Source organism: uncultured Streptococcus sp., assembly GCF_963456385.1.
In the GTDB taxonomy this organism is placed as follows: domain Bacteria; phylum Bacillota; class Bacilli; order Lactobacillales; family Streptococcaceae; genus Streptococcus.
Window position 1 is genome coordinate 57,672 of record NZ_CAUOLF010000005.1, and the last position, 44,064, is coordinate 101,735.

Annotated in this window: 36 protein-coding genes and 1 pseudogene (1 of these 37 cut by a window edge); 6 read left to right on the forward strand and 31 right to left on the reverse strand. The window is 45.0% G+C overall.

The window, feature by feature from the left end; genetic code table 11:
- Both RP262_RS03170 and RP262_RS03175 read left to right on the forward strand, forming a co-directional pair.
- A protein-coding gene (locus tag RP262_RS03170; RefSeq protein ID WP_311154287.1) for an aminoacyltransferase crosses the window boundary here: on the forward strand, positions 1 to 129 show its 3' end. Its footprint begins 1,086 nt before the window's first position; only the last 129 of its 1,215 coding nucleotides appear in the window; its start codon lies off the left edge, out of view; its stop codon occupies positions 127 to 129.
- Positions 130 to 143: 14 nt separating this feature from the next.
- Complete coding sequence (locus tag RP262_RS03175; protein ID WP_311154288.1) at positions 144 to 1,379, forward strand: aminoacyltransferase; 1,236 nt, start codon at positions 144 to 146, stop codon at positions 1,377 to 1,379.
- Between the two features lie 33 nt (positions 1,380 to 1,412).
- Here RP262_RS03175 and RP262_RS03180 read toward each other — a convergent pair whose 3' ends face one another.
- The 8 genes from RP262_RS03180 to pcrA form a co-directional block, all read right to left on the reverse strand.
- Positions 1,413 to 5,291 carry a GBS Bsp-like repeat-containing protein gene (locus tag RP262_RS03180; RefSeq protein WP_311154289.1) on the reverse strand — a complete coding sequence of 1,293 codons (3,879 nt, stop codon included), beginning with the start codon at positions 5,289 to 5,291 and terminating at the stop codon, positions 1,413 to 1,415.
- Positions 5,292 to 5,355: 64 nt separating this feature from the next.
- Positions 5,356 to 6,114 (reverse strand): triose-phosphate isomerase, encoded by a 759-nt coding sequence (tpiA, locus tag RP262_RS03185; protein ID WP_002900651.1) that lies wholly within the window; start codon positions 6,112 to 6,114, stop codon positions 5,356 to 5,358.
- 280 nt (positions 6,115 to 6,394) lie between these two features.
- Positions 6,395 to 7,249: a dTDP-4-dehydrorhamnose reductase gene (rfbD, locus tag RP262_RS03190; RefSeq protein WP_009660566.1), complete on the reverse strand. Its 855-nt coding sequence runs from the start codon at positions 7,247 to 7,249 to the stop codon at positions 6,395 to 6,397.
- A 109-nt stretch (positions 7,250 to 7,358) separates the two neighbouring features.
- Positions 7,359 to 8,582: a beta-carotene 15,15'-monooxygenase gene (locus RP262_RS03195; protein ID WP_311154290.1), complete on the reverse strand. Its 1,224-nt coding sequence runs from the start codon at positions 8,580 to 8,582 to the stop codon at positions 7,359 to 7,361.
- Positions 8,583 to 8,636: 54 nt separating this feature from the next.
- Positions 8,637 to 9,563 carry a glycosyltransferase family 2 protein gene (locus RP262_RS03200; protein ID WP_311154291.1) on the reverse strand — a complete coding sequence of 309 codons (927 nt, stop codon included), beginning with the start codon at positions 9,561 to 9,563 and terminating at the stop codon, positions 8,637 to 8,639.
- A gap of 98 nt (positions 9,564 to 9,661) precedes the next feature.
- The gene (locus RP262_RS03205; protein WP_311154292.1) at positions 9,662 to 10,942 is read right to left on the reverse strand and encodes an O-acetylhomoserine aminocarboxypropyltransferase/cysteine synthase family protein; all 1,281 of its coding nucleotides are present in this window, start codon (positions 10,940 to 10,942) and stop codon (positions 9,662 to 9,664) included.
- 98 nt (positions 10,943 to 11,040) lie between these two features.
- Complete coding sequence (locus RP262_RS03210) at positions 11,041 to 11,439, reverse strand: NUDIX domain-containing protein (protein WP_311154293.1); 399 nt, start codon at positions 11,437 to 11,439, stop codon at positions 11,041 to 11,043.
- Positions 11,436 to 13,724 carry a DNA helicase PcrA gene (gene pcrA, locus RP262_RS03215; RefSeq protein ID WP_311154294.1) on the reverse strand — a complete coding sequence of 763 codons (2,289 nt, stop codon included), beginning with the start codon at positions 13,722 to 13,724 and terminating at the stop codon, positions 11,436 to 11,438. The genes RP262_RS03210 and pcrA overlap by 4 nt, the downstream gene beginning before the upstream one ends.
- A 260-nt stretch (positions 13,725 to 13,984) precedes the next feature.
- On the opposite strand from pcrA, the gene RP262_RS03220 reads away from it, so the two are divergent.
- Positions 13,985 to 15,172: a cation diffusion facilitator family transporter gene (locus RP262_RS03220; RefSeq protein WP_311154295.1), complete on the forward strand. Its 1,188-nt coding sequence runs from the start codon at positions 13,985 to 13,987 to the stop codon at positions 15,170 to 15,172.
- Between the two features lie 26 nt (positions 15,173 to 15,198).
- Here RP262_RS03220 and RP262_RS03225 read toward each other — a convergent pair whose 3' ends face one another.
- From RP262_RS03225 to RP262_RS03245, 5 genes are read right to left on the reverse strand one after another with little or no spacing between them, the layout of a single operon-like run.
- Complete coding sequence (locus tag RP262_RS03225; RefSeq protein WP_311154296.1) at positions 15,199 to 15,513, reverse strand: hypothetical protein; 315 nt, start codon at positions 15,511 to 15,513, stop codon at positions 15,199 to 15,201.
- Between the two features lie 17 nt (positions 15,514 to 15,530).
- Positions 15,531 to 15,944 (reverse strand): hypothetical protein, encoded by a 414-nt coding sequence (locus RP262_RS03230; RefSeq protein WP_268701351.1) that lies wholly within the window; start codon positions 15,942 to 15,944, stop codon positions 15,531 to 15,533.
- Positions 15,926 to 17,026, reverse strand: a complete 1,101-nt coding sequence (locus tag RP262_RS03235; RefSeq protein WP_311154297.1) for a lipase — start codon at positions 17,024 to 17,026, stop codon at positions 15,926 to 15,928. Before RP262_RS03235 ends, RP262_RS03230 begins: the two co-directional genes overlap by 19 nt.
- Before the next feature lie 20 nt (positions 17,027 to 17,046).
- Entirely contained in the window at positions 17,047 to 17,331 is a 285-nt protein-coding gene (locus RP262_RS03240) for a hypothetical protein (protein WP_311154298.1), read from the reverse strand.
- A complete protein-coding gene (locus tag RP262_RS03245; RefSeq protein ID WP_311154299.1) occupies positions 17,332 to 17,748 on the reverse strand; it encodes a ubiquitin carboxyl-hydrolase in 417 nt (138 codons plus the stop codon). It lies immediately after the preceding gene.
- A 144-nt stretch (positions 17,749 to 17,892) separates the two neighbouring features.
- Between RP262_RS03245 and RP262_RS03250 the strand changes: the two are divergent.
- Positions 17,893 to 18,033, forward strand: a pseudogene (locus tag RP262_RS03250) (cation-efflux pump); the annotation flags it as partial.
- 77 nt (positions 18,034 to 18,110) lie between these two features.
- Here the strand turns inward: RP262_RS03250 and lepB are convergent.
- The 4 genes from lepB to RP262_RS03270 form a co-directional block, all read right to left on the reverse strand.
- On the reverse strand, positions 18,111 to 18,668 hold the full coding sequence (gene lepB, locus RP262_RS03255) for a signal peptidase I (protein ID WP_311154300.1): 558 nt from the start codon (positions 18,666 to 18,668) through the stop codon (positions 18,111 to 18,113).
- Positions 18,669 to 18,851: 183 nt separating this feature from the next.
- Positions 18,852 to 20,357: a pyruvate kinase gene (pyk, locus tag RP262_RS03260; protein WP_002919310.1), complete on the reverse strand. Its 1,506-nt coding sequence runs from the start codon at positions 20,355 to 20,357 to the stop codon at positions 18,852 to 18,854.
- 56 nt (positions 20,358 to 20,413) lie between these two features.
- A complete protein-coding gene (gene pfkA / locus RP262_RS03265; protein ID WP_002906871.1) occupies positions 20,414 to 21,424 on the reverse strand; it encodes a 6-phosphofructokinase in 1,011 nt (336 codons plus the stop codon).
- Between the two features lie 84 nt (positions 21,425 to 21,508).
- Positions 21,509 to 24,619 carry a DNA polymerase III subunit alpha gene (locus RP262_RS03270; protein WP_311154301.1) on the reverse strand — a complete coding sequence of 1,037 codons (3,111 nt, stop codon included), beginning with the start codon at positions 24,617 to 24,619 and terminating at the stop codon, positions 21,509 to 21,511.
- 180 nt (positions 24,620 to 24,799) lie between these two features.
- Here RP262_RS03270 and RP262_RS03275 point away from each other — a divergent pair, with 180 nt between their 5' ends.
- Together RP262_RS03275 and RP262_RS03280 are read left to right on the forward strand one after the other, a co-directional pair.
- Positions 24,800 to 25,507: an ABC transporter ATP-binding protein gene (locus tag RP262_RS03275; RefSeq protein WP_311154302.1), complete on the forward strand. Its 708-nt coding sequence runs from the start codon at positions 24,800 to 24,802 to the stop codon at positions 25,505 to 25,507.
- A gap of 14 nt (positions 25,508 to 25,521) precedes the next feature.
- Positions 25,522 to 26,355, forward strand: coding sequence for a lantibiotic ABC transporter permease (locus tag RP262_RS03280; RefSeq protein WP_311154303.1), 834 nt, complete (start codon positions 25,522 to 25,524; stop codon positions 26,353 to 26,355).
- Positions 26,356 to 26,397: 42 nt separating this feature from the next.
- Here RP262_RS03280 and RP262_RS03285 read toward each other — a convergent pair whose 3' ends face one another.
- From RP262_RS03285 to RP262_RS03350, 14 genes are all read right to left on the reverse strand, one after another.
- Complete coding sequence (locus RP262_RS03285; protein ID WP_002919316.1) at positions 26,398 to 27,093, reverse strand: LrgB family protein; 696 nt, start codon at positions 27,091 to 27,093, stop codon at positions 26,398 to 26,400.
- Positions 27,086 to 27,466: a CidA/LrgA family protein gene (locus RP262_RS03290; RefSeq protein WP_311154304.1), complete on the reverse strand. Its 381-nt coding sequence runs from the start codon at positions 27,464 to 27,466 to the stop codon at positions 27,086 to 27,088. Before RP262_RS03290 ends, RP262_RS03285 begins: the two co-directional genes overlap by 8 nt.
- A gap of 178 nt (positions 27,467 to 27,644) precedes the next feature.
- Positions 27,645 to 27,866, reverse strand: coding sequence for an accessory secretory protein Asp5 (locus RP262_RS03295; protein ID WP_311154305.1), 222 nt, complete (start codon positions 27,864 to 27,866; stop codon positions 27,645 to 27,647).
- A 1-nt stretch (position 27,867) separates the two neighbouring features.
- Entirely contained in the window at positions 27,868 to 28,050 is a 183-nt protein-coding gene (gene asp4, locus RP262_RS03300; RefSeq protein ID WP_002897858.1) for an accessory secretory system protein Asp4, read from the reverse strand.
- Complete coding sequence (gene gtfB, locus RP262_RS03305; RefSeq protein WP_311154306.1) at positions 28,043 to 29,395, reverse strand: accessory Sec system glycosylation chaperone GtfB; 1,353 nt, start codon at positions 29,393 to 29,395, stop codon at positions 28,043 to 28,045. The genes asp4 and gtfB overlap by 8 nt, the downstream gene beginning before the upstream one ends.
- Positions 29,379 to 30,899: an accessory Sec system glycosyltransferase GtfA gene (gene gtfA / locus RP262_RS03310; RefSeq protein WP_311154307.1), complete on the reverse strand. Its 1,521-nt coding sequence runs from the start codon at positions 30,897 to 30,899 to the stop codon at positions 29,379 to 29,381. Before gtfA ends, gtfB begins: the two co-directional genes overlap by 17 nt.
- Positions 30,900 to 30,911: 12 nt before the next feature.
- Positions 30,912 to 33,293, reverse strand: a complete 2,382-nt coding sequence (gene secA2 / locus RP262_RS03315) for an accessory Sec system translocase SecA2 (protein ID WP_311154308.1) — start codon at positions 33,291 to 33,293, stop codon at positions 30,912 to 30,914.
- Positions 33,286 to 33,765 (reverse strand): accessory Sec system protein Asp3, encoded by a 480-nt coding sequence (asp3, locus tag RP262_RS03320; RefSeq protein WP_311154309.1) that lies wholly within the window; start codon positions 33,763 to 33,765, stop codon positions 33,286 to 33,288. Before asp3 ends, secA2 begins: the two co-directional genes overlap by 8 nt.
- Positions 33,762 to 35,291 (reverse strand): accessory Sec system protein Asp2, encoded by a 1,530-nt coding sequence (asp2, locus tag RP262_RS03325; RefSeq protein ID WP_311154310.1) that lies wholly within the window; start codon positions 35,289 to 35,291, stop codon positions 33,762 to 33,764. Before asp2 ends, asp3 begins: the two co-directional genes overlap by 4 nt.
- On the reverse strand, positions 35,281 to 36,861 hold the full coding sequence (gene asp1, locus RP262_RS03330; protein ID WP_311154311.1) for an accessory Sec system protein Asp1: 1,581 nt from the start codon (positions 36,859 to 36,861) through the stop codon (positions 35,281 to 35,283). Before asp1 ends, asp2 begins: the two co-directional genes overlap by 11 nt.
- Positions 36,862 to 36,869: 8 nt before the next feature.
- Entirely contained in the window at positions 36,870 to 38,093 is a 1,224-nt protein-coding gene (secY2, locus tag RP262_RS03335) for an accessory Sec system protein translocase subunit SecY2 (RefSeq protein ID WP_311154312.1), read from the reverse strand.
- 32 nt (positions 38,094 to 38,125) lie between these two features.
- A complete protein-coding gene (locus RP262_RS03340) occupies positions 38,126 to 39,130 on the reverse strand; it encodes a sugar transferase (protein ID WP_101771199.1) in 1,005 nt (334 codons plus the stop codon).
- A gap of 16 nt (positions 39,131 to 39,146) precedes the next feature.
- Complete coding sequence (locus RP262_RS03345) at positions 39,147 to 42,371, reverse strand: SP_1767 family glycosyltransferase (RefSeq protein WP_311154313.1); 3,225 nt, start codon at positions 42,369 to 42,371, stop codon at positions 39,147 to 39,149.
- Positions 42,372 to 42,714: 343 nt separating this feature from the next.
- Positions 42,715 to 44,064, reverse strand: a 1,350-nt coding sequence (locus tag RP262_RS03350) for an LPXTG cell wall anchor domain-containing protein (protein ID WP_311154314.1), incomplete at its 5' end; no start/stop codon positions are given.

Consider the following 44,064-nt stretch of genomic DNA (forward strand, 5'->3'; position numbering starts at 1 on the left):
AGCTTTAAATCCAAGTTCAATCCGACCATTGAGGAATTTGCTGGTGAGTTCAACCTGCCAACTAATCCTCTCTATCACCTCTCCAATCTTGCCTACACTATCAGAAAGAAACTCCGCAGCAAGCATTAACAGAAAGGAAGCCTATGACCTTTAAACTTCTCAGCCAAGAAGAATTCATCCAGCATACCTCAGCTAGCTCCCAACGCTCTTTTATGCAGACCGTAGAAATGGCAGAGCTGCTGAGCAAGCGGGGCTTCAGTACCCAGTATGTCGGCTACACCGACCCGCAGGGACAGGTAGTGGTGTCTGCTGTCCTCTACAGTATGCCGATGACTGGCGGCCTTCATATGGAAATTAACTGCGGTCCTGTCTCTACCGATGCTCAATACCTGACTCCCTTCTATCAAGCCTTGCAGGCCTATGCTAAAAAAGAAGGCGCCTTAGAGCTCATCATCAAGCCCTACGAGACGTATCAGACCTTTGACAGCAATGGCCAGCCCACATCTGATGAAAAAGGCCAGCTTATCCAGCAGCTGACTGACTTAGGCTTTGACTTTGACGGCCTACAGACAGGCTATCCAGGTGGGGAGCCTGATTGGCATTATGTCAAAGACTTAGCTGATCTGACGGAGAAAGACTTGCTCAAATCCTTCAGTAAAAATGGTAAGGCGACTGTCAAAAAGGCTAATACCTTTGGTATCAAGCTAAAAAGGCTAGAACGTGACCAACTCAGCGTTTTCAAAGATATCACAGCTGCCACTTCTGACCGGCGAGAGTACGATGACAAGCCACTAGACTACTATCTAGATTTTTATGATAGCTTTGGTCAGCAGGCGGACTTTATGACAGCCAGTCTCAACTTCAAGGACTATCTTCAGAACTTACAAAAGGATCAAGAGAAACTGGGCCAGAAAATCCAGAAACTGAAGGCGGACTTGGAAAAAAATCCTCAGTCTGAAAAGAAGCAAAATCAGCTTCGAGAGCTTTCCAGCCAGTTTGACAGCTTTGAAATCCGCAAAGCAGAGGCCCAAGAGCTGATTGACAAGTACGGCGACCAAGACCAGATTCTGGCTGCCAGCCTCTTTATCTACACCCCTCAGGAAGCAACCTATCTCTTCAGCGGCTCCTATCCTGAGTTTAATAAATTCTACGCTCCAGCCCTGCTGCAGGAATACGTTATGACCGAAAGTATCAAGAGAGGCATTCCATTTTACAATTTCCTCGGTATTATGGGAATTTTCGATGGTTCTGACGGCGTTCTGCGCTTCAAACAAAACTTCAACGGCTTCATCATCCGAAAAATGGGAACTTTCCGTTATTATCCTAACCCTCTCAAATTTAAGCTGCTTCAGCTCATAAAGAAAATTCTAAGACGTTAAAAGAACCAAGGTCTCCCTTGGTTTTTTGTTTGTTTATCTATAACGAGGTGTCGCAAAACCACGGATATTTCCATGACCGATGCGGTAAGTATTGCGTTTAACTACGTTATTGCTGTTGCCTTCAATCGTGTGAATGATGCCATTTTCTACTTTTTCGACAATACCGATATGATCAGCCCAGCCATCATTTTGCTGGGTATCTTTATCCCAGTTAAAAGTGATGATATCGCCTGCGCTAGGTGTCGAATTGCCATCTTCATTCCAGATACCTAGTCTTTGGAAAATATGAATATGGCGCTCTACACCGCACTCACGGCCGATAAGATCACTCAAGCCCTCTCTTTGGAAAATAACTGTAGTAAAAATGTCGCACCAGTCATCTGTGTTTTTCACAGCATAACCAACTGGCAGCGGTCTGACACTGTTATAATCGTTGACCAAGCGCTGATGCTCAGCACTGCCTCCCCTGACACCTACCATAGCAGCTGCCGCCGCAAGAACACGGTCGCGCTGATTAGTTGCCTGAGGACGGTTCACAGAGATAGAGGTCTTTTCTCCACCAGCTCCTTGCAGCTGATTTTGATTATTTAAGTAATACAAGTGAACATTGTACTCGCCTGCATTATTCTTATGATCACGCGCATATACATGCTTACGATAAGTGCCATCAGCCTGACGATCCGCTGTATACCACTGGACATCATCTTGACCATTCGCTTCTGACCAAGTCGGCAGGTAAACTGTCTTGAGACCTTCTGGTGCCACAATTCCTGATACTACAATGTCAAACTCTCCAGTATCATTATTCTTATTTTGAATACTGATTTTACCCTGCGGCTTACTGATAGAAACATTGGTCTTGATGCCACCTGCTCCTACTAGCTTGCCATCATTTTGCAAATAGTAGAGATGCACATTATACTCGCCCTGAACGTTGTTATGGTCACGCGCATATACATGCTTACGATAAGTACCATCAGCCTGACGATCAGCTGTGTACCATTGGACGTCATCTTGGCCATTGGCCTCTGACCAAGTTGGAAGATAAACTGTCTTAAGACCACCTGGTGATACGATATCTGAAACTACAATATCAAAATCGCCGGTTTCGCTATTGCGATTCTGAATGCTGATTTTACCTTGCGCTTTTGGTTTCTCAATGGAAATAGTCGTTTTAGTGCCGCTCACACCAACCAAGCTGCCATCATTCTGCACATAGTAAAGGTGAACATTATATTCGCCCTCAACATTATTGTGATCACTCAGACGGACACGCTTACGATAGGTGCCATCCGCTTGACGCTCAGCATCGTACCACTTGATGTCATCTTGGCCGTTGGCTGTAGACCAGGTTGGAAGAGAAACATTCTTCACCCCCCCTGGGGATGAGATTCCCGAAACCACAATATCAAAATCACCGGTTTCATTGTTGCGATTCTGGATGCTGATTTTACCCTGCGGCTTGCTGATAGAAACGTTGGTCTTGATGCCGCCTGCTCCTACTAGTTTGCCATCATTTTGCACATAGTAGAGATGTACATTATATTCGCCTTGGACATTGTTATGGTCGCTCAGACGAACTCGTTTACGATAAGTGCCATCAGCCTGACGTTCTGCGTCATACCATTTGATGTCATCCTGGCCATTGGTCTCTGACCAAGTCGGCAATGATACGCTCTTCAGACCGCCCGGAGAGACAATTCCTGAAACGACAATATCAAAATCACCCGTTTCACTGTTGCGATTCTGGATGCTGATTTTGCCTTGTGGTTTTGGCTTATCTAGGGAAATGGTCGTCTTAGTTCCTGTGACACCAACCAGTTGCCCATCATTCTGAACATAGTAGAGATGGATATTATACTCACCCTCAACCATCTTGTGATCGCTCAGGCGGACTCGCTTACGATAAGTGCCATCAGCCTGACGCTCTGCGTCATACCACTTGATGTCATCTTGGCCATTGGCCTCTGACCAAGTTGGCAGAGAAACGCTCTTCAGACCGCCCGGAGATGAAATACCTGAAACCACGATATCAAAATCGCCAGTTTCTTTGTTTCGATTTTGAATACTGATGGTGCCCTTAGGTTTCCCAAGAGAAACGGTCGTTTTAGTACCGCTTACACCAACCAAGCGGCCGTCATTTTGAACATAGTAGAGATGGACATTGTACTCGCCCTGCACATTATTGTGGTCGCTTATGCGGACTCGCTTACGATAGGTGCCGTCAGCCTGACGTTCAGCAGTATACCACTTGATATCATCTTGGCCGTTGGCCTCTGACCAAGTTGGCAGAGAGACAGTCTTAAGACCACCAGGGGATGAGATACCTGAAACCACAATATCGAAATCACCAGTTTCGCTGTTGCGATTCTGAATGCTGATTTTGCCCTGTGGCTTGATGACAGACACATTGGTTGTAGTACCACCAACACCGACTAATTGACCATCGTTGCGGACATAGTAGAGATGGACATTGTACTTGCCAACTGAATCCTTATGTCTGCTAGAATCAACAGAAACTTTATAAGTACCATTAGCCTGCTGAGTGGCTGTGTACCAGATAATATCGTCTTGACCATTAGCTTCAGACCACACTGGAACACTAACAACAGACACTCCATAAGGAGCAGAAACGTTTGAAATCACAACATCAAAGCTGCCGTTGACATTATTCTTATTCTGAATACTAATGTTACCCTTCAAAGGCTGCTTAGCAAGAGCAGACTGCTGGGTAAATCTTCCGGAATAGTCAACGCTATGGTCAAATACATGCTTACCAGCTAACAGCTGAGCCTGAGCTGTAAACTGCCATGCTCCAGCGCCACTGTTGTATTTGAGAGATTTAGCTCCATCAAGATTTAAATTAGAAGACGGATACTGAGCCACCCAGAAATTGCTATAGCCAAATTGCGATGTATTGACAGGTCCCTTGCTGCGAAGATTATTTTGATCCAGCCAGCTGGCACTGGTATAATACATCAGGTTAGAATAACCCAGTCTGCGCATCTCATCCGCCCAAGCCTGGGTATGCTGGTTAATCCCATTTTGCATTTTGGGATCTTCCATGTCATTGACCATAACTGTATTTTTAGGAAGACCTAGTCTATTAGCAAAGGCAGCGTAATAGCGCGCTTCTGCTCTCGCTTCTTCATCACTGGTATAGTGCGAGAAGGCATAGGTCGATACTTGTAAACCAGCTCCCTGTGCATTTCTCACTTGAGACTCGGCAAATGGATTGGTGTAATGGGTTCCTTCTGTCAGTTTGACAACGACACCGCCAACCCCTTGCTGGGCTAATTTACGATAGTCGTCTACGCTGATATGGCCATTGTGGCTGCTGACATCTACAAAGGAAGTGCCTTTTATCTCCGCTTGGGAATTCCCGCGAGCTGCCTGAGCCTTTGAACCAGCATTATAAAATACAGTTTTTCCAGCATTACTAGCTTTTGGTGCTGATGCTACTGCAGGACTAGCCTTGGGCTCTGAGGCAGTAGCAGAATCTGAAACAGAAGAGCTTGATTTTGCTGACTGATCAGCTACAGTTTCATTCTGATTAGAAGCAGTTGCATCCGACTGACTTTGCCCTTCTGGCTTAGCAGGGGCCACCTGAGTTTCTACAGGATCTGATTGAGCTGCTCCTCCAGACTCAACAGCTGTTCCTACAGCGTTCGTTGCTTGCTCCTCTTGCTTAACAGCTTGAACTGACTGTTCTGCAGATGATACTGTTACAGTCGGCTGATTAGACGTTTGTGATGCGGCCGCATTCACTTTCTGATTCTGTGAACTAACAGACCTTTCTGTTTTTAAAACTTCTGACTCAGCGATAGTATGTTCCTCGGCTTTTGCAACATTGGCAGTCGCCGCCAATAAAATAGCCGTACTCGCTAAATAAACTAATTCTTTCGATTTCAACTTTTCTCTCCAACTTTTAAAAAACTTGTCACCTTTGGGAGGACAAGTCTTTTTTCAACATTTTTTATTTTACAAAATCAAGCAATGCCAAGAAGCTTTCAGCTTCAAGTGATGCACCACCAACAAGAGCACCGTCTACATCCGGACAAGCCATGTAAGACGCGACATTTTCAGGTTTTACAGAACCGCCGTACTGAACACGAACCTTGTCTGCTACTTCTTGACCAAAGTCAGCTGCGACAACATCACGAACTGCTTTACACATCTTTTGAGCGTCGTCTTGAGTTGCTGACTTACCAGTACCGATAGCCCAGATTGGCTCATAAGCGATGACCAATGATGCAACTTGTTCTGCTGTCAAGTCTTTCAAAGCAGCTGATACTTGGGCACCAACGAAATCTACAGCTTTACCAGCTTCGTAAGTTTCAAGCGATTCACCACAGCAGATGATTGGCACCAGACCATTGCGGAAGATAGCGTGCGCTTTTTTGTTGATGTCTTGGTCTGTTTCATGGAAATAATCGCGGCGTTCTGAGTGACCGATAACGATGTAGTCAACTCCAACTTCTGCAAGAACTTTAGGGCTGTTTTCACCAGTGAAGGCACCTGCATCTTCAAAGTAAGCATTTTGCGCTGCAACCTTAAGATTGCTTCCTTTAGCTGCTGCCAAAACAGTTGTCAAATCAAGTGCTGGAGCAGCGATACCAGCTTCTACTAAATCTGAAGATGGAAGCTTAGCAGCAACCGCTTCTACAAAAGCCTTTGCTTCTTCAGGATTTTTGTTCATTTTCCAGTTACCAGCAATAAATGGTTTACGTGACATATTCACACACCTCTTCTATTTTATTTATAGTAACATTGTAACATAGTTTAATGAAATAATAAAGGTTATCCACAGAATTTCATCAAATTGAAACATCTTTATTTTAAGGGGATAAGATCTGTGGAAAATTCTTCTCATTATCATTTTCCCCTCGCATCTTCAAGCCAGCTATTTCTACAGCAGAGCATGCACCTGAAACCACTTCCCCAACTAGCTAGAAGAAAAAAACAGAACCTAGTCTGAGACTACATTCTGTCGCTGTTATAAACGTCAAAGAAAATCACTGTTTCTTCTCTTGCTTGTAAAACTCTTTTAAGGCATCCTGCCAAGTCGGAATGACAAAGCCTGTAGCCTTAGCCTTGGCCAGGCTCATAGTTGAGTTGAAAGGCCGCTTAGCCTTGGCTGGGAATTTGCTGGAATCAACCGGCTGGACTTCCACATCTGTATCTTTGAGAATTTCCACTGCAAAGTCATACCAAGTGGTGTCCTCAGCCGCATCATTAGACAGATGGTAATAACCAAATTCCTTTTGGTTTTCAGCCAAATGAGTCATAAACTCAGCCAGAGTACGAGTCCATGTCGGACGGCCATGTTGGTCATTGACTACAGTCAGAGTTTTGTGCGTCTTGGCAAGATTTTGCATGGTAAAGACAAAGTTTTTACCGTAGTTACCAAAGACCCAGGCAGTACGGATTATATAGAAACGGCTGGAATATTTCTCAACCAGCTCCTCACCCATGCGCTTGGTACGGCCATACTCAGTCTGCGGATCCGGCCGGTCATCTACTTCCCACTCCTCACCGACAGGCTTTTGTCCGTCAAATACATAGTCTGTTGAGATATAGACCAAGGTTGCTCCGTGTGCTTCAGCAGCTTTTGCCACATTTTCAGTACCGGTCACATTGATGGCATAGTCCAGCTCTTTTCCTTCGTCCTCAGCTGCATCAACAGCTGTATAGGCAGCGCAGTGATAGACCAAGCTTGGCTTGACTTCCGCAAAGACCTTGTCCACCATTTGGGCATTGGTAATATCCATTTCCGCCACATCAACAGCCACATATTCTTCATTGCGCTCATCCAAAAGATAGCGAAGCTCTGTACCCAGCTGTCCATTCGCACCTGTAATTAAAATCATTTGTCTTTCCTTTCATATCATAAACATTCAATGAGTTTATTATAACAAAAAAAGCAGAAAAAATCTGCTTGGTCGAATCCCTATCGGAAAATATACTTCATAGGATGATTTAGAGAACATCCTCTTGCCGCTTTTGATATTCTATATACAAGTGATACAACAATCTGCAAGTAATAATGAATAGACTTATCATCAGAGGCAAAAAGGTTCGAGTGCTTGAAGCGTAGAGAGTGGGGGATAATGAAATGACCATGCGGCCAATAAAACCAATTACAAATAAATAGGTCAGCCATATTTTTTCTTTAAAATCTGAAACTACAAGCCATAAAGCATAAAGAATCATTAATAGCAGCAAGCCATAAAAAGCGACCGCGCTCATATACGTGATATTAAAAGAAAATGTCCCTGATTCTCTGGCTGCTTTACTGATACCTGTTAAGGTACCAAAAATAGTATTCCAGCTCATTTTTTGCGAAAAAATATTGAACATAACAAAACCGCTCAGAACTATGGCTGTTACATTTTTCTTGTGAAGAGCATAAACAAGGAGCACAAGCAAGAAGACCATTACAAAGGCAAAGGATGTGGAAAGCAGATTATCACCTGTCTCCAGAAAGCCAAGCCCAAGCTTTTGGAAGATATTCAAGTTCGGAAAGTTGGGGAACCAACTGACAATATTCTTTTCCAAACGCAGAGCATTCCCCGGAGATAGCTTGGCTGATATGATTCCTAAAGCGCTCAGTGCCAAATAGCATAGATTACCCAGTAAAGGTTTTTTATCTTTCTTTGCAAGGACAGTTTCAAACAGAAGCCACAAAAAAGCATAGACTGCTAATTGTTCTTGCATGATAGCAACTAAAAAGCACAAAAGGCTAGCCATATTAATCCAAATATTTTTAGATTCTCTGAAAAAAAGTGCGAAAAGCAACAAGGAAGCAGGGAAAATGTAATTGACATAAGTTGGAATAGAGCCCGCACTTAAAAATTCAGTTGCCGGAAGGAATATAAAAATTAGTAAAGCTGGCAGCCAAGGCAAGGAAGGGGTCAGCTTCCTTAAAGCATAGACCAAAAGCAATGTTGCCAGAAAAGCTGCTGCTATAAACAGCCTTTCGTGAACGGAAAATAATAAGGTGGCTGACTCAATGAGCAGTCTACTGCTCCAAGTAAAATAACGATCAATCCCAAAGAATAAATAATTGTAATGAAATTCCTTAGCGTATTCTAAAAAAGCCGTTTGGTCTCCTACTGGAGTGATTTTATTATTGATGTAAAACTGTATCGCATAAATAAACGAAGACAAGCATAAGACAATATTGATTTTTTTATTTTTCACAATCTCTCCTCAGCTAAATAAGAGTCACTTAAGCTCAAAAACTCTTTCAAAGACTCACTTACTCTTTTCTTTAATCACATAGATTGGGCGATGCTTGGTTTCCATGAAGATTTTGCCGATGTATTTGCCTAGGATACCGATGGTCAACAGCTGGAAGCCTCCGATAAGGAGAATGACGGTCATAAGGGACGGCCAGCCCGATGTCGGGTCACCAAAAACCAAGGTACGGATAATAATGACTGCCATCAGGATGAAGGCTAAAATCCAAGACAGGATACCTCCTAAAAAGGCGATGTTGAGCGGCGCATCAGAGAAATTGACGATGCCTTCCAAAGAATAGTTGAAAAGAGACCAGAAATTCCAAGAGGTCTTACCAGCCACTCGTTCAACATTTTTGTATTCCAAGTACTCGGTATTGAAGCCAACCCAGGCAAAAATTCCCTTAGAGAAGCGATTGTACTCTGAAACTTCCAGAATGGCTTCTACCATCTGGCGGCGCATCAGTCGGAAGTCACGCGCACCATCTACCATCTCTACCTGACTAATCTTGTTAATCAGCTTATAGAACAAATTGGCAAAAAAGCTTCGGATTGGCGGCTCTCCCTCACGAGTAGTGCGGCGGGTTCCCACACAGTCCAGCTCAGGATTCGAGCCCAGCATAGCCTTCATCTCAATCAAAAGCTCTGGCGGATCCTGCAAGTCCACATCCATGACTGTCACCAAATCCCCGCTCGCCTCTTGCAAACCAGCATAGAGGGCTGCTTCTTTCCCGAAATTACGAGAAAAGGACAGATAGTGCACATCTGAACAGCGGCCGCTGAGCTCACGCAAAACAGCCAAGGTTTGGTCTGTCGATCCGTCATTGACAAAAATATATTCGAACTGGTCACGGATTTGATATTTCACCGCTTCCATAGCTTCATGAAACAGAGGAATAGACTCTTCTTCATTGAAGCACGGAACAATCACTGAAATTGTCATTTTGATTACCTGCTATTTTTTAATATTTTTCATTATAACAAAAAACTAGGCGAAAACCTAGCTTTATTCTTATTTGCTCTGTCTAGAGACCTTGAAAATTAGATAGACTCCAAAGCTAGTTTGAGATCCTCTATCAAGTCATCCACATTTTCCAATCCGATAGAGAGACGGATTTGATTTGGTGTAATGCCTGCTGCCAGCTGAGCCTCTGGTGACATCTGACCATGAGTCGTCGTAGCCGGATGGACAACCAGAGACTTAGCATCTGCTACATTGGCCAAGTCAGAGAAAATCTCCAGGCTGTCAATAACCTTACGAGCTTCTTTCTCCCCACCTTTGACATTAAAGGTGAAAATTGAGCCCACGCCTTTAGGGAAATATTTTTCTGCCAAAGCATGATAAGGACTGTCAGCAAGCTTGGGATAATTGACCTGCTCGACCTTAGGATGCCCTGCTAGGAAATCTACAATCTTCTCCGCATTAGACACATGGCGCTCTACGCGCAAAGAGAGAGTTTCTAACCCCTGCAAGAAGAGAAAGGCATTGAAGGGAGACATGGCTGCACCCGTATCGCGCAAGAGCTGGGTCCGGACAGCAGTAACAAAGGCTGCTGCTCCGACATCGCGCGTATAACTGATATCGTGGTAGCTAGGATCTGGGTCCACAAACTGCGGAAACTTGCCAGAAGCTTCCCAGTCGAAACGACCGCTGTCCACAATCACGCCACCGATGCTGGTTCCGTGACCGCCGATAAACTTAGTCGCAGAATGCACCGCGATATCCACTCCATGAGAAAAGACATTGATCAGATATGGTGTAGCAAAGGTATTGTCAGAAATCAGCGGAATTTTATGAGCATGAACCAGCTCTGCCAAAGCATCAAAGTCAGGAATATTAATCAGCGGATTGCCCAAGCTTTCAATCAGAACCAGCTTGGTATTGTCCTGAATGGCCGCTTCTACTTCAGCCAGATTTTCAATATCGACAAAAGTCGTGGTAATGCCATAGCGAGGCAGGGTTTCCTTGAGCAAATTAAAGGTGCCTCCGTAGATGGTAGAGGCTGCTACTACATGGTCGCCAGCATGCGCCAAAGCTAGAACGGTATAGGTAAGGGCCGCCATACCAGAAGCTGTCGCTAGTGCTCCGACTCCACCCTCCAAAGCCGCAATCCGCTCCTCAAAAGCAGACAGGGTCGGATTGGTAATCCGAGTGTAGATATTGCCCGGCTTGCGTAGGGCAAAGAGATCTTCACCCTCCTGAGTATCGTCAAACACATAGGAAGTTGTTTGGTAAATAGGCAGAGCCCGTGACTTGGTTGTCGGGTCTACTGTCTGTCCGGCATGAAGCTGCAGGGTTTCAAATTTAAATTCACGTGTCATAAGGTCACCTCACTATAGTTATGTGATAAGTCTACCACTAAACGTCTCGCTTGACTAATAGAATTTCTTTATCAAAAGAAATAAAGAGAAGCTATATCTTATAGCTTCTCAGTTATAATCTCAAAAGTCTCCTGATTGCTGGGCCAGTACAACTGCGACGAAACCTTGTCTAAAGCTACCCACTGAGCTCCTACATGCTCATCTGAAAGCTGGATGTCCTTCTGTTCTGTCAGAACTAGAAAGAGATTTTTGTGGATGGACAGATTTTCATCAATCTTTACCGTAAAATCTCCAAGACCCGTCAGACTTGAACAAGCTAAGAGCAAGCCGGTCTCCTCTTTTATTTCACGAAGGCAGGCCTCTTCTGGACTCTCGCCACTCTCAATCCCACCAGTAATGGGCTGCCAAAAGGAAACTTTCTCATCCTCAACTTTCAAGAGCAAGATTTCTCGATCCTCTGGATGATAGATCCAGGCTTCAATCGACTGTCTCATCATGATTTTTTCTCAATCGGTGCTATGCTGGCCAGCACTTTCTTCAGACCGACTTCTGGGAAATTAATCTTGAGCTCTTGGCTGTTGCCGCTGCCAGAGACTGCCAGAACTGTCCCATCGCCCCATTTCTTATGGTGGGCAATATCTCCGATAGCCCAAGCAACTTCTGGCTTAGATGGCTGGCTCTGACTGCTCTTTCCAAAAGGCAGACTGCCTGTAGAAATGGAACTAGGAGCCGCCTGACGCTTCCGCTCTTGCATGGCTTGAGCCAGGCTCATTCCCTGACCGAACTTTCTAGTGTCGCTATTGGTGTAACTGACCTTATAGGGACTGTTTTCCGGCCGAGCCAAGCCTTGATAGTCAAGTAGGGCTGAGCTGATTTCTCTCAAAAAGCGAGTAGGCTGATTATAGTTGGTTTTACCATAAAGCATACGGGAATTGGCGTTGGTCAGATAGAGAATCTTCTCTGCTCGGGTGATGCCAACGTAGGCAAGACGCCGCTCCTCTTCTAGCTCATCCTCATCTTCAGATGCCCGGCTCAGAGGGAAGACATTTTCCTCCATACCAACCAGAAAGACGACCGGAAATTCCAATCCCTTGGCCGCGTGGAGGGTCATCAGAGTCACTTCGGAACTCTCCGTATCTCCGTCATCTGTGTCTGCAATCAAGGCTAAGTCATTGAGAAAACGACTGAGCTTATCCAGACCAGACTCATCAGCAGGATTGTCTGGACTTTCGTCAAAGTTCTTAGTCACAGACAGGAATTCTTCGATATTTTCAATCCGTGCTTGGCTTTCCAAGGTCGCCTGGGCTACCAAGGCTGTAGCATACCCTGTCTTTTCCAATACAGCTTCTACCAGCTCCGTCACTGTAAAGTCGTCCAAACGCTCCCGCAAATCCAGAAGCATATTGGCAAAATCATAGACCGCCTGAGCTGCCTTGCCCTTGACCGGTGACAGCAGGATATTGGCCGATGCATCCAGTAGAGAGATTTCCTGGCTGGACGCAAAATCCCGAATTTTCTCCACCGTTCCTGGACCGACACCACGCTTGGGCTCATTGACCACTCGCTCATAGCTGATATTATCGCTAGGATTGGCGATGAGATTGAGGTAAGAAATAACATCTCGGATTTCCTTGCGGCTGTAGAACTTGGTTCCACCGACCATGGTATAGGGAATATTGGCCTTGAGCAGGGCTTCTTCCACTGTCCGGGACTGAGCATTGGTCCGGTAAAGGACTGCAAAATCCTTATGACTGTATCCTTCTCGACTCAGCTGATCAATAGTCCGGGCGACAAAGAGAGCCTCGTCCTGCTCGTCATTAGCCCGATAGTAGACAATTTCCTCACCGTCTTCGTTTTGAGTCCAGAGATTTTTAGGACGGCGGTTTCGGTTGTTTCGGATGACTTCATTAGCTGCCTGAAGGATGGTTTTGGTGGAACGATAATTTTCCTCCAGCAGGACTACCTTAGCTTCTGGATAATCCTTTTCAAAGTCCAGGATATTCTGCATATCGGCTCCCCTCCAGCCATAGATAGACTGGTCAGCGTCTCCGACCACGCAGATATTCTTAAAGCGGGAAGCCAAGAGCTTGACCAGCTGATACTGGGCATGGTTAGTATCCTGATACTCGTCCACATGGATATACTGGTAACGTTGCTGGTAGTAGGTCAGAACGTCAGGATTTTGGTCAAAAAGCCGCAGAGTCAGCATAATCAAATCGTCAAAATCCATAGCCTCAGACTGGCGCAATTCCTTTTGATAGGCTGTGTAACACTTGGCCACAATCTCTGTATACATATCACCAGCTAGATTCGCATAGGCCACCTCATCAATCAGGTCGTTCTTAGCATTGGAAATAGTACCCAGAATGGCGCGCTCATTCCACTTTTTAGGGTCCAGATTGAGATTTTTAAGAATTCGCTTCATCAGAGTCCGCTGTTCACCCGGATCAACGATGGTGAAGTTGCGGTTGTAGCCAATATGATCTGCTTCTCGCCGCAAAATTCGCACACACATGGAGTGGAAGGTAGCGATTAAGCAATCTTGGGCCTCCGTTTTGAGTTTTTCAGCCCTTTCTCTCATCTCCCGCGCCGCCTTATTGGTAAAGGTAATGGCAAGGATATTCCAAGGATTAATCTCCTTTTCATCAATCAAATAGGCTATGCGGTGGGTCAGGACACGGGTCTTACCCGAACCAGCTCCCGCCATTATCAGTAAAGGCCCTTCTGTTGTTTGAACCGCCTCAGCCTGACGGTCATTCATACCGTTTAATAAAGGATGCATTTTTCTTCCTCTTTCAAAGTCAATGCTACTATTATAACAAAAATCCTGATGAAGCTAAACCAGAAAGAAGAGGAATTCCTGATTTTAGATTAGATTTTCGACAAAGTCATCTAAGGCCCCCCTAAGCCCGACGGAAATTGAAAATCAGGTCTATTTTTGCTATAATATGCCCATATGAGACTTAGAGCATCTGTCCATAGATGACATTTTTTCGCAAGTCTCTTTTCCATTCTGCTGCCCCACTAGAAAGAAAGGCTTTCATGAAAAATCCTAGTAACAATCTGAAGCTAGCGGAGAGAGGAGCCATCCTTTCCATTGCTACCTATCTGATTCTATCTGCGGTCAAGATTATCGCAGGCTCGACCCTCCAGTCCTCCAGTCTGACGGCCGATGGCTTCAACAATGTATCTGATATCGTGGCTAATATCGCCGTTTTAATAGGCCTGCGTATGGCCAGAAAACCAGCCGACCGTGACCATCGTTTCGGCCATTGGAAGATAGAAGATCTGGCCAGTCTCATCACATCTTTTATCATGTTTTTCGTTGGATTTGATGTCTTGATTGAGACCATTCAGAAGATTATCTCCAACCAAGAGACTAAGATTGACCCAGTTGGTGCCGTGGTCGGAATCATCTCAGCTATCATCATGTTGGGTGTTTATTTTTACAATAAAACACTGGCTAAGAAAGCTCATTCCAAGGCTCTGGATGCTACAGCCAAGGACAATCTGTCTGACGCAGTTACATCCATTGGCACCTCGGTCGCTATCATTGCCAGCGCCTTTAACTTTCCAATAGTTGATAAGCTGGCAGCCATTATCATTACCTTCTTCATTCTCAAGACGGCCTATGATATCTTTATGGAATCTTCCTTCAGCCTGTCCGACGGATTTGATGAAAGCCTGCTGCAGGACTACAAGCAAGCTATCCTGGAAATTCCTAAAATCACTCAGGTCAAGTCCCAGCGGGGTAGGACCTATGGCAGTAATATCTATCTGGATATTATCTTGGAAATGAACCCAGATTTATCTGTTTTTGAAAGCCATGAGATTGCGGACCAAGTTGAGGATATGTTGATGGAGCGCTTCGGGGTCTTTGACATTGACATTCATATCGAGCCCGCTCCCATTCCTGAAGATGAGAGATTGGAAAATCTTTATCCAAACCTACTCATGCGTGAGCAGCTCGTGGAGCAAGGCAGCCAACTGGATACGCTTCTGTCCGCCGAATTTCTCTATATTTGCCAAGATGGCCGACAACTGAACAAAGCTGAGTTTCAGGCAGAAAGAGCCTCAAAAACATCTATCAAAAACTTTGAACTGCTTTCTGTCAGCCAGAAAACCAAGCTCATCCGCTATGAAATGGACGGTGTCATCCATACCAGCCTCTGGCGCCGCCACGAAGTATGGCAAAAAATCTTTCACCAAGAGACACGAAAAAACAACTAGACAGGCAGTCTGGTTGTTTTTTATGGTTATATCTCATCATATCTTTTACTTGTTTTTACAACTGCATCTCTAACTGCAGTAGACCACTGTCCTTTAATGGCTCCATCCAAAGTATCGTTAATGCCTTTCAAAGCTGATTTGCCTTCCTTAGCAATTTCGCTAATCTTTTTCTCAGCATTGGACTTTATAATATCACGTTTCTTCAGAGCTTGAGGAGCATAGACATTTTTAATCAAATTTTTTTCAATTTGTTTTTTTATCTCATTAAGACGAGCACTTAAATCATCTAAAGTTCCTTTTGTAAATACATCTGTAATTGTATCTATTGTTGTTCTTGCCATGCTGTATCACTTTCTTTCTATTTCTTCTTTTGATTATTTTCCTCTACAGCTATTCTCCGGCGTAAGTATGCCTCTTCCAACTGCTCATCTAGATATCTCCTCTTCTGCCGAAAATTTTCTTCTTCTTTTAAAACTTCTAACTCAAGAGTTCTTTGTGCTTGGACCAATACTTCTTCCGACATTATTTGATAAGATTCCATTTCTCTATTGAGAATCCTATAAAATTCCTGATCAGCATCTATAGTTTTTAAATAATACAAAGTTTCTTTATATTTTTCATCAAGAAGCTCTTTGACTGCACGCCAAGCTGTTTGAAAATAATCATCTCTCTTCTTAAACTCTTTTAACTTTGTACGGTGAAAATCTTCTAATTCATCAAGTTCTTGCTTTTTATTTTCAACTTCACGTTGTGCTAATTCAAACTTCTCCATTGATTGAACTCCCCTGCTAAAGCTGTGTCTTCCTCAAGTTTTTTATTGATTCCGGATGTAATTTGCTCTTTTAATCGAGCCATTTCGTCCAATAACTGGCTAGCTTGTTGAACCTTTTTTTCCAATGAACCCTCAACATCTCCGACAATGCTATCATTTGTTACACCGCCATCTGCAAAAGCCTCCTCTATCTCATAAGGGCTAAGACTGCTAACCATGAACGGCGACTTAGTAGTTTCAAAGAGAGCCTCAGCCTCCTCTACTCCTTTTTGCTTTTCAATCTTAATCTGATCAAGTGTTTGCTGTGCAGAACTTACTAAAGATTCTGCAGCAATCGTAGCTTGCTCACTGTCCAGAAAAATCTGCTCATTAGAACTCAAACCTCCACCGCTTTCGGTTAGCAGAGACTTCAATCCATAGTAGCGCATCATTCTGGCTTTCGTTTCTAAGAGGAGAATATTCCTGTTCCCTCGTGCATTATTTGTTACAATATTTCCATTTTCATCAATAAGCTGACCTTTATCATTGAATTGCCAAGTTTTGTAACTATGATATTTGTCACCCAAACTATAGATTTTATCAGCCTTTTTTTTCCAAGACAGGGACTTATCCTGCAATATTCCAATTGCTTCATCAATAAACCTAGCATCCGTCACATTGACATAGATGGCTACCCCAGTTTTATTACCCAAAATATTTCCCAGAATCAAATCATTGGGATTACGAAAATTACGAAATTGCTCTGGATGAGCCTGCATATAGGCTATTTCTTCTTCTGAAAGAATATTATGAATATCTGGGTCGTTAAAGCCAACATTATTCCACCCCATTTTTAAGGCCGTATAAAGAGCCATAGACTCTCCCAAAGAATGACCATTCGTTGTTATAATAGCATTGGGATTCTCTTGACGAACCTTTTTTTCTACTCGCTGGGCAAACTCTACTGCAGTCTTTGATTGAACTGGAACAATATTTTCTGTAAATTCTTTTTGAACTGCATTTTTAAAGTCCCCCTCCATTATACGCTTAATTACTCCATAACCAGAAGGAACACCTACCATCATCGTATCAGTAAAACCCATACCTAGATTTTCAAGGTCGTTCAGAATATCTTTTTTTCTCCAAAATTGGTTCCAACATAAGAAACCACTACCTGACTGTAATCTACGTTTCCTTGATCATCAACAGGAGCAACAGCCATTGCTTGCATACTGTTTTCCGTTGGTTCAGCAGAGTTCCCAATAGCATCAATGACTTGAAACTGACGATTTCCTACTTCAATCAAACTGCCTTTATATAATTGTTCTTTCGAACTATTTTCTTTCGGATCAAGTTTATAAGCTTTTTGCGCAATCTCATTATAATCTTTGTCTGTTAAATAATCCATTTACTTTTCCTCATAATATATCACTTCAATCCCATCAAGACTGGTCAATTCCGTAGAATTTTTCTTTTTTATTAGATGAAAATCACTCGGATCATAATCAACAGAATATCTTTCACTATCATCGTTAAATATGATTGGTTTTATGTAACTATCATCATTGACAATGACGCTTATTGAATCTGCTATCCCAAATCCTCCTCTGTGAAATTTATCAAACTTAATTTTTTTCACATCTTCATAATGATTTACCAGGTACAAAGCAATTTGCTCTTCTTCTTTACGAAGTTTCTTTTTTTCCTCTATTGTCAATGCAACCACCTCCTTCTGTCCGTTTTTTTTCTGTTGACTACATGCACTGAGAGTTCCCAACCCTAAAAATCCAATAAATACTATCAAAAGTAATTTAAGTATTTTCATAAATATTCCCTTCCTTTATAGAGCATAAAATCTTCAACTATACTAATACAACCATAGTACATTATAGCAAAAAAATTATAAAACTAGCAAGCGTTTACATTTTTTGCAATCCCTTTAATATAAATCAAAATAAAAGCTATTCATAAAAAATTTGAACTCCTCTCTATCAGCCAGAAAACCAAGCTCATCCGCTATGAAATGGACGGTGTTATCCATACCAGCCTCTGGCGCCGCCACGAAGTATGGCAAAACATCTTTCACCAAGAGACACGAAAAAACAACTAGACAGGCTGTCTGGTTGTTTTTTGTAAACAGTAATTTTCTTTCTAAAAAGATTTTTTTTAAAAAAAAGCAACTGTGGGTTACTTTGTTTCGATAAATCCGAATTTACTCAGCGGTGAGAGCCGGAACTCCACCACTCCCTTGATTTGACTGGCTTTGATGAGCCCAAATTCTCGGCTGTCCTTCGTATTTTCACGTCGGTCATTAAGAATCAGATAAGAATCTTTAGTAATTTTATCAGACTTTGAGTCTTTTAAATCCATAACAGAGAAATCATGAGTATAGTAACCCGAACTTCCTGCTGAAGCCAAATATTTCTCGCGCATTTTCTCAATGTATTCTTCCGACATGACCTGGCCGTTCAGGTAAAGGAGATCATCCATATAGGTTACCTGATCTTTTTCCTGGGCAATGACCCGGCCGACATAGTCTTTGCCGTCCACTTCATAGAGAACAAAGTCTCCACGCTTGATGTCTTGCTTTCTCGTCGCCAAGACCAAGTCATTCTTTGCCAAGTAAGCATTGCTGTCTTGATCAGTTATCCGATAAGGCGTATAAATAAAAACTCTCAGCCCTATAATGATAGCTGCCAGTACTGAAAAAATAATGATATTTCTTAATAAATCTCTCTTTAACATCTGTCTCTCCCATCTCTTTTATACCATTATATCATTTTTAGACAAAATAGACAAAGGGACAATCTTATTTCAAAAATCAAAACACTGGCGTGTCCTCCTTCTCAAGCAAGATAATGGCCATCACTTCGACAAGAGAAAAAAACCGATGATTTTTCAATCAACGGTTCTTTTTATTGTCTTAGATTAACGTACTGTACGGATACGCATTGTGTTGGTACGAACTGCTTCACCAAGCGGCACACCAGCAACGATAACGATATCATCACCAGATTCAACTAAGCCTTGCTCAACCGCAATCTTTTCAGCGATGTCAAACATATCATCTGTGTTAGATGGAGTGTTTGTAGTCACTGGAATTACACCCCAGTTCAGCATAAGACCGCGTTGAGTCAATTCGTCAAAAGTGATAGCCAAGATATCAGCATTTGGACGGTATTTAGAAATCAAGCGAGCTGTGTGACCAGTCTTAGTAAGGGTAACTACCAACTTAATATCCATTGAGTTTGTAGCATCTTTAACTGCTGAAGCCATAACTTCAGTCTTAGAGTTACGCTCAAAGTTATCAGTTGTCAAGCGACCATATTCGTTAAGAAGGGTTTGAGCATTCTTATCGATAGTAGCCATTGTTGTTACTGACTCAAGTGGGTATTTACCATTTGCAGACTCGCCTGAAAGCATAGTTGCATCAGTTCCGTCGATAACAGCGTTAAATACGTCTGATACTTCTGAACGAGTTGCACGTGGTTTTTCAGTCATTGTTTCAAGCATGTTTGTTGCTGTGATAACAACTTTACCAGCTGCGTTCACTTTAGTGATGATCATTTTTTGGTAAACTGGAACCATTTCGAATGGTACTTCGATACCCATGTCACCACGGGCAATCATGATACCATCAGCAGCTTCAATGATTTCGTCCAAGTTATCAATACCTTGTTGGTTTTCGATTTTTGCAAACAATTGAACATGGCCATTACCAGTTTCTTCACAGATTGCACGAACTTCGTTGACGTCTTTTGCAGTACGTACAAATGAAATCGCGATGAAGTTGATTCCTTGCTCAAGACCAAAGCGGATATCGTCATTGTCACGCTCAGCAAGCGCTGGGAAAGGAATCTTAGTGTTAGGGATGTTCACACCTTTTTGCTTAGCAATGATGCCGTCGTTTTCAACTTCTACTTCAAATTCACGAGTAGCATCGTCTTTAGCGATAACACGAAGACCAAGTTTACCATCATCAACCAATACTTGACGGCCAACTTCAACATCATCGTAGATGTCCAATCCACCAGCAACGTTCAAAGCAATTACTTCACGAGTAGATTTGATACCTTGCTTAGTAGCAACACGGATTTTTTCACCAGTCTTGTATGAATACTCTTTTGCATCGCCTTCGAACAATTCTGTACGAATTTCTGGTCCTTTTGTATCAAGAAGGAAACCAACTTTTTGGCCGGCAATTTCTTCTGCACGCTTAACAGTTGCCATGCGTTCTCCTTGCTCAGCATGGTCACCGTGTGAGAAGTTGAAACGGAATGTGTTTGCGCCAGCTTCAATCAGCTTAGCAATGTTTTGAGCTGATGCTTCAACATCCAGCTTTTCTCCCCAATATCCGTCATCACCGAATTTTTTACCACCGCGGATTTCTACCGCAGGACCTAATGTTGCAACGATTTTTACACGTTTATTCATGATTGTATGAAACTCCTTCTTCTATTTGGCCTCTTGGCCTGAATAACAAATAATAATTAAATATTGATGCTGCGGTTCAAATCAGCCAAGTCCAGGTCAGCCTTGTGCGGATTATTGACGACAATTTTTCCTTCAGCAGTCAAGCTAAAGAGTGCTCCTTCTTCAGCAGTTCCCAGAATTGGGCTTTCAACCATCTGCTCATTGCGGATTCCAACAGCAACTCCGCCGATACCTTCTTTAAGCAGTTTAACAGCATGTGCTCCCATACGAGATGCAAGAACACGGTCACGCGCAGTCGGTGAGCCTCCACGCTGGATATGTCCGAGCTCTGTGACACGCAAATCGCTCATATCTCCAGCTTCTTTCAGCTTTTCAGCAAATTCATCCGCTGACATGACACCCTCAGCCAAGACGATGATGTTGTGCTTCTTACCCTTGGCATAGCCACTCTTAATGCTTTCAACAACTTCTTCGATCTTGAAACCTTCTTCAGGAACGATGATTTCATCCGCACCAGATGCAATACCTGCCCAAAGAGCAATATCACCAGCATTACGGCCCATTACTTCGATAACGAAAGTACGGCGGTGACTGGATGAGGTATCCCGAATCTTGTCAATCGCATCCATAGCTGTAGTAACAGCAGTATCAAAACCGATAGTGAAGTCTGTTCCGACGATATCATTGTCAATGGTTCCTGGAACACCGACAGCTGGGAAGCCATGCTCTGTCAAGCGCATCGCACCGTGGTAAGATCCATCACCACCGATAACAACGACACCTTCGATTCCATGTTTTTTAAGTTGCTCAATCCCTTTCAGTTGCCCTTCAACTTGGGCAAACTCAGGATAACGAGCAGAGTGAAGGAAGGTTCCACCGCGAGAAATAATGTCACCAACTGATGTTGCATCAAGTGGGTAAATCTCGCCAGCAACCATTCCAGCGTAACCATCATAAATACCGTAGACTTCCATTCCTTCGGAAATTGCTTTACGAACAACCGCACGGATGGCAGCATTCATACCAGGGGCATCACCACCACTAGTCAAAACAGCAATACGTTTCATTTCGCTTTTTGCTCCTTTTTCTTTTTAACATTCTTATAGATTATACCACAATCATCATGAAAATTCTCTTATTTTCCATATTTTTTAACGAAAAATCGTTTTCATAGTATAATTCTTCAATTCCTCTTGCAGCTGCTCCGATTTCTCCACTCGGAAATGAGGTGCAGACATAGTTCGCTTCTCATCTTCATAGCGCAGGACAACCGGAATATTGCCGGGGTATTTCTGTAAAATCTGAGATATTTCCCGATCATGTTCATGTCCAGCAAGTTTTATCCAGAAGCGTTCTGTAGTGGCTTCTTCTATATCTGACAAGACCAACTGTAAACGGCCATCCCGCTCCTGCACCTTGCCGGTCAAGTAGTAAATACCCTTCTCCTTAATGCGTTCACCCAGCTGTCTATAAGTATCAGGAAAGAGGGTAACATCCAGTTTTTTCTTGGTATCTGAAACCAGCAAGAAGGCCATATTCTCGCCCTTTTTAGTCCGGATAGTCTTGATAGTCTGAACCTCAGCCAGAATCCTAGCTCTGCTATTTTCCGTCAAATCACTAATCCAGCTAAAGGGCTGGTCCGCTTCTTTGGCCAGTTTAACCAAGGGGTGATCGCTAAGCCCCACACCGATAATGCTCTGTTCCAGCTCAAACTTTTCAGTATCGCTAAAATCCTGAGCCTCTGTCCAAGAATAGGTCGTATCCGCAAAGAGACTGCCCAACTCATCCGAAAATACAAATAGATTAGGCAGATTGGTTAGAATTTTTTGGCGATTTTTCTCAAAACTGTCAAAGAGACCCAGCTGAATCAAAGAGGTCAGCAGCGGAATCTTATGGTAATTCTGAGGCAGGCGCAGAATAAAGTCTTCCACCCCAGTAAAGGCAGCATTTTGACGCTCTTCAATAATCCAGTAAGCCAAATCCTTAGGCAGACCTTTAATATTTTTCAGACCCAAAAAAATCTTCTTATCCTGAAACTTATCGTGGTAGGGAATATTATTAATACTGAGGGGTGCTGTTTCAAAGTCAAAACTCAGGGCATCGGTGATATAGTCACTGCTTGAATAATTGAGCATGACATCAAAGAAAACATCTGGATAGTGAGCCTTGAAGTAAGCCAACTGGAAGGCCAGAGCTGAGTAGGCATAGGCGTGGCTGCGGTTGAAGCCATAACCAGCAAACTTCTCCATAATAGCAAAGACTTCCTTGGCTTTAGATTCCGAATGCCCTAGCTTGAGAGCACCTGCAACAAAGTCCTCCTGCATGAGGTGCATTTCAGCAGCACTTTTCTTACCCATTGCCCTTCGTAAAATATCAGCTTTCCCCAGACTAAAGCCACCAAAGCGCTGGGCCACCTGCATGACCTGCTCTTGGTAGAGCATGATACCGTAAGTCGGAGCTAGAATATCAGCCAAACTTTCATCAATTAACTCCACCTGCTCCAGCCCATGCTTTCTCTTGACAAAATTGTCAATATAATCACTGGCTCCAGGACGATTGAGAGAGGTTGTGGCTACTACTTCCTCAAAGCAAATCGGCTGAACACGCTTGAGCAGGCTGATAGCCCCCGGCTGCTCAAACTGGAAAATCCCCTTGGTCTGGCCCGCAGCAAAGAGTTTCAAAGTAGCTGGATCCTCCAAGTCAATCTCTGCAATCTCAATATCTACCTTATATTTTTCCAGGGTTGCTTCTTTCATCCGCTGGACAAAGGTTAGATTGCGCAAGCCCAAAAAGTCCATCTTGAGCAGACCGTTGCTCTCCACACCGTGGGCATCATACTGAGTGATATACATGTCCTCACCGTATTTGAGCGGTATCTGGTCTGTCAGGTCATTGTCACTCATCACAACGCCGGCTGCGTGGATAGAAGTCTGACGGGGATGACCTTCGATTTTTTTAGCAATATCAAAGGCCTTTTGATATTCCAGCTTACTATTGATAATCTGACGAAAGGCCATATTTTTCTCATAAGCAGAGGTCAGACTATCGCCGAAGCGAATTTTCTTGGTGATATTGGTCAGCTCATACTCTGGCAGACCGAAGCGCTTGAAAACATCGCGAATGGCCTGCTTGGCTCCGAAGGTCGAGTAGGTCACAATCTGAGCCGCATGCATGCTGCCATAGCGGTCACGAACATAGCGGATAAACTCCGGCCGGTAAACATCAGGAATATCGATATCAATATCGGGCATGGTATAGCGCTCTAGATTTAGAAAGCGCTCAAAGAGCAGGTTATTCTTGACTGGGTCTATCCCAGTAATCTCCAAAGCATAGGCTACCAGACTGCCGACAGCTGATCCTCGGCCCATGCCCATATAATAGCCCTGACTGCGACCAAAGCGCAGCAAATCCCAGACGATGAGAAAGTAATCATCAAAGCCCATCTGATGAATGACATCCAGCTCCTGATCCAGCCGCTCCTGATAGAGAGCTCCTCTTAAGCCACGTTTTTTCAGACCAGCTTCTGAGCGCTCCCTTAGCTCTTCCACGGCTGGCCGCTCTCGATTAAAGCGTGGCAGTTTCAGCTCCCTATTGATATCATAGTGAACATCACGGACTAGCTTCTCAAGATTAGCCAGACTCTCTGGGAAAGTTTCCTTAAAAGCTCCTGCCAGAGCATCTGGTGCTAGCAAAAACTCATGATTGGGGAGGCTGCCAATCTCCCGCAGGCTGGCATTTTCTCGAATAGCCCGGAGCATCTGCAAGGTCTCCAAATCCCCCGTGTCAAAATATCGGACGGTATGCAGGGGCAGGGTTGGCCGACCAAACTCCTGCTGGGGCGTTGCTGGAAAAACTCCAACATAAAAATCCAAACCCAAATTCAGATCTGCTACTCCGTCAAAAGCAGGAACAATTACAGCCAATCCCTTAAAGAGATGCTGGAAATCCTCCCAGTTTTTTTGTCCCATCATCTTGAGAGTCGAGACTTTCATCAGATTGCGATAGCCCTGACTGTCTAAGGCCAGCAGACGGAGATGAAGCTCCTGCTCTGCCTTGATCAGACTCAGCTCCAATCCTAAAAGCGGCTGTAGTCCCGCAGATTCAGCTTCCTCTAAGAAATGATAGGCTCCATAGAGATTGTCCACATCCATCATGCCCAGATGACTGTATCCTAACCCCTTGGCTTTCTGCACATATTTCTTTATCGGGATCAAGCTATCCATAAAACTGTAAACAGTCTTGGTATCAAGTTGTATCACCACATTTTTCTCCTTGAACATGCTTTGCTTCTTCTTATAACTATTATACCGCAATTCACTGAATGAGGGAAATAGGAGTTTGACTGAACAGAAAGATTCCATTCACCCTTTCCGGCTTTCTTTGCCATTTTCCTAAGGAAAAGGTATAATAATTGTAAATTGAAGAAAATAAAGGAGACATGTATGAATCAGTATCCTCTGGTCTATCTTGACCATGTCCATAAAAATTATGGCGACGCACCCGCCCTGTATGATGTGAGCTTAAACATCCAGCCCGGCAGAATCATCGGACTTCTAGGTCCTAATGGCAGCGGCAAGACAACTATTATCAAGCTTATCAATAGTCTCTTGCAGCCGACCTCTGGTCATATTTATCTCAAAGGCGTGGAACCTTCACCTGAGACCAAAAGAATCGTTTCCTATCTACCAGATACGACTTATCTAAGCGACAGCTCTAAAGTAATCGAAGCTGTAAAATATTTCCAAGATTTTTATGATAATTTTGACAGCGCGAAAGCCATGCAGCTTCTAAAGGATCTTCATATCGATCCTCAAGTGCGCATCGGAAGCCTTTCAAAAGGTAACAAAGAAAAAATGCAGCTCATTTTGGTCATGAGCCGCCATGCGGAACTCTATATCCTAGACGAGCCTATCGGTGGTGTGGATCCGGCTGCTCGTGACTATATCCTGCAGACCATTATCCAAAATCGCACGCCTCAGTCTTCTGTCATCATTTCCACCCACCTGATTGCGGATATCGAGCCAATCTTGGATGAAGTAATCCTGATTAACCAAGGTCAGATTCTTTTGCATGAAAATGCTAATCAGCTGCGTCAACAGTACAATCAATCCATTGATAATCTCTTCCGCAGCCAGTTTCGCTTTTATTAGGAGGTCTTCATTATATGTTTGGAAAACTGTTTAAATACGATTTTAAGTCTAATTACAAATGGTATTGTATCACCTTTGCCATTCTTCTCACTCTATCTATCTTGATGGGATTTATAACTGGCAGCAGCTTGAGACCTGAGGTCATGGAACGCTATAGTGACTACCCAATGGCTATTAGTGGTGTTATTGTCACTTTCTATCTACTATTTCTCTTGCTGTTTTCTGCATCTTGCGCAGTCTTTCTATCCAATACCATCATTATTATCCGTCGATTTTATAAAAATGTCTTTGGGAGAGAAGGCTACCTGACTTGGACCTTGCCGGTCACCCCGCATCAGATTCTTCTGTCCAAGCTTCTTTCCGCCTTTGTTTGGACCCTCTTGTGTATGCTGACCATGTTTATTAATGGTTTAGTCATCTTTGGCATTGCCCTCGCTATTACAGGCTATTCATTTAATGAAATTTTTAAATATATTGGTGAAATCCCAAATCTGTGGCTTTGGATTGTCAAATACGGCTTCCTTAATCTCCTTCAAATCCTTTCTGGTATCCTCTTCTTTTATCTAGCAATCTCAGTCGGACAGCTATTTAAGAAGAATCGGATTATGATGGCTGTACTCTTCGGATTTTTGATTTGGAGTGTTCTGGCGGTCCTGTCAATCTTCTTACCTAGTCTCTTCAATCCGTATGGCCTATTTGCTCCATACGATTATAGTTACTCCGCTACGGATTTTGAAATGATGCTAGACCTCTCTCTGATTATCCAAATTGTCTTTGAGCTCGTGAAAGTTTTTGGTTTCTATTTTACCATCTATTTCATCGTGAAAAAGAAGCTAAATCTTCAATAAGCAAAACGAGGTTGAAACAAAATGTTTCAACCTCGTTTATTTTTACTTCAGAATAATGGCTGCCACGATGGGGCTGACCAGAACGTACATGAGCCCAGTCACGCCAATCGCCAGTCCTGCCATAGCTCCTGCGACCTGACCGTATTTAAAGGCGGTTCCCGTTCCTACCGCATGGCCGGTTCCCCCTAAAGCTAGACCGATAGCTACTGGATCTGTGATTTTTAAGAGCTTAAGAAGCGTTGGCCCTAAAACACTGGTCAGAATGCCCGTCGCAACCACCACAACTAATGTCACAGTAGCAAGCCCTTGCAGCTTGTCTGTGATACCGACAGCCATGGCCGTTGTGACAGATTTCGGAAAAAGAGAAACAGCCAGAAAGAAATTCATGCCGAAAAACTTAGCCAACAGAGCAGTAAAGCTAGTATTGACTACAACCGCCGCAAAGGTCCCAATCAAAATACTGCGCGCATGGTGCTTCATCAAATGAAAAGTCTTGTAAAGCGGAATCCCCAAAGCAACCGTAGATGGCACAATTAGATTGTTTAAATAGGAGCCGCCGACATAGTAATCCTTGTAGGAAATACCAGATAGTTTCAAAAAAGCAATGACCAAAACTGCTGCAATCAGCAAAGGAGTTGTCAAGGGATGAGGAAATCTACGAAAAATCAATAGGCCGAACAGATAGGCCAAGATAGACAAGGCAAGGCCAAAGAGAGGGTTGCTCCATAAATCAGACATTGCTGGCGTCTCCTTCCTCATAATCTCCTTCAAAACGAGTCTTAATCAGCTGCACCACAACTGCAATCACGCAGACATTAAGCACAATTGCTCCTAAAACAATCAAAATAATCGGCAGCAGATAAGGTTCAATGACCTGAAATTTATCCATGATACCAACTGCAGGAGGCAGAAAAAGGATGGTCATATTTGCCAAGAGAAAATTGCCAACCATACTGATATGACGTAGGCGCAGGAGCTTGAACTGCAGAGCCAAAAACAGCAAGACTAAACCAATGATACTGCCTGGAACAGGCAGGTGGAAAACACTTGAAATCCCTTCTCCAACGAGGGAAATCATAAAAATAATCATCAACTGAACATATAATTTCATACCAAACCTCCATCACTTGTATATCCAGTTTACTCCTTTTCAGAAAAATATCAAGGTGCTCTCAGAAATTAAAACCTTTACATAAAAAATCAGCTTATAAAAATTCCCTCCATTGTCTGCAATAGAGGGTCTTTCTTTTTTAGCAGTCGTCAGAACAGCTTCGCTACCTAGACAGATGCTAGAGGGGTTGAATCATAAAGAAAATCATAAGCACAATCAGGGCAAGGCTTGCCAAAAGAACTAGGATTTTCTTTGCAAAGTGAGTTTCCCAGTAGCCTGACTTGCCAATCGATGTATTGGTGTCTCTGTAAAATTGCTGGCTCCCTCTGGGAAGAAGACTAACCAGCAAAATCAAGACAAAAGCTGCTACAATGGTAAGTGTAATCAATATTGTTTGCATTTTATTTCCTCAAGGCTCCAATCAATGTAAAAATCAAGCCAATCAAGATCATTAAGCCCAAGGCGATGACAAAAGCCTTGTTGAGATTTTCACCCAAGCTGGCCTTTTCTTTCTTGGGCTTGCCATGCTTAAGCTCATCTAACCGCCCCTCAATATCCTTATGAAATAAATCTTTTTTAGCCATGCTGACCTCCTAGTACGCTTTGGAGAGTCTCCTGATAAAGACTGACAGGCACATCGTTGGCATGTCGACCTTGAGCTTGCAAGGCTGACCGCATCTGCTCGACACCTGATAAGGCTTCTTCCAAAATTGATGCCAATTGAGCTGGCCGGCTGCTGTCGAAAATATGCTGCTGGGCAATGTAGTGCCTGTCATGAAGGGTCTGCTCAAAGCCTAGAATCAAAAGATTGTTCTCAAATGCCTTGCGCACTGCCTGCAGAACCTGTCCGCCGTGATTGATATCCAAATAAATGTCCGATTCCAAGTAGAGTTGCTCGATCTGCTTGAGACTGGCATTTTGATAAAGGACTACATTCTTATAGGACAGCATAGACAAGAGCTTAGGTGACATTTCCGTGAGGGCTGCAATGCGAAAGACTAGCTGAGGCAGGGACTGAACCAAGGTCTCTAAGCCTTCAATCTGATCCGAATGGGTCAGGATTAAGGCATCTTTTCTCAAGAAGTTGTCCCGTTTGAAATCATAATGATAGCCCAGATGCAGGAACTTCTGCTGCTGGTCAGCTGCAGCCAAACTCTTGGCCTTTTCATAGGTCGCTAAATCTGGAATGACGATGGTCTGCGTCCGTAGCTGACTATTTTCCAGAATCAGCTGCATATTGCCTGGCAACTCGTCATACAGAGGCTCCTGCCAGAAGAGAATATCCTGGCCAGCACGCCCTGTCAAGCTGTGGGAAACCAAGAAAGAGTAAGCCAGCGAATTAAAGAGAATGTGATCCAAGTCAAAGTCTAGCCGCTCTAAAAAGAAACGGATAAAATCCACTCGGCTTTTAAAAATTCGCAAGGGCTCTTGGTCCAAAGTCAGTATGATGTCACCAGTGGCGTGATTCTCCACGATGCGCTCCTGGCCGTCTGTGCTGTAATACGTCGTGTTGAAGGCTTCCTGAGCAGATTTATAGGCTGTTTTGGCAAAGCAGCGGCCTTGCTTATTATAGCGCTCACTCAGTCGCAGCTGGTCTTTTTTATCCAGCCAGTCTACCTGTTTGACCAGGCGCCCCTTAGCCTGACTGGCATAGTGAATCCGTGCTCTTTCCTCTCCCATATCACTGACACGCGCCGCCTGATGGTCGCCTGTGATTTCCCAGAAAGGCGGCACTGGCACTTGATTGAAAAAGAGCGGGTGGTCTACTCCCTCTTCATCCCCCAGAAAGTAAGTATAGGGGGAGATCATGTCGTCTGGCAAAAAGCCATTGGCCTCAATGACAATGGTCGGACAGTCATAGCCAGCTGCAAGGAGGGAATCATGCAGATCCTGGGTTTCCTGATTGTAATAATCAAAGAGCTGAATCATCTCTGACCTCCTTTAAAAGCTGGGACCAAGCCGCTTCAACCCGGTTGGTCAAATAATTCTCGGCCACTTGATAAGAGTGTTGGCTCATCTCCTGCTGGCGTCCTTGGCTAAATAGAGCTACTATTTTCTCCACAAAAGCAGCAATAATCTGATCCTCGACCTGATTGGAACTGACCGGCAGCAGATAGCCATTTTTACTATCATCAATAAAAGTCTGATTGCCATAGCGGACATCAAAGCCGATGAGGGGCAGACCCGAGCCAACTGCTTCCATGAGCGTTAAACCAAAGCCTTCACTGGTCGAAGCAGTCAGATAAAGCTCATAGCCTGCATAAATCTGACTCAGATCCGCATGCCCCTTGAGTCGAATGTAGTCCTGAGCTCCTGCTTCCTCAATCTTGCGACGCAGCTTATCCTCTTCGCCACCCTTACCGTAAATATCAAGAGTCAGTTCAGGCAGCTGGGCTTGGGCTTGGACAGTCGCTGCCACTAGCCAATCGATATGCTTTTCCGTAGCAAGACGCGAAGCCGTAATCATAGAGAAAGGCTTGCGAGGCTCTTGGGGATAAGTCAGCTGGTCAAGACTCCCCACTGGTATGGTGACAATCTTGGGCTGCTTGTCCGAGTAATGCTGGAACTGCTGCTCTAGAATCGTTTTCTGAGCCTCTGTTGCCACGATGAAGAAGTCCACCTTGTCAGCATTGGTAAACTGGTAGTCATAAAAATTGTTCCAGAGAATGTAGTCGTCGCTGCTGGCATTTTCACTGAAATGCTCCGCATGGACCACTACTCCCAGCTTAGCCTTCTGACTCTCCTCAAAGACAACCTGACCAATCCCTGTCTCCCTATCCAAGATGACAACATCGTCAGACTGTAGCTTTAGACACTGAAGGAAATAACGAACCAGCTCAGCCTTGGAATAGAAAATCCGATCTGGAAAGCGATAGAGCTCTTCCTGACCATCCTCTATCAGCATGTCATAAGCCACACTGCCGTCTTCATGGTAAAAACGGCGCTGGTAGAGAGTTGCGGCTTCATTGTGGGGTGCGAAGTACTCACTGGCATAGCGGACATAGGAGAAATAATCCTTGCGAATCAATCTCCCCCGCGACACATACTCTACATGCTCGACAAAGTCCTGGTCTTCCTGCCGCAGATAGCAAGTGATAAACTGATCATCCTGCGGATAGAAATAGCGGACAATCTTGCCCTCTCTCTCCGAGCGCTCCGGCTGACCTGCGACTTGAGCCAGCACCTGATCCAGCGTCACCGTCGTCGGTGCAATCTTGATATCGGTAAAGTAATTATAAAGCCAGATAACTTCCTCATCCAGAAAACCGATATTTTCCGTCAGATGCTGGATATTATCCGCTAAAATCATATCCATAAAGATAAACTTAGCCGGCTGCTGGATTCTGCGCAGAAGCTGGGCCCGATAAGCTTGGGCGTATTCCACACCGCTACTGGCCCAGCCGATGCCTAAGTTAATGTTATATACTGTCATATTCTCCTCGTCTTACGGGAAGTACATGATGACTTCTCCTTTAGGGTTGAGTGCCAATTCACTCATCAAAAGATTCTTGACAATCTGCTGCTTCATGCGCTCCTTCATATATTCAAAGCCATCGAATGCCTCTTGGTAGTATTCTACCAGAGGATTTTTCATAGAGAAATGCTGGCCGCTCAAAGCTGTCTTGAGTTGCTGCAGATAGTCCACCTGCTCGACCCAGTTCTCATCAATAGCCTTGAGAACGGACACCCGCTGAAAATGGGTAAAGAGCTTGTCAGACTTGAGATAGGCTTTCTTTGCCTGCAATTCCTGCTCGGCAATATCCTGCAAGAGCTCTGCAATTTTCTCCGGCGAATAAATATCGAAATCATAAGGAATACGCTCAGCATGATAGCTGAAATGGTCTAAGATAAAGCGATAGAGGTCAGCCCGCGTCCCATAGGACTGCTCATAGGCCGCCTGATGAATGACCTGACCGAGGACACGGCTGATTTCTTCGTCAATCCGCTCCTCAGCTTGAATCAGGCGATTGCGCTCAGCATAAGTAATCTCCCGCTGAATCTTCATACATTGGGCATATTCCAGCGTCATTCGACGGGACATCTTGGCGCTGCTTTCGCTAGCCCTCTGAGCCTTAGCCACCAAGTGTCTGAAACGACGCTGTCCCAGCTGGACTGGATGCTGCTGAACCTCTTCAGTAGAGTAGTCCTTGTAGAACTTCTTGAGCCAGTCTGGTCCCCACTTCCTGAGCAGGTCGTCCTCTAGCGAGATGAAAAACTTACTGATTCCCGGATCACCTTGGCGGCCGGAACGGCCACGAATCTGTAGGTCAATCCGCTGGTTCTCCATCCGCTCAGTACCAATCACCACGAGACCACCCAAATCTGCGACACCCGGTCCTAACTTTATATCCGTACCGCGGCCGGCCATGGATGTAGCCACCGTCACCGCACCTTTCTGCCCAGACTCAGCGATAATCTGCGCCTCACGCGCCGCATTGTTGGCATTGAGCAGGTTGTGGGCAATGCCTTCTCTCAGTAAGAGAGAAGAGTATATCTCCGACATCTCGACTGAGCCGGTAAAGATGAGAAGTGGATTGCCTTGAGCATGGTAGTGCTTGACCTCATCCAATGAAGCAAAGACTTTTTCTGGCAGGGTCTGGTAAAGCTGGTCTGGTAAATCCTGCCGAATAACTGGCTGGTTGGTCGGGATCTTGATGACAGACATGGAGTAAGTTTCCATAAACTCGCTCTCCACCACCTTGCCGGTCCCAGTCATACCAGAGATTTTCTGGAAGAGCCGGAAGAGATTCTGATAGGTGATGGAAGCCATGGCCCGTGTTTCCTCTGTCAGCTTGACATGCTCCTTAGCCTCAATAGCCTGGTGCTGGCCTCCCTGAAGTCGGGTCATTTCCAGCAGACGGCCGGTTGAGCGATCTAGAAGTACGACTTCTGCCTCTTTGTCGCCCTGTCGGACAACATAGTCCTTGTCTTTCTTGTAGAGCTTGTGGGCCCGCAAGGCTAGATTGAGGTGGCGGACCAACTCTTGATTTTCCTTGGAGAAAAGATGCTCCAAGTCAAGAAAAGACTCCGCCGCCAGAATACCTTTCGATGTCAGCCAGACTTCATTTTTCTCGTCATCGTAGTGATAATCCTCTTCTTCTTTCAAAGTCGTAATGAAGGTATCCATGATGGCATAGAAATTAGACTGGACTCGAGGGGCACCAGAGATAACCAGAGGCACCTGAGCGCTGTCTAAGAGGATGGAGTCAATCTCGTCTATGATGACATAGTTGAAAGGACTAAGATATTGGCTATCCTTATTCTCTGCTAGATTTTCAATCAGATAGTCAAAGCCCAAGGCACTATTGGTCGTATAGACAATATCCGCCTGGTAAATCAGCCGCTTCTGCTTGGGAGTCAAATTTTCAGCCTCATCAGCTACCACCGCTGCCTCAATAGTCAGACCCAGAAAACGATAGACCTGCCCCATTTCCTGAGCATCCCGCAGAGCCAGATAGGTATTGGTAGTCACCAGCATAGCTCCTTGTCCAGAAAGGGCATTGAGGTAGAGCGGCATGGTAGCTGTCAGGGTCTTACCCTCGCCTGTAGCCATCTCAGCGACATTGCCCTCATGGAGAACAATCGCCCCCATGACCTGCACATCGTAGGGAAACATGCCCAGCACCCGCTTGTCCGCTTCCCTCACCACAGCATAAGCCTCCGGCAGCAAGTCGTCTAAAGTTTCACCTGCGGCCAATCTCTCCTTAAATTCCTGTGTTTTCTTCCGCAGCACAGCGTCTGACAAGCCGGCCATTTCTGACTCAAAGCTCTTGACTTTGGCTAAGATTTTCTTTAAGCGCTGAATTTTAAAATGATTTTTAATCATCAGACTCCTCTATGATTTGGTCAATGTTTAGGCAATGAAACTCTAAGGACTCAACTCCTGCACTCAGCAGCTGAACCTTATAGCTATAGGCTTCGTTTGGGTAGGTAAAGATCATACTCTCCGAGCGCTCCACTTGATTGCTGATTTCTTTCTCATAACGGTCAAAAAAGATGATTTTCAGAAAGACGCTGGATTCAGGATAGGTGGTCATATCTCTAGACAGGCAATAGCGAGCTCCCTTTTTGAGCAAGGGGAGAGCAGGTACCTGCCGGTCTCGCTGATAGTTCCATTTGGAAGACCATTCATGGATGGTCTGGCCGGAGGCCATCAGTTTATTTTCAAAAAATACATGTGAAGGGGAATGAATGATAAGGGTAGTGCCATAAAGATAGGTAAAGTCAGTCATTTTGCCAGCTGCCGAAACCCCTCTCAGCTCTCCCCAGTAAACACCCTTTCTTTTTTGAATCTTCATTTCTTTCTCCCAAATTCCTTTTCCAATATCATTCGATAATAATTCATAAACCAAGACACAGACACAGCTAAGTCGTCATTATGGCGTCCAGGGACACCTCTGCTAATCAGCTTGGCCTCAGTCAGATGAAGAGCTGCCACCAGATCCTCATAGGCCGTCGGATCATAGTCCTCTTCTCTCATATAGGCGATACCAAAGGTCGTACGGCTGAAATCAGCCTTCTCAAACTTTCGCCAGTAACGTTGATTCAACTCCTCTACATGCTCCTGATCTTTGCCACCCGTGTGACGGTGAAGTACATCTAGAGCCGTCGGAAAGACCTCGGGCAGGCGTAAACGACCACGTTGGGCAATAGTTCCTAGATTTCCCAAGGGCTTGGACAAAACGATAGCTCGCGGACGAAACTCCGAACCGTAATAAACCGCACCGTAGGTCCCCATTGACATGCCCGATAGGATCAAATCCCGCTCGGTAAAGCCCAAAAAGTCCAAATGCTCTTGGATAATCTTATGAATACTGCTCTCCAGCTCCTGGCTGCCCAGATAAAACATACCACCATCCACGCGCGGATCAGAAAACAAGAGAAAAGGACAGCCCAAACTGCGCATCATCCCAAAGCCCTCAAAGCCTTCCGCCCGACGGTAACCAGAGAAATAAACAGCCAAAGGCGGCTTCAAATCACCCGGATAAAAGAAGTAATTGATTTCCTGACGGTGGCTATCGCGAAAAATCTTCCCACCCAGAACATACTTGCCAAACTCAAAGCGGGTCAGGCGCTGATGCAGAGCACCGACCTGAATCCGTCCCTCACCTCTAGCCTCCAGACTGACGCCCAGATAGGAAGTAAAATCATTGTCCAGAACCATGGATTCCCGCATGTCCTCTTCTGCGAAAATAGTCTCGCGAGCAATATCTGCAGTCGAACCTTCTTGGATATTATAGAGCCGCAGCCGCAGCTCACAGTTTCCTTCCTTTTCATACTCAAGCCAGAGCTCAACTGGATTGAAGGCATTGGCCACGACATTGTATTTCCAAGAGAGGACAGGCTGAAAGTCCTGACCAAAGTCACCTTCCAGCTCTAGATTTTCATAGCCATTATAGCAAATCTTGCCCCGAAATCCGGGACTGACCACCATATCAAGTGGGGTCATCTTATCGCCATACTGGCCGGAAAAGAGAGCCTTAGACAGCTTGCGGAGCAGGTCAGCTCGATCGCTCATATCCGTTGGCTGAGCACAGTGACGCTTAAGGAAGTACTCAATATCCGCTTCCTGGGTTTCCTGTTCCTGATCATAGAAAACTGTATAAGGGATAATCTTGGACTCAATCATAAACAAATCTGGAATCCGACGCAAATCGTCCACCAGAATCGCATCAAACTTGCCAATCTTATCCATCTCCATGACCTTTTTGATGGCTAGATTGGAGTTAGGAAAGAAATAATACCAGTTCATATTGTCTGGAATGGTAAGCTCCTTGCTCCAGTCGCTTGAGCCAATCTGTAAGATTTTCAGCTTATTTTGCATTCTCAGCCTCCTTGAGCCACTGCTCCCAACGGCCAATCAGCTCCAGACCAGTATTATGATGGATTTTTTCAATGGAATAAATCAGGGCCTGATTCCAATTTTTCAAACCTTCCAAGTAATAATCTGCAGCAGTCGGAACATCAGAGATAGAATCCAAGATATAGCCATTTTGCAGATGGGTCACATAGTCCGAGCCCACCAGATTGATCTGCGGAATCCCGGCAGAAATCCCAGCAATCTGCGTATAGAGATTGGGCTGCTCACTCAGGTCAATGATTAACCGCGTATCATCCAGCTCCTGAATCAAGCTAAGCTCGTCCGTGATATTCTTAATGGTAAAACGAAGATCCTGCTCCTGATTTTCCAGCAGGGCATTCTCAGCCTGCTCACTGCGGCGGTAGTTCTTGACAAATTCATACCGATTCAGATATTCATCAATAACCTCCTGCACCTTGTTCTCCACCTTTTGGATTCCTTCCTGCCAAGCATTGTAGACACCGATAGTCAGCTCTGTATCCGGATGCTTGGCCACATAGTGGAGAACCTTGAAAAAGGCATAGTCATTAAGCCCTTCTTCCAGATTAACCTGATAAAAAATCTTGGATTCACGACGACGCTGGCTCTTGCCCAGCTGCAGACGAGTATCAAAAGGCGATAGGTAATGCACCTTCTGAGCCTGCCCAGGCAGGTAGCGCTGAATAGCCTTCTTGAAATCCATACGATCAGTCAAGACTAAATCTGCCTGCTGCAAATCTGCTTCTAGAGCTGACCAATCCACTGTATGATTGCGCTCATGGAAAAAACTGAGAATGATTTGAACATTCTTGGGCAATAAGCGCAAAATAGCTTGAGTGTATAAGGGATGCGCTGCCAGGACGAAGCGGCTGTCCGCTCCTGCATTGCGCTCGATATAATGGCCTAATTTCTCCAAGATCAAATCCGGCATGTGGTCATACTCCAGCTTATCAAAGTCCAGTAAGTAAGCCGGATTGACCTCTACTCGGCTATCGTCAGGCTTGAGATGCTCACGAATCCGCCAGTCACCATCCGGCTGTAGGTAGTCCTGATACAGGGGCTGACCTTCTTCATAATAGGTGATACTGGAGACAAAGCCCCGATCATCAAAGATATAAAACTTCTCCAGCTGGTCATTCGTGAAAAACTTGATGAAGCTGATAAAGCCTTCTACTCCAAACTCGACATGGGCATAGAGCTGTCCCTGCCTACGGACCATGATTAGAAAGGGCGTATAGACAAACTCACAGTCTGGCTCCCAGTCCAGATCCTTGATTTGCAAGACCTGCATTTCTTTAGACTGGATCCCCTGAATCTCATCAAAGACCGAGTAATAGTCGGTCTCAAAAATATCCTGCCGATGCAAGAGATAGCGGGCATGTGGCATATAAGCTGGCAAAAGCAGCTGGACTGGCAGATTTTCACTTTGAAAAATCCGAATCTGATGAATTGAGTCATCAAACTCCAGTCGCTGCATGGAGCGGTACCAAGGGACAATATCCCGGTGCCAAACCCGATTCCCACTGCCACTCCATGAAGGAATAAAGTAATACATAGTTTCTCCTATAACAATGAACGATAACGGTCATTAAGCGTCAAGGCATCCACCTCGTCCTTAATAGAAAAGACCATCCCGATAAAAATCATAAAAATCCCCGGAATCATACTGAGCCGCAGATAGCGAATGTCCAGAAGTACCACTATCATAGGCAGGCCAGAAATCAGGATAAGATAGAAAGCCCCCACTAGTGCAAAATAGGTCACTAAACCATTGATATAGCGGCGGGTTGCTCCTCCCGGATAAACATTTTCAATATACTCTCCACTCTTTTGCATCCGCTCAGCAATCTGGTCGCCGCTGATATTGATAAAGGCGAAGGCCAGTGCCAGGATGAAAATGGTCATCAGATAGAGGATAAACCAAGCTGGACTTCCCATAGACAGCGCTTCTATCCACTGCTCAATCAGCTGATTGTCCGGCTGGAGAAAATGGATAATCAAAAGGAAATACTGGGGAATGCTGACCAAGGTCATCGCATACATGATGGGCATTCCACCAGCAGGATTCAGACGAATATCCAGATAAGAGTATTTCTTGAAACGGTTATGGATATTGATCTTATTGACTGGGATTCGGTACTTGGACCGCTCCACTGTAACAGCCAGATAGAGAAAGACTAGGCTGAAAACCAGCATCAAGGCCAGCCAAAGTGAAGAAATCTTCAGTTCCTGAATGGAGTTCCAAATATCCTGCGGAATGTAGGCAATCATACTGGCCATGACAATCATGATGGAGCCGCCAAGTCCCATGGCAGCATTCAAATCCGTCAGCCAGATGAGAAAGTAGGTCCCAGCCATCAAGACCAAGGTATCTAAGACCATAATCGTAGTCATATCCACCCCACCTGATTCTTGCAGTGGCAGATTTAGGACCAGTGCCACAGACTGTATCAAGGCAATAACCAAAGTCAGCAGCATCCGCCGCCTTTCCTGTACTTCCAGAGGGAGCTTACTCAAGCCTAGGCGCTTGGACACAGCAAACATCTGCCAGATCAGCATAGAGGACATCCAAGGAGACAGGCCGACAGAAAAGAGCGACATACTGCGTAGATTTCCCCCCATCAGGGCTGTCGCATAGTTCAAGGTCGTAGAGGTTCCGTCCATGGCAGCTGCCTTACTCATATCGATGAAAGGCAGGGTCAGCTTGGTTCCCAAGACATAGATAAATAAGAAAAATAAGGTCCACAGAAACTTCTTGATAATGACCGGTTTAAAAAATGACTTCACACTGACTCCTCATGACGATGGCTGGAAAGGCTCTAAGATAAGACTTCCATCACCGCATCTACTAAGACTTTCTTGCTAAAATAACCTTCCTTGAGCAGGAAAGAGAACTTTCTAACCCGCTCGACCATAGCCTGATATTCCTCTGCAGTCAGATTTTCAACGATCCGACTGGCCTCTTCCAGACTGTCTACTACAAAGCCCAGACCGCGCTCGCGAATCAGCTCTGCATTGGACAGGTAAGAAGGGACGATGACCGGAATCCCAGCTGCCAGATAGGTGGCAGACTTATGAGAGATATTGAGACCGTAGTATTCCGGCTCGTCTGCTGGATTTTCCTCAACACCCCAGACCAGCCCCAGACCGCCCTTGGACAGCTCCAAGAGCAACTCTGGCCGGCTGACCCAGCCGCGATAGCTGACATTGGCCTCTGGATTTAACTCTTCCTCAGGCGAAAAAATCTCCAGCGGCGTAGCATAAGACCAATTAATCAGATGTGGAAAACGCTCCACACTTCCGGCAAAATACAGCTTAGGTGCAAACTGAGGCTGGTGCAGGGGCAAATCATAGGGATGATCCCACATGCGTTGGACCAAAATCTTGTCCACCGTCAGCCCCTCTGCCACTAGCTTATCCCGCATCTGCTCAGAAGGCACGATGACCGCATCTGACTGATTGTACATATCGATATACTCCGGCATCAGATAGTAGTTTGACGGGAACATCAGCGGCGGTACATCATGGATAAAGGTAATCAACTTGGCCTGCAAAATCTTGAGCTTGCTGATAAAGGCCTGGTCAAACTCCCGACCGTTCCAAGTCGGCGATTGATAGATAACCACATCGCCATAGCCCACACTAGCCATGATACCGTCCAGACGACGACTGAGCTCCGACTGGCTATCGCTGTAAATATCGTAAAAATAAAAACTCAGTTCATTGAAGCCCAGCTGCTTGGCTAGCTTGGTCACATCATTCTGGGCAATCAAGGCCGTACTCTGGCCAGACATACCGTATAGATTGGTAATATTAACTTTCATATTCTTTTTCTAATCTTCATTCCTGAGCCAGATTGGCAACAATCTGGCTGTCATAAGCTTGGTCATCTCTAAACTCAATATCCTGATCAAAGTTGTGCTCAGCCGTATGCTTGTGCGACAGCTTGACCTTGTGCGTAGCCCCCATCTGGAACCACTCATACTCTGAGTCAATATGCCCAATATCCAGCGCTCGATAACCTTCCTGAACCAGATCATAGACCAAGACCTTGGCCGTCGGACCCAGCATGGTCAAAATCAGACGATTATCCGCATGCTCTCGAACAGCCTGCTTGATGTCCTCCAGCTTGCTGTAGGCATTGCGCGAAGGACAGATAATCCGCTTGATGGATTTAGCCCCGTCAAAGAGGTCATTTCCCACACCAGAGCGGGAAGTCAAGCCCTCTACGATCAAGAGATCCTTGTCCTGCCATAGCTGCTTGAGCTTTGCAAAATAGCCCGCAGACGGCATCTTATCTTCCAAGTCAATATAAGGACGGGAAATAAAAGTCGAGCCGTACCAAGGTGCTCGGCAAATATTTTTATATTTCTCAAGAAAATGTGGCAAATGATTTAGACTCCAAAAATTTTGGGCATCAATGGAATAGCGCTCTAGTCCTGTAAAGACATCGGGCAGACAAATCATCAAACGCTCATCGCTCTCCATAGACATCATCTCTCTCAAGCGTGCTGACAGTTCTGGATCAAAATCCTGATAGACGATACTGCGGCCCGCAACCAAATCCATCTCCCCATCTCCAAAGCGAACCACTGAAGCACCTTTCTCCAAGAGATAATCCAGCGACTGATCGATAGAGAGTACAGAAATCTGCTGCTCTTCAGGCTCGGCCAAGGCTAGTTTCTCAATAGCCTGCACCATGGCTTCAGGATTATCAGTTGGAAAGACTTCCTGCCCCTGCTGGCCATGGGCTGTGTTGTCAAAGGCAAAGACTGGCTTGCCAGCAGACTTAAAGCGAGCAATAATATCCCCTACCTCATCACCAGCATTGATATCCAGCAGCAACTGAGACTTGGCTTCCAGCGACTCCAAGAGAGCCGGAATGCCCGCAATATCTGAGCTGACGCTGACATTAGGATACTGGAGCAGACGCGTGATCGGCTCTGCTACCACTACCGGTGCAGCGATGTAGAAATGACAGGCAGGCAGGGCTTGAATCAGATAGTTGATATGCATCAGGTCACAAGAGTAGGTGTAGACTAGGCAGGACAGGCTTGAGCCATCTTCACCTTCCACCATCTTTTGAGTCAGGGCTCTGACTGGCTCCTGCATATCCGACCAATCCAGCCCCTGATAGAACCACCAAACCTCACGATAGATGGACTGGGTATACTCTTTCCAAGGCTTGCGCTCGGTCAGATAATGAATCACAGGCGGATAGAGACCTTTTTCTGGCTCATAGTCCGAAAAGGTCGTGTGCAGCGTAATGCAGTTATAAGCAAAAGGCAGCTCCATCCAGCGGTTTTCAAAGAGCATATTGAGAATGCTTTGATCATCCTGAGTAACTTTATCATGTAGGTTATCAGTCATCTCAATCAATTGGCCCGCAATATCGTTTTCTCTCCAGTAGTTCACATTAATTAGTAAAACACCTGAATTAAAAATCTGCTCGCCAAAGTATACTTCTCCACCCAGATCTCTTACCGCTCCAAGCGGATAGGAACCTAAATCAACTGCAAAAATTTCTGATAAATCACGTGTTACTACAATATCGCAGTCCAAATAAAGAGCTTGATCTTCCTGTACAAAAGTAGCCGTAAAATATCTCAAAAAAACTGAATAATGGATATTTGTCTTATATTGACTAATATGACTGCCATCCACCCGAGCATTGACAATCTGGCAGTCCAGCTTGGCCAGCTTTTTCCGCATGCTGACAAACCACTCTGTCGGAAAGTCACTATTGATGACATAAAACTTGATAAAGCGATTGTGGCAGACGATGGACTTAATGGTGGTTAAGACCTGCTCACTATAGGCAGCATTAGCCGCCAGCACCACAGCCCGAAAGGCTTGCGGCTTCTCTTTTTTCATCAGACTGCGCAGCTTTCTCACCATCTCCTGAGGGTGCTCATGGGGATAGACCAGTTCTTCGTTTTCATTTTTCTTAGTATTGTCAAAAGCCAGAACTGGCTTGCCAAGTGCCTTGAAACGACTGCTCAGCTGATAGTGCTCGCTTCCATGGTGAATATCCAAATAGACCTGGCACTTATCAATGAGCTCATCCAGCACTGCATGAATAACCTGCGGATAGAGATGGATATTTTCATAGCGATCCAAAGAGCGCAGATAATCTCCCATATCTGTGTAACAGGCTATATAAAAATGAACGCTAGGCAGGGACTGGGCTAAAAATTCAATCTGCTCCAGCTCCTGTACATCTGTCAGGAGCATGCAATTCAGAGCCGCCTTCTCCCATCGGTCTTGCAGCTCAAACTCCCCCTGATGATGGGCTACAATCTCTTCCAGACTCAAGGCCTGAAAGTCCCACCAAAGCTGACGGTAGCGATAGCTGACTTCCGAGTTCCAAGGTTTGCGGAAGGTCGTATAGTGGATAATCAGAGGTTCCTGGTCCAGCTCAAAATGGCCATTCCAGCCGCTGTAAAAGGCCACCAAATCATGGCCGACCTGCAGATTGTAAATCTTATCCAAGGCAAGCCAGTCCTGATCTAACACATGATTTAAAACCGTCTGATCGCCGTTGAAATCCTCCATCTGGCCAGACTGGACCAAACCCATGATGCGGTCCGTTTCCTTGATAAAGGTCTCCTGCAGCTGCCTTTCTTTCCATGCTCGATTATCAATTAACAGAACTCCAGAGTTAAACCCGTAACCACCGGCATCTCCAACCGCTGCAACAAGCTTGCCTTCTAGAAAAATATCAAATAAAGGCTGCAAATCTCTATTGACCACCAGATCACTGTCCAGATAAAGGACCCGCTCCTCTGCTACAAACTGCGGAATGAAATAGCGAGCATAGGCTGCTGAGCTGATATGGTCCTGAGTCAGCCACTCTGGACTGATAGTCACTTGGTCCAAGCTGATATTGACTAATTCACTGTCCAGCTGCTCAGCCAGCTCATTAAATTCACGGAACCATTCATCGCTCAATCCCTGATTGAAAACATAGATTTTTACATTTTTATTGTAATATAAAATCGACTTAATTGTAGTCGAAACTTGCTCCTGATAGGCCTGATCCCCAACCAAAACAATCGTTTTCATTTCTTCCCTTACTCTTTCATTTCATAAACTCTAAAACATCATTTCTATACTTGATATTATATAAAATATTGTCCAAAAAATCTATATTCTCAGGGACTTTCCTGCAGAATAAAGGACACTTTTTTCTACTAAATTGTCAAAAAAACAGGAAGTTGTCAAAACTTCCTGTTTCTATTGCCTATCAGTTTCTTTTTACTAGTTTCTAGTCTAGGATTTTAGGAAGCAAGTACCAGAAATAACCAAGTTATTTCCTTAAGACTTGCTCTGTCCATCACTTCCACAGCTCACTAATTGAGTGAACTTTCGACAGACTAAAAGATAAACTGATCTGCTCTATTTACTGCTACTCCTCAGAGTCGCTTTTCTTTTTACGTCTCTTGAAGGCCAAGCCCAATGCTCCTAAGCCCAGAGCCAGGATGGAAGCCTTGCTCTCCGTTTCCCCTGTCTGAGGCAGACGACCTCTGGAAATCAGATCCAGCTCAGACTGTCTTGCTGAAGCGGACAGACTTTCAGATGTGCTCTGACTAGCTGACAGACTCGTCGACAGGCTTTCCGATACAGACTGACTGACACGGGCAAGCTCGCTGAGACTGACTGCTACTGACAGTGACTCACTTGTAGAAAGACTGAGTGAGTAGAATTCCTTCTCATGAACCAGATCCAGCTGACTATGCAAGACTGAGGTGCTGGTGCTCACTGAGGTAGACTCACTGATTGACTGAGAATCGCTAATCGAAGCACTTTCCGAACCAGACAGGCTAGCCGAAATACTTGCGGATTCTGAAGCACTTACTGACGCATTCGTTGAGGCGGACGTGCTGGCGGATACAGAGGCACTTGTCGACGCTGATTCACTTGCACTTACGGACGCACTCGTCGACGCAGATGTACTTGCGGATACTGATGCGCTCGTGGATGCTGATTCACTCGCTTTCGCAGATGAGCTAGTTGAAGCTGACGTGCTCGCACTTACAGATGCACTCGTGGATGCAGACGTACTTGCGGATACTGATGCACTTGTAGACGCTGATTCACTTGCACTCACTGACGCACTCGTGGAGGCGGACGTACTTGCACTTACGGACGCGCTCGTGGAGGCGGATTCGCTCGCACTTACAGACGCACTCGTTGATGCAGATGTACTTGCGGATACTGATGCACTTGTAGACGCTGATTCACTTGCACTCACTGACGCACTCGTCGATGCAGACGTACTTGCACTTACGGACGCGCTCGTGGACGCGGACGTGCTGGCGCTGACTGATGCGCTCGTCGATGCAGACGTGCTGGCACTTACAGATGCACTCGTGGAGGCGGACGTGCTTGCTGATACAGACGCGCTAGTAGACGCGGACGTGCTGGCAGATACAGATGCACTGGTCGACTCTGATGTGCTTGCGGATACTGATGCACTTGTAGACGCTGATTCACTTGCACTCACTGACGCACTCGTCGATGCAGACGTACTTGCACTTACGGACGCGCTCGTGGACGCGGACGTGCTGGCGCTGACTGATGCGCTCGTCGATGCAGACGTGCTGGCACTTACAGATGCACTCGTGGAGGCGGACGTGCTTGCTGATACAGACGCGCTAGTAGACGCGGACGTGCTGGCAGATACAGATGCACTGGTCGACTCTGATGTGCTTGCTGAAACGGACGCACTCGTGGAGGCGGAAGTACTTGCGCTTAC

What these genes read in the sequence shown, in the direction of transcription:
- RP262_RS03175 (WP_311154288.1), top strand. Translation starts at nt 144, where the DNA reads ATGACCTTTAAACTTCTCAGCCAAGAAGAATTCATCCAGCATACCTCA.
- tpiA (WP_002900651.1), bottom strand. Translation starts at nt 6,114, where the DNA reads ATGTCACGTAAACCATTTATTGCTGGTAACTGGAAAATGAACAAAAAT.
- rfbD (WP_009660566.1), bottom strand. Translation starts at nt 7,249, where the DNA reads ATGATTTTAATTACAGGTGCGAATGGACAGCTGGGTACAGAGCTTCGC.
- RP262_RS03200 (WP_311154291.1), bottom strand. Translation starts at nt 9,563, where the DNA reads ATGACAATTTCAGTGATTGTTCCGTGCTTCAATGAAGAAGAGTCTATT.
- RP262_RS03205 (WP_311154292.1), bottom strand. Translation starts at nt 10,942, where the DNA reads ATGACACGTGAATTTAAATTTGAAACCCTGCAGCTTCATGCCGGACAG.
- RP262_RS03210 (WP_311154293.1), bottom strand. Translation starts at nt 11,439, where the DNA reads ATGATGAGACAGTCGATTGAAGCCTGGATCTATCATCCAGAGGATCGA.
- pcrA (WP_311154294.1), bottom strand. Translation starts at nt 13,724, where the DNA reads ATGCATCCTTTATTAAACGGTATGAATGACCGTCAGGCTGAGGCGGTT.
- RP262_RS03220 (WP_311154295.1), top strand. Translation starts at nt 13,985, where the DNA reads ATGAAAAATCCTAGTAACAATCTGAAGCTAGCGGAGAGAGGAGCCATC.
- RP262_RS03225 (WP_311154296.1), bottom strand. Translation starts at nt 15,513, where the DNA reads ATGGCAAGAACAACAATAGATACAATTACAGATGTATTTACAAAAGGA.
- RP262_RS03230 (WP_268701351.1), bottom strand. Translation starts at nt 15,944, where the DNA reads ATGGAGAAGTTTGAATTAGCACAACGTGAAGTTGAAAATAAAAAGCAA.
- RP262_RS03235 (WP_311154297.1), bottom strand. Translation starts at nt 17,026, where the DNA reads ATGGGTTTTACTGATACGATGATGGTAGGTGTTCCTTCTGGTTATGGA.
- RP262_RS03240 (WP_311154298.1), bottom strand. Translation starts at nt 17,331, where the DNA reads ATGGATTATTTAACAGACAAAGATTATAATGAGATTGCGCAAAAAGCT.
- RP262_RS03245 (WP_311154299.1), bottom strand. Translation starts at nt 17,748, where the DNA reads ATGAAAATACTTAAATTACTTTTGATAGTATTTATTGGATTTTTAGGG.
- lepB (WP_311154300.1), bottom strand. Translation starts at nt 18,668, where the DNA reads ATGTTAAAGAGAGATTTATTAAGAAATATCATTATTTTTTCAGTACTG.
- pyk (WP_002919310.1), bottom strand. Translation starts at nt 20,357, where the DNA reads ATGAATAAACGTGTAAAAATCGTTGCAACATTAGGTCCTGCGGTAGAA.
- pfkA (WP_002906871.1), bottom strand. Translation starts at nt 21,424, where the DNA reads ATGAAACGTATTGCTGTTTTGACTAGTGGTGGTGATGCCCCTGGTATG.
- RP262_RS03275 (WP_311154302.1), top strand. Translation starts at nt 24,800, where the DNA reads ATGAATCAGTATCCTCTGGTCTATCTTGACCATGTCCATAAAAATTAT.
- RP262_RS03280 (WP_311154303.1), top strand. Translation starts at nt 25,522, where the DNA reads ATGTTTGGAAAACTGTTTAAATACGATTTTAAGTCTAATTACAAATGG.
- RP262_RS03285 (WP_002919316.1), bottom strand. Translation starts at nt 27,093, where the DNA reads ATGTCTGATTTATGGAGCAACCCTCTCTTTGGCCTTGCCTTGTCTATC.
- RP262_RS03290 (WP_311154304.1), bottom strand. Translation starts at nt 27,466, where the DNA reads ATGAAATTATATGTTCAGTTGATGATTATTTTTATGATTTCCCTCGTT.
- RP262_RS03295 (WP_311154305.1), bottom strand. Translation starts at nt 27,866, where the DNA reads ATGCAAACAATATTGATTACACTTACCATTGTAGCAGCTTTTGTCTTG.
- asp4 (WP_002897858.1), bottom strand. Translation starts at nt 28,050, where the DNA reads ATGGCTAAAAAAGATTTATTTCATAAGGATATTGAGGGGCGGTTAGAT.
- gtfB (WP_311154306.1), bottom strand. Translation starts at nt 29,395, where the DNA reads ATGATTCAGCTCTTTGATTATTACAATCAGGAAACCCAGGATCTGCAT.
- gtfA (WP_311154307.1), bottom strand. Translation starts at nt 30,899, where the DNA reads ATGACAGTATATAACATTAACTTAGGCATCGGCTGGGCCAGTAGCGGT.
- secA2 (WP_311154308.1), bottom strand. Translation starts at nt 33,293, where the DNA reads ATGATTAAAAATCATTTTAAAATTCAGCGCTTAAAGAAAATCTTAGCC.
- asp3 (WP_311154309.1), bottom strand. Translation starts at nt 33,765, where the DNA reads ATGAAGATTCAAAAAAGAAAGGGTGTTTACTGGGGAGAGCTGAGAGGG.
- asp2 (WP_311154310.1), bottom strand. Translation starts at nt 35,291, where the DNA reads ATGCAAAATAAGCTGAAAATCTTACAGATTGGCTCAAGCGACTGGAGC.
- asp1 (WP_311154311.1), bottom strand. Translation starts at nt 36,861, where the DNA reads ATGTATTACTTTATTCCTTCATGGAGTGGCAGTGGGAATCGGGTTTGG.
- RP262_RS03340 (WP_101771199.1), bottom strand. Translation starts at nt 39,130, where the DNA reads ATGAAAGTTAATATTACCAATCTATACGGTATGTCTGGCCAGAGTACG.
- RP262_RS03345 (WP_311154313.1), bottom strand. Translation starts at nt 42,371, where the DNA reads ATGAAAACGATTGTTTTGGTTGGGGATCAGGCCTATCAGGAGCAAGTT.